Here is a 55,058-nt window from a genome sequence, read left to right on the forward strand (position 1 = left end):
AATTGCTCGTCGAACCCGATCACCGGATTCCCGAACGTCCGCGCCCGCACCACCAGCGCGACCAGCGTCAGTACCAGCAGGATGCCGCCCTGCCCCCGCAACCAGGGGCCCAGCCACCAGCCCTGTCTCCGTTCGTCGCTCATCGGCCACGCGGGTGGGTCGCTTTCCGGGCAAAGGCAAGGGTAAAGAGGGGGCGCTATTGTTCGATGCGCCTCATCGGTATATACCTTGTCAGTACCGATGCGAGGATGCCGATGCCGAAGGCCGCTGTTTTCACCATGAAGCTGGAGTCCGATCTCCGCGCCGAATTCATGGCCGCAGCCGAGGCCAGCCACCGTCCGGCATCCCAGGTGATGCGGGAATTGATGCGAGAATTCATCCGGCGGGAGCAGGGTCGGCAGGAGCATGGCGATTTCCTGCAACGCAAGGTCGCGGCCGCCCGACTGTCCGTCCATGCGGGTAACGGACGATCCGATGCCGCTGTGGAGGCCGATTTCGCCGCGCGCCGTGCCGGGATTGCCGACCAGGCGTGAAGGTCCGCTGGACGCCGGAAGCCGAGCGGGATCGCATTGCGATCTGGGACTATCTCGCCGCCCGCGATCCCGGTGCGGCGTTGCGCATCGACAGGCTGTTCAGCGACGCCGTCGCCGCCCTGGCCGACTTCCCGATGCTGGGGCATGAGGGGGAGGTCCTCGGCACCCGCGAACTGACCCCGCATCGAAGCTATCGCCTAGTGTATGAGGTCGTCGCCGATACCGTCTGGATCCTGGTGCTGATCCACACCGCCCGCCAATGGCCTCCGCTTCGGGAGGTGTAGCCCAGGCTATTCGCAGGAGAGTGGGAACGGAATGGGGCTAGATCACTATCGTCAGGACCGGTCTGCTCCACCGGGCTTTGATCGTAGGCGGCTTTGTCCCGGTAATGATGGCCCCCATCGCCTGATAGAAGCCGACCGAGGGCGGATGAGAAACGATCCAGATGGAGGCGATCCCTCTTCGCTTCGCCTGTCATATGCCGGAACAGCATTGTGCCTAACCCTCCCTCGCCCCTCACAGAGGGGAGAGGGTTGCGCAGATTTGGTCTTTGCGAAGCAAAGGCTTAGTCGGAGCTGGGTGAGGGGTGATCGACCTATCATAACGAATACGTCACGATAGGGTATCGTTTTCCCTGTCGGTCATGCTATCGGGGGCGGATTATGGGCGGGAATTCCGGGCGAGATCGGTTTCGTACAGGGCGTGCGGCTTTTTGCGCGTCCTGACCTTCCTGCACAGCTTCGAGCCCGGCGGGGTCGAGCGGATCGCGTTGCGCCTCGTCCATCGCTGGCGCGCGACCGGGGTCGATGCGCCGCTGTTCCTGGGGCGGACCGATGGCGCGATGGCGCAGGATGTCGGCGCGGGGCTGGATTTCGTCACTCCGAAGCGGCGCTGGCCGGGCATCGCGTATTGGGAGACGATCTGGATGGTCGCCACCCTGCCGCGCGCGGTGCGGACGATCCGACCGGACGTGCTGTTCTGCGCAGGGAATACCTACGCCTTTGTCGCGGTGATGCTGAAGCTGGTGCTGGGGCGCGACTGTCCGCCGATCATCGCCAAGATCAGCAACAATCTCGACCGCACCGATGCGTCCTGGTTCTACCGGGTCTTCTACCGGATATGGCTGCGTATCCAGGGGCTGGCGATCGACCATTTCGTCGGCATGGAAAAGCCGATGCGCGCCGAGATCGTGCAAGGCGTCGGCGTGTCGCCCGCGCGCGTCGCGATCATCCCCGACCCTGCCCTGTCGGAAGCGCAAATCCTGTCCCTGCGCGAGCCTCCCACGGAGCGACCGGAGCGATCGGGACGCCGCTTCGTCACCATCGCCCGGCTGGCCGCGCAGAAGAACCTCGCGCTGATGCTGCGCGGTTTCGCCCGCGGCAGCGCCCCCGAGGACACGCTGACCCTGTTCGGCGAAGGGCCGGAGCGGAAGGCGCTGGAGGCGCTGGCGGCGTCGCTGGGCATCGCCGACCGGGTCGATTTCCGGGGCTATGTCACCAATCCGGCGGGGCTTTTGTCGGGATATGACACGCTGCTCCTGTCCTCGCATTATGAGGGCGTGCCCGCCGTCATCCTGGAGGGGCTGGCCGCCAATATCGGCATCGTCGCCACCGATTGCAGCCGCTCGATGGGCGCGCTGTTGCAGCAGGGCGCGCTCGGTACGCTGGTCCCGGTCGGCGACGGAGCGGGTTTTGCCGCCGCGATCGCGGCCGCCCGGCCCCGGACCCAGGATGCAAGGCGCACGCTGCACCAGGCACGACGCTTCACCATCGAGCATGGCGCGGACCATTATATCCGGGTGATGCGCAACGTGCTCAGCCGTCGCGCGGCCGCGACCCCCGCGCCCTTCGTCGCCGACCAGGCGCTGCCGACGCTTTAGCTAGGCGGGGCGCCAATGCCCTACATCTCGTCCAGCCTCATTGAGGGACGCTCATGCCATTCCTCGCCCGATAAAATCGGCCCAGCCCCCGGCTCAGCCATAATTGTGACATCATCGCCACACTACAAATAAATCTTCACGTCGGCGATGGGAGTGGCTTGACGATGCGATACGGGGGGAGCGCGCGCCTGCACGGGTGTGTGAGGGGGACGGCGATCGTCCTGAGTCTGGCGATACCGGTCGGGATATCGGCGCAGGAGGCCCCGCCCTCCGATCCGCCCTCCCCCGAGGTCACCGTCACCGGCAAGCGTATCCCCGGATCGATCATCGGCGCGGTCGAGCCGGTCGCGGTGCTGGATGCCCAGGCGCTGGCGGCGCTGGGCGCAACGAGTCTCAGCGATCTGCTGAAGAAGGTGAAGGCGCTGACCAGCTCCTCGGGCGGGGGCGAGCCGGTGATGCTGCTCAACGGGCGGCGCGTCTCGGGTTTCGCCGAGTTCCAGTCGCTGCCCTATGAGGCGATGGAGCGGATCGAGGTCCTGCCCGAGCAGGAGGCGGCACGCTTCGGCTATCCGCCCAATGTCCGGGTGATGAACTTCATCACCAAGAAGAAATTCCGCGCGGTCACGGTCCATCTCCTGCCCGGCATCACGACCGAGGGCGGGGGCGGAACGAAATATAGCGAGGTCACCTCGGCGCGGATCGACGGACCGCGCCGCCTGACCTTCAACGTCTCGCATCTGCGGCAGGACCCGGTGCTCCAGAGCCAGCGCGACATCGTGCCCGATCCAGAGACGCTGTTCGCGACCACCGGCAATGTGACGGGGGTGAAGGGCGCCAGCCTGGACCCCCGGCTGGACGCGCTGGCGGGGCGGAGCGTCACGCTGGCGGGCGTGCCGATCGATCCGGCCGCGCGGGGGACGCTTGCGGCCTATGCGAACAGCCCGGCCGGGGTCACCGATCTCGGCCCCTATCGCACGCTTCAGCCGCTGACCGACACCATCCATAGCGAGGCGAGCATCGCCTCCCCCCTGACCAAGAGCGTGTCGGGGTCGCTGATGGTGTCGATGGAGGCGATCCAGACAAAGGGGCTGAACGGCCTCGCCCCCGCGCTGCTGCGCGTGACCGGTGGGCTGGGGAATTTTCCCTTCGCCAACGACACGCTGCTTTATCGCTATCTGCCCGACAGCGTGCTGCATCAGCGGACGACCAGCATGGCGCTGCATGCAGGCGGTACGCTGACCGGCGATGTCCGGCGCTGGAGCTGGGCGATCACCGGCAATTACGACCGGATGGTGTCGCGCAGCACCTCGGAGATCGGCGTGCCGCTGGGCGCGCTTCAGGCGTCGATCGGGGCGGGCGGCGATCCGATGGCGGCAACCGATCCCGTCACTGGCGCCCAACGCGACCGGAACCGCAGCCGGGCGGCATCCGACACGATCGGGATGAAGGCGACCGCCAACGGCCCCGTCGTCCGCCTGCCCGCAGGCGAGGCGATGCTAACCGTCACAACCGATTATAGCCGCATCGACAGCGACGCGCAGACCAACCTGTCCCTCCCCACCGATGGGATCGGGCGCACCATGCGCGGGGCCAGCGTCAACGCCAATGTGCCGATCGCCTCGGCGCGCGAAGGCTCGCTGGGCTTTCTGGGCGAGATGCAGCTGAACGCGATGGCGGGGGTGTCGCAGGTGTCCGATTTCGGGCGGCTCCGCACCTCCAATCTGGGGCTGAACTGGACGCCCTTCCGCCCCATCCAGCTCAACGCCTCGATCAACATCGCGCAGACCGCGCCCGCCGTGACGCAGCTGGTCGCGCCGGTGGTGGCGACGCCCAACACGCCCTTTTTCGACTATGTCACAGGGCGCAGCACGCTCGTCACCACCATCTTCGGGGGCAATCCCGATCTGGCGCCCGAAAAGCGGCGGGTGACGACGCTGGGCATCGCGGTGCAGCCGATCAAGGACAAGGATATCCGGCTCAGCACCGATTATGTCGACACCCGGATCGACAACCAGGCCGCCTCGCTGGGCGGTGCGACCCCGGCGTTCCAGCGCGCCTTTCCCGACCTGTTTGTCCGCGATACGCTGGGCCAACTGGTCAGCGTCGACCTGCGCCCGGTCAATCTGGCGTATGAGCGCGAGCGCAAGCTGCGCCTGACGATCGACGCGCAGGTGCAGCTGGGCAAGACCCCGCCGCCCCCTCCCCCTCCGGCGCCCGATGCGGCCAAGAGCGCGACCCCGCCCGCGCCCCCGCCCCGCCCGCCCAAGCGTCCCCCCTCGCTCTGGCTGTCGGCAACGACCAATTACCGGCTGGAGGATCGTCTGACCCTGCGCGGCACCGGCCCGGTCCTCGACCTGCTCGACGGCGCGACGCTGAACGGTACGGGCGGGCGGCCGCGCTGGGACGTCGATCTGAACGGCCATTTCTCCTATGGCCTGTTCAACCTGGGGGTTTACGGCCGCCTCCAGGGGCCGACGCGCATCCGCAGCGACATCGCCGCCTCCGACTTGCACTTTTCGGGGCGGACCTGGCTGGTCCTGTACAGCTTCGTGCGGCTGGAAAATATCGTGAAGAAGCCCTGGGCCAAGGGGCTGAACGTCAACTTCGCGGTCGAGAATGTGCTGAACGACCGGATCAACGTCACCGACCGCAACGGCCAGACGCCGAACCGCTTCCAGCCCGCCTATATCGACCCGCTCGGCCGATCGATCCGGATTGGGGTGCGGAAGCTGTTTTGAGGGGGCGAGGCGGGGCTGTGTACGCATCGAGTGGACGTCCGTCGAACGAACTTCTACATCTGGCGTTGGAGGATCGATATGCGCGTGAACACCAGCACCTCGATGCGGCTTGCCCGCCGGGTCAAGAGCCGCTTCGGCACATGGCAAGCCGTGCGCCAGGCCTCGCGCGTCGAGAACGGCGTCTATGTCGTGCGCGCCGCTGCGACCGAGCGAGATGAGAAGGACGGGTCAGGCACCCTGACGGCCTGAATGCCGTGGCATTCAGCTATTCTCTATTCCTCGTACTTTTGCTGATATTCCCGGGTCTTTGTTTCTGGGCGGGTTGGAGAGCGGGTGAGCGCACCGACTTTCTAAGCCCCTCTCCCGATCGACCCAATTCGACGGTGACGCTGTTTATCGTCGTTTTCGGGACGATCGCCGGACATTTGCTCGGCACGGGCGCCTTCGCGGCGCAGTCTGGCTGGTGTCGCTGGACCGATCGATGCTTCGATGTCGGTTTCGATCCGAACGTCTATCGGGCCCTGCTGGGCGGCGTTTCGGGCGCGCGCAGCGCATCCGACTTCGCGCTTGAGGCCTGGCTCTTCGCCATGCTGCTCATCGGCTTGGCAACGGGAACCCTGGCGCAGTGGATGGCCCAGCGCGAGGCCGTCACCGACAAAACCGATCCGATCGCGTTCGGCTGGCTCAACCCGGTTGTCCAGGCCGTCAAGCGCGGTGACTCGTTCGTCGTCGCTTATGTCCTGACCAAAACCGGCCATGACGGATTCATCGTGGCCTATGAAGGCACGGTGCAGCAGCTGGCGCTTGATGAGGACCAATCCATCAAGCTGGTCGTCCTCAACGACGTCGATCGCTTTCTGGTCAAGATTTCCGAAACCGGGGTGGACCGCGTCGACACCAGTTCGAGCCCGATCACGCAGTTGCAGGTGACCGCCGCAGAAATAGCCAATATCGCGCTGGAGGTTGTTCAGGCTCCGGCGGGCGATGTCGCCGCAGTCGCAAGGGAAGTGGCGACAGAACGCGCCTGAGGCGTAATCGCCGCTTTCCTGCCCGTCCGCGCATCCACGAGGGAATCACGCCCCCTCCCAACACAATTCCTGAACGCCACAGAACAACCCCGTTCAGCCTGCCGAAGCCCGCCGCGTCGTAATCCTGTCCCATGCCCGGTCATGGGCATGGAGGGACCAGTCATGAAGGTGACGCGTATCATTGTCGCCGGCCTCGCGATCGCGACGATGGGTTTCAGTGCGAATGCCAGTGCGCAGGAATGGGGACCGCCCCCGCCGCCCCCGGGACCGGGTTGGGGCGCGCCGCCCCCTCCCCCGCCACCCCCGCCGCCTCCCCCTCCGCCGCATTGGGGCGGTTATGATCGGGGCTATGGCTATCAAGGTTATGGCGACCGCGACTATGGTGGCGGCGGTTATGGCTGGCGCGGTGCGGGCTATGGATACCGGCCGCATTATCGGCCCTATCGCCGCTGCTGGACCGAATATCGCGGTTGGGAGCGGGTTCGGATCTGCCGCTGAGGCCGGTGCGACATGGGCTTGAAACGACATATGCCCCTCCCCTTCAGGGGAGGGGTTGGGGTGGGGCCTTTCCAGGAAGGCCACGCTTGCGGATACGCCCCACCCCCATCCTCACAGCTTGACCCGCACACCCCCGAACAGGGTGTAGCCGAACTTCTCATACTCATAGGTCCGGAAGCGCTGCCCGAAATAGCGGACGCCCGGCGTGTTGGTCAGGTTCTTGCCCTCGGCGAACAGGTTGATGCCCTTCGCCAGCTGCACGCTGCCCGTCACGTCGAGCTGGCCGCGGCCTTCCCAATACAGGTCGAGCGCGGGGTTGGTCGCGTTGATCTCGTCCAGATAGTCCGACCGCTTGGTATAGGCGACGCGGACATTGACCGGCCCGCGCTCGTAGAAGACGCTGGCGTTCCACATATGCGTCGACTGGCCCGGCAGCGCGAAGCGGCTGCGCCCGCCATAGGCGGCGTCGAAGGTCGCGTGCCCCTGGGTATAGGTATAGTTGGCGAACACCCCCAGGCCGCCCAGCACGCCCGGCAGGAAGTTCAGATGCTGCTGCCAGTTGAGCTCGACGCCATAGAGTTCGCCGCGACGCGCATTCATCGGGCGGCTGAGGATCGCGCCGCCCACGCCGTTATACACGCCGGTGCTGGTCAGCGTGTAGCGATAGTCGGACAGGTCCTTGTAGAAGCCGTTGACCGAGATCACGCCCAGCGGCCGGATGTAATATTCCAGGCCCGCATCGACATTGTTCGACAAAGTCGGCTTCAGGTCGGGGTTGCCGGACTCGACCCGCACCGTGTTGCCCTCGCTCGTCTCGAGCACGCGCGGGGCGATCTGCGGGAAGTTGGGGCGGTTGATCGCGCGGCTGAGCGCGGCGCGCAGGATCAGGTTGGGTGTAAAGGCCTGGCGCAGCGTCAGGTTCGGGAAGAAATCGGCATAGCCGTTGCGCCCGCGCGCCGTCGTGACCGCGCCGGTGCGCGAGACGCTGGGGGCCTGGGCATCGAAGTCGGTGGTCTCGACGCGAAGCCCGACGACCAGGGTCGTGCCGTCCTTCACATATTTGGCCATGCCGAACAGGCCGAAAATCTTCTCCTCGGCGATATAATCGGCGGTCAGCGACTGCGGCAGGCGGCGCTGCGCGGCGGCCTTGGTCGCGTCGAAATAGGCATCGGCCAGCCCGGTGTTGAAACGCTGCCCCAGCGCATAGTCGAAGTTGCGCGATTCCTCGTCGGAGAGCAGCCCGGCCAGGTTCTGCGTCGGCGCGGCGGTCGCGCGACGGTCGCGGAGCCGCTCCTCATCGGCGTTGATATGCCGCTCGCGATATTTGCCGCCCGTCGAGAAGGTCACGAAATCGCCGATCGGCAGGTCCGAGCGGACCGCCACGGTCAGCTCGTCATTCTTGGTCGTGTTCGACCGATAGGCATTTTCCTGAAAGGCGAAGGTGCCGAGCTGGAGATGCTCCTTGCTCTGGAACAGCGAATAGCCGGGCAGGTCGGCATCGCTGAAATCATAGGAAAGCGTCGGCCGCAGCGTCGAGCGGAACAGCAGCTCGTCGCGGCGCGGATAGGTTTGCGAGCTTTCGCTATAGGCCACGTCGGCACGGATGGTGCCGTCGCCCAGCCGCTGCTCGATACCCGCCGTCGCCGACCAGATTTCGTTCATCTGCTTACGGTGGCGGACCTGCTTTTCGATACGGGTGTTGCGATAGGTCGCGGTACGGTCGGTCGACCCGGCCTGCAGCGTGCCATCGCTCCACAATATGCCGATGCGGTCGCGGAATTCGTCATCCTCGAACCGGGCATAGGTGCCGCGCACCCAGGCATGGGTCGCATCCGAGGGGCGCCATTCGAACGCACCGGTGCCCGCGATACGCTGGCGCTTGGTGTCGTAATCCTTGAACAGCGTCTCGGTGACGCGCGGGCCGTCCGCCGTCTGGGTCCAGGTGTTCTCGACATTGTCGGGGCGACGATGGGTGCGCGAATAGCTGCCCGAAAAGAGCAGGCCGAACTGGCGGTCGGGACCGAAGGTGTCGCTGACCGCGGCCGATCCGCGATAGTCGCTGCCCTTGCCGAACTGATTGTAGCTGGCGCCCGCCATGCCGGTCAGCGCGAAACCCTTGCGATCGAAGGGCGAGCGGGTGGTGATGTTGACCGCGCCCGCGATCGAGTCCGCATCCTGATACGGCAGCAGCGACTTGGTCACCTCCAGATTGGCGACGATGTCGGAGGGCAGCGTGTCGAGGTCGACCGCGCGCGTCGTTGGATCGACCGAGGGGATCTGGATGCCGTCGACCGACACCGCCGACCACTCGCTGGGCGCGCCGCGCACGTTGATATAGCGCCCCTCGCCCTGGTCGCGCTCGATGCCGACGCCGGGGGCACGCTGGAGCGCCTCCGCGATGTTGGGATCGGGGAAGCGGCCGATCGCGTCGGACGAGATGATGGTGACGGTGTTGTCGGCGGTCCGCTGCTGGTTGAGCGCGCGCGCGGTATTGTCGAGCAGCGAGGCACCGGTGACGACGATGTCGCCCGGCTCGCCGCTGGCGGCGGGCAGCGTCAGCGAGAGCGGACGTCCCCGCTCGGCCGCGGGCACCACGCGGGTGACGGGCGGACGCCCGAGATAGTCGATCAGCAGCGTGACGTCGCCCGCTTCCTCGGGCGTGATGACGCTGAATTCACCCTGGAGATTGGTGGTCGCCTGCGCGCCCGTTCCCTCGACCACGACGCGCGCACCCGGCAGCGCGACGCCGGTCGCGTCATAGATGCGCCCGGACAGGATCGGCCCTGAAGCCGGCACGCCCGCCGGCGCGCTGTCCGCCCCCTCGGCCTGTGCCACGCCAGCGGCCAGCGCCAATGCAATGAGAGAGGCCCCCGCGAGACCGCGGATGCCGGAACGGACGATGTGCATGATGTTCCCCTTGGGCGCTTGGTCGTGCCGACACCCCCCGGCGCCGGTCGTTCCCGCCCCCGTGGCCGGGGTTTGTTACGAGGCGATGTGATTGCGATGACGGGTCGATGACGCAGGCGTCACAATCGTTTTCCCGTGCCTCTATTCCTCCCCTGGAAGGGGAGGAAAGTCGTCCTATGCCTTCGTCAGATACAACGCGCGCAGCTTGGCGATCTGGCTTGGACCCAGGCCCAGTTCGTCCCGCAAATACCCCATCGTCCCGCCGGGATGGTGGTCGGTCACGGCGAACACCGCGTCGATATAGCGGGGGTCGACCCCGGCAAAGGCGCGCGCGGCCTCAGGGGACAGCTTCGCCCAGAAGCCGGTCGGATGCGCAGCCGCGGGGGCCATGTGCCGGTTGGACAGGAGGTAATCCTCGACCACCGTCGCCCTCGGCACGCCCAGCGCGGTCAGGAGCAGCGCAGCGGCCACGCCGGTCCGGTCCTTGCCCGCCGTACAGTGGAAGGCGAGCGGGACGTCACCCGCCAGCAGCTCGCCGAACATGCGGCGGTACTGGCCGTTGAACTGGTCGAGCAGCTGCGGATAGGTGGCGGTCATCGCCGTCACCACCTGTTCGTGCGTCCAGGTGGCGGGATCGCCGGGCAGCTTCATCGCGCTGACGTCGAGCGTATAGTCGTCGCTCAGCACCTTGGGCTTTTGGCCTGCAGGCCAGAGCGTCGGCTCGCCCGTCCGCTCGCGCGTGTCGCGAAAGTCGCAGACGGTGCGGATGCCCAGCTTTTGCAGATAGGCATAATCCGCCGCGGTCAGGTCGTGCATCTGGCCCGAGCGGTAGAGCAGCCCCCATTTCACCGTCCGCCCGTCGGCGGTGCGATAGCCGCCCAGGTCGCGGAAGTTGCGCCCGCCTTGCAGCGGCAGGACGCGGGTATGCGCCGCGACCGCGACGGGGGCGCCAGTGGGGACGGAGGCCGAAGCCCCCACCCCCGCCGGAACCGCGAGCGCCACGGCGATGGCGATCAGGCCCCCGCGCATCAGAACTTCACCGTCGCTTCCACGCCATAGGTGCGCGGTTCGTTGAAGAAGCCCGACACGCCGGTCAGCGTGTTCAGCCCCTTATAGAACATATGCTGTTCGTTCAGCAGGTTGCGCGTCCAGGCCGACAGGGTCAGCAAGGCGCCGGTGTCGTTGAGTGCGATATCGGCGATGCCGATCCGGCCGTTGACGATGAAGCCCGGCTCGCCCTTGGGCTGGTTCACGCCGGGCGCGGGATCGTTGTAATTGGCATAGAAGCCGCTGTCGTAATTGGCATCCAGATGCGCGACCAGGCGGTAATCGCCCACCGGCCGCTCGTAATCTATCGCGCCACTGACGGCATGGGCCGGGGTATAGACCGGATAGATGCGGATCGGCGTCGTCACGATCTGGCCGGTCGCGCCTTGCGGGAACGGGTTCACCGTCGCCGGGATGGTCACGTCGTTATAGGAATAGCTGGCGGTCAGCGTCAGGCCCGCCATCGGTGCGACGGTCAGTTCCGCCTCGACGCCCTTGGCGCGGCCGGTGCCCGGCGCATTGGTGGTTTCGATCGTGGTGCGGTTGGTCTGGAGCAGATTGCCCTGCGCATCGACCTGAAGGTAATTCGCCTGGAAGTCGATCTGGATCGCCTTGTACGCGCCCGTATAGGCGGCGAGGTTCAGGCGGACGCGGCGGTCGAGAAACTCGCTCTTGGCGCCGATCTCGAACATCGACAGCGTTTCCGGGTTGAACGGGGCGTAACGCAGCGAGCGCGAATTGGCGCCGCCCGACTTATACCCCTCCGACCATTTGCCATAGACATGCACGGCGTCGGTCACATCGTAAGCCAGCGTCACCAGCGGGTCGACGCGCGACCAGGCCGCGTCCAGCTTGCGCGGGCCCACCACGCCGTCGACATTGGGCGTCTTGCCGTTCACGATGAACAGCTCGCCATGCTTCATATCGCGGGTATAGCGCGCGCCGCCCGTGACGTGCAGCCGGTCGGACAGGATCGCCGGGGTCCAGGTCGCCTGGCCGAACGCGCCGATGCTGCGCGTCGTGATGCGGCTGGCGCGGTCGAACGGCACGGAGGCGATGTCATAGGTCGCCACGGTCGCGGCGGTGCCGTCGCCGTTCCAGACCATGGTGTTGAACGCCTGGGCATTGTCGGTCGTATGCTCGCGATAGGCCATGGCGCCCGCGACATATTTTAGGCGAGGGCTGTCGCCGATCAGCTGGATTTCCTGGCTGAACTGATTCTGCGCAAAGCCCGCTAGGCTGTAGCGGCTGAACGCGCCGTTCGGCTTGTAGGTGGTGCTGTTCTGGCCACCATTGTCATACTGGCTCTGGTCCAGCTCGCGATAGGCGGTGATCGACTTGAGCTGAAGGCCCGGTGCCAGGTCGAGGCCCAGGGTCAGGCGATGGCCGTGCGTCTTGCCGATGCTCTCCTGCTGCGGCACCCCGATGCTGGCGGCCCGCACCCGGTTCGGCTGGAGCGGCAGAGCAGGCGCGCGGGTCAGCGTGCCCGCCGTGATCGTCTGGAGATAGAGCGGCGTCGAGGCGTCATAGGAAGTGTCGAACGCATAGTCGGCGCTGACCCCGCTTTCAGGCTTCCACAGCACCTCGACATGCGCGCCGTGGCGGTCGAAGCCGTTGAAGTCCGCCTGGCCGGGCAGCGGATTGTCGACCAGTCCGTTGCGCTTGGTGACGATGCCGTCCAGCTTCACGCTGAAATTATGCCATTCGGGCAGGTTGAGATGCGCCTCGGCCTTGTGGCTGCCGAAATTGCCGATGCCCGCCGTCGCGGTCAGGCCGAATTCGCCGGTCGGCTTCTTGGTCACGATGCTGACCGCGCCGCCTTCGGTATTGCGGCCGAACAGCGTGCCCTGGGGACCTTTCAGCACCTCGATGCTCTCAATGTCGTAGAGCGCGGTGCCCAGGCCCTGCGCGCGACCCAGATACACGCCATCGATATACACGCCCACACCCTGGTCGCGCGCGGGCTGGTTGCTGTCGGCCAGCACGCCGATGCCACGGATGTTCATGATCAGCGCCGAGTTGCGCGAATAGAAGGGCGCGACGCGAAGGCTCGGGATCGCGCCGTCCTGGAGGTCGACCAGCGACTGGACGTGACGGTTCGCCAGATCCTCGGCCGACAGCACCGAGATCGCGATCGGCGTCTTCTGCAGGCTCTGGGGCCGCTTCTCGGCGGTGACGATGACCTCGTTCAGCGCGCCATCGGCATTGGTCTTCTGGTCGTCGAGCGCAGCCGTCTTGGCGGGTTCGGGATCGGCCGCAAAGGCGGGCGTGGCGAGCATAAGAGCAAAGGCGCTGGACGCAAGGAAACGCCCCGCAAAGCGCGGGTTGAACGACGTCATGATATGGATTCCCCCCAAAGGATTATGCGGCCGTCCCTTGGTGCCGGTTCATTGCGGCTTGATGACGTTCTGGGGGAATGATGCGGATTTTATGATGACAATTGCGTCATGAGGGGGCCGAGGCGGATCACCGCCCGGCCCCCCCTCGTCAGAAGGCCAGGCGCAGGCCCGCCATCGCCGTGCCCTGTCGGTCCCCGCTGCCGATCAGCGCGCTGCCCGAGGCATAGACGTCCACGCCGTACGCGACACGATAGGATAGGCCCGCCGTCGCGGTGCCGACCAGCGGCGCGCGCGACACGCCCAGCGCCAGCAGGGTCGCGTCGATGCCGCCATAGCCGCCCGTCGCCTGCGTCTTTGCGCCCTGAAGCTGATAGCGCAGGCCCAGCGTGCCGAAGGGGCGCAGCGCCGCGTCGGACAGGGTGCTGCGTTCCAGCGAGACGCCTGCATCGACGAAGCTGGCGGTCAGCGCCTGCCGCCCCAGGGTCAGGGCAAAGGGGCTGCCCGTCTCGGTGAAGCCCAGCCGCATCGTGCGCATATAGGTCAGGCCCGCTCGCGGCGTCAGCGTCCAGCCGCCCTTCATCTCACGCGTATAATGGGCCGAGATGTCGGCGGTCGTGCTGTGCAGGTCATAGCTGCCCAATGCCGATGTCGCGCCGGGCAGGGCGCGGGTGGTGCGCCCCTGCGCGCCGTCATAGATCAGCGAGCCCTGCATTCCGAAGCCGCCCGGCTGGCGGAAACGGGCGTGCAGCCCCGCCACGACGCCATCGGCATGGGTCGACGCGCCCAGCGTCTCGATCGTCTGGCGCGAGTCGAGATAGCCGCCGAAGAACCCGACCATCCAGTCGCGATTGCCCAGCCCGATCCCGCCGAGGATGCCATAGCCGCTGGTCCGCGCGGCGTTGATCCCCTGCGCCGCATCGGCCGACAGCTGGTGCGACTGACCGATCATCTGGCCGAAGGTGAAGGCCCCGGCCTCTTCCTCCATCGTCGCAAAGCCCGGTCCGCGCGCCGCCTGGACCAGCCCCAGCGCATTGTCGACGCCGATCTGCATGGCCGAGGCATAGGCCTCGGGCGTCACCTGCGCGAAGGCCTGTGGATTGGGGGCGCCCGCACTGGTCAGCAGCGCCGGGAAGGCGGCGAAGACCGGGCTGTTCGTCGGCGCGCTCGCGATCACGCGGTTCGCATAATCGATGCTGCGCGCGACCTGCGGGTTGAACTGCGTACCGCCCACGAACTGGCCGAGCAGCTGGATACGATCGCCACGCTGGACGATGAAGCCCAGCAGGTCGGACGGCTTCTGCACGGTCGTATAGCTGCCGCTGATCCCGCCGGTCGCGATGATCAGGTCATAGGCGCTGCCCGGCGCGATCGTCTTGGTCGAGGTGATCTGCAGCGTCGAGGCGCTGCCGATCGTCATCGTGCCGTTCACGATCAGCTGGTCCGAGATGGTCGGGGTCAGCTCGAACGCGGTGATCGATCCGCTGGCCAGCGTCAGATTGCCGTTGACCGTCATCGTGCCCGGCGACGCGCCGGGGCTGAGCGTGCCCGCGACCACGACATTGCCGTTGACCGTGCCCGCCGAACCGAAGGTCGCCCCCTGGCGTACCAGGAACTGGGCCGCGCTCATCGTCGATCCGGCCAGGCCGACCAGGCGACCGCCCGCCATGTCGACGTTGCCGAATGCGGCCTTGCCCGACACGGTGGCATAGCCGCCGGTCATCGCCAGCCCCTCGACATTGGCGACGCTGGTGAAGGCGACCGGCGTCGTGGCACTGCCGCCCGACAGGGTGATGGTGTCGGTGCCCGCCCCGCCATCGACCGCGCCCGCGAAGAGCCCGGCGATGGTGAAGCGCTGATCCGCGCCGGTGAAGACCAGCTGATCGGTCGTCAGGCTGCCGCCCGCCGCGATGCTCAGATCGGTCGCGGCCAGCACTTGGCCATAGGCATGCGCGCCGGTCAGCGAGAGGATGCCGGTGCCTTCGGTCGCCAGCGTCTCGAACCCGGTCAGGGTGCCGGCCAACGTCTGGTTGCCCGCCATTTCCAGGATGGCGGTGTCGTTGCCCGCCCCGCCCGTAACGCTGCCTTGGAGCACCGATCCCGCCGCCAGCCGCAGCGTGTCGTTGCCCGCGCCCAGATCAATCGCGCCGATCAGTCGGCCGCCACTGGCGATGGTCAGCGCCAGATTGCCGTCACCGAACGACAGCGGCGCGTTTGCCGAGCCCAGCGTGCCGGTGACGGTCAGCGCATTGCCCGCCAGCGCGACGGTCTCGAACCCGGTCGCCGTCCCGCCCAGCGTCACCGGGGCGGTGCTGCCGAAGCGGAGCGTGTCGGTGCCCGTGCCGCCATCATAACGGCCCAGCGCCTGCGCCATGTCCAGGACCAGCACGTCGTCGCCCGCACCCAGCGCGATGCTGACGATATCCTCGTCAATGCGCAGCTGCTCGGCCGCGTCGGAGCCCGCGACCGAGGCGACCCGGTTGCCCGCCAGCGTCAGATTCAGGCCGGTGCCGGCCAGCGCGATGCTGTTGAACCCCTGGTCGAGGGTCAGCGAGAGGGTGCCGGTGCCCGTCACGGCCAACTGCTGGAAATTGCTGCGCTGGCCGATGCCGCTGCGGTCGCCCGACAGCTGCACGGTGTAGGTGTTGGTGCCCGAGCCGCCATCGACCGTGCCGGTGACCTGCGAACCCGCCGCCTCGACGAAGGTGTCGTTGCCCCCGCCCAGCAGGACCGAACCCTGCACGATCCCGCCATTGACGAAGCGGTCGGCCCCGCCGCCCAGGCGGACATCTCCGGCGATGGTGCCGTTGTTGGTGACCGTATCGCTATTGTCGCCACCGATGATGGTGACGAGGCCGGTGGTGCTGCCCGCCGAGCCCGTCACCGTCGCGCCCGCGCCGATCGTCATCGATCCGCCCGACACGCGGATCGTGTCGAAGCGCAGGTTGCCGACATAATCGACATTGCCGATGCCCGACTGGGTCAGGCTTTCGAAATTGACGAACTGGCCGGCATTGACGGTGCCGTTGGCGATGGCATCGATCGTCAGATTGTCGGCGCCGTCGCCGCCATCGACCGTCCCGACCAGGGTCGCGCCGATGCGGTGGAGGAAGGTGTCGGCCCCTGCCCCCAGGAACACATCGCCCTCGATCCGCCCGTAATTCTCGATCCGGTCGCTACCCGAACCAAGCGCGATCGATCCCAGGATGGTGCCGGTGTTGACGATCCGGTCGTTGGTCCCGCCGATGCTCTGGATGGCCCCGGCCAGATAGGAAGAGCCGATCGTGCCCGCGAGCGGATCGTTGACCGACAGCGCCGTGCCCGCCCCGCCCCGGATCGTCCCGGCATTGGTCAGGTCGAGCGCGACATTCTGGGCTAGGATGGCGGTCGACTGCGCACCTATCGCCTCGATCACGCCGGTCTCGGCATTGACCACCGTCGCGTTCTGCGCGCTCTGGCTGTTGCTGGTCAGGTTCAGGCCGATGGCCACCCGCTCGCTCAGGACGCTGCTGCCATTGCCCGTGCCCCCGCCATCGGCGCGGATCGTGCCCGTGTTGGTAAGGGCGACCGTCCGCGTGAAGGCGCCCGCGCTACCCTCGAACCCCAGTCTCAGGCCAACGCCCGCGACGCCGCGCGCATCGATCGTGCCGCTGTTGCTCGCCACCAGCGTCGCGCCGTCGGTGGTGCCGAAGGCGGCGGGCGCGCGACCACCGTTCAGGATGGTGCCCATATTCTCGAACGCCGCGGTATAGATACGCGCGGCGGTCTGCGCCTGATCGGCGGTGCCGATGGTCGCCATGTTGACGAAGCGGGTCGCGGTGCCCTCGACCCGGCCAGTGATGGTCGCCTGGTTGGTGAAGGCGGCCAGCGGCAGCGGCGTCAGGATCAGGTTCCAGCGATCGGTCCGCTCGCCGAACGTCAGCAGCCCGGTGACGCCGATGGTATTGACGATCTGCCCGTCGCCGACTGCGTTCAGCGTCGCGCGCGTGCCCGGCGCCTGCAGCGTCAGCACGGTGTCCGCGCCGACCGCCTGCACGTCCTCCAATTGGAACGATCGGACATTGGTATCGCCCACCGTGACCGTGGCGGAGCGGGCAAAGGCGCGGCGATAGGTGTTGGTGCCGCCCCCGGCATCGATCGTGCCGGTAACGCCGGTCTGGCCGTCGAAGGTGACCAGCACATCGTCGCCGTCGCCGAAGCGCAGATTGCCCGTGATCGTCCCGCCATTCGCGACATAGCTGGACGACCGCGTGGACCGGCCGCCATTCGCGGCATAGCCCAGATCGACATCGCCGGTGATCGTGCCCGCATTGGCCAGGCGGACGGAATCGACGCGGATCACGGGCTGGCCCGCCGCGCCGGTGATGGTGCCCCCGGCCAGATTGCGGATCGTGGCGACGTTGAGCGACCCCTGCGTGATCGCCGGTCCACCCGTGCTGGCGATCCGTCCGCTATTGTCGACGGTCGAGGAGGTGGCGACGGTGTTCGAGCCGAGCACCACCGCGCTGCCCCCGACCTGGATCGTGCCGTTGTTCACCAGGCTGGCGAAATCGGCCACGCCGGTCACCGCCGCGCTGCCGCCACCCTGGGCGATCAGGCCGTTATTGGTGATGCGCCCGCCGGTCACGCCCGCCATCGGGGTGGCGGCATTGGTCCGCTGGTCCAGCACCGTGATCGTGGCGGCGGTCGCATTCTCGAACGCGTCGGTGCCGCCCAGCTGGACCGCGGCGCGCGGATTGCCGCTTCCGGCCGTAGCGGTCAGCGACAGGGCGGCCTGGTTGACCACGCTCAGCGCATTGGCGGGGCTATCCTCGCCGGGTTGGGCCACGCGCGTCGTGGTGACGATCGCGGCGCTGTTCGCGGCCGCGATATTGGTGGTCAGGTTGACGACGCCCTGCCCCGCCAGTTGGATGGTGCGGCCCGACGCCGTGCCCGTCAGGTTCAGCGTCGCATTGTTCAGCAGGTCATAGCCGAAACCGGCAAAAGCCGCATCGTCCATGACCGCGCTGTTGGTGTCGGTGCGGACACGGTAGAGCAGGGTCGCCCCGCGCCCCGAAACCGCCCCGCTTACCCCGGCATAACCCCCGGCGCCATTGCCGCCCAATTCGGTGACGAAGCTGTCGCCGGTGTTGAGCGTCAGATTGCCGTTCAGCACACCACCGGGCAGCGCCTGATACAGGTTGCGACTGGCGCTGGAGCCCGTGCCGAAGCGGACATCGCCGGTGATCGTCCCGGCATTGGCGAGCTGTACGGCAGACACGGCATTGGTGGTCGACGCCGAGGAGACGATAGCGGTCGCGCCGCTGATCGTGCCGCCCGTCTGGTTGACGATGACGCCCGTGCTGCCGAGATCCACGCCGGTTCCGGTCGCGCCGATCGTCCCGCTGTTGGTCAGGCCGCTGGCGAGCTGAACGCCGACCGTCGCGCCCTGGATCCGGCCGCTGTTCGTCGCGCCGGTCGTCGTCGTCCCGCTCAGCGTCAGGCCGAGGCCCGCATCCGAACGGATCGTGCCGCTGTTGGCAAAGCCCGTTCCCGCAGACGACACCGCATTGCCATTGGCCGCGATCGTGCCCGAATTGGCGAAGGTCCCGCCGGCCGTGGCGAACTGCACGCCGTTGGCGGCGCCGGTGATCTGCCCGCTATTCTGGAAACTGCTCGCGGCGTTGATCTGTACCGCATAGACGTTCGTCCCGCCGGTGCCGTTGATCGTCCCGGCATTGACGATGCTCAGCGTATTCTGCGTGGCGGTCGCGCTGTCGCTCAGGACGACACCGTCACGCCCCAGCGTCGCATTGTTGACCAGCGTGCCGTTGCCCGCGACGTTCAGGACATCCGCGGTGCCGGTGGCAGGATTGACGGTCGAAAAGCCGCTCGCCAGCGTCACCGTCCGGTTCGCATCGGGGGCCAGTACCGTCTGCTCGAAACCGGCCTGCCGTGGCAGCGCATCGGCGAGCGTGGCATCGCCGGTGAAGCGGACGCGCAGCACATTGTTGCCGCTACGGGTGGAGATGGCGCCGGTGACGCCCGTCCGGATCTGCCCATCGGCATAGCCGACGACCAGCGTGTCATTCCCCGAGTTCAGCGTCAGGCGGCCCGCGATCTGGCCCTCGCTATTGTCGATCGAGCTGCCCAGCCGCGACGTGCCCGTCGAGGTAACGACATTGCCCGTGATCGTCCCGCGATTGGTCAGGATCAGATTGCCATCGAGCGTGATCGCGTCAGCGCCCGTCCCGGCCGTAGAGATCTGACCGCCCGCCGCATTGACCAGGGTCAGCGACCGTCCCGCAATCGCCGCGCCCGACCCGGTGTTGCGGATCGTCCCGCTGTTGGTCAGCGTCGTCGAGCGGATATTGGCGAGCGTCGCCGACGTGCCGTTCGTCGTGATCGTGCCGCTGCTGTTCAGGACGCTGCGGGTGACGCTCGTATTGGTCGTGGCGGTGAAGTCGATGGCGCTCAGCGCGCCGCCATCGATGGTCCCGGCATTGCCCAGCGTGCCGATCGTGCCGCTGATCGCCCCGATCGAGCCGCCCGCCCGGTTGGTGACCGACGAGAAAAAGACAGAGGCGGGGGTCGCCGCCTGCAACGCATAGCCGGTCGGGCCGGTGGCCGAAATCGTGCCGCTATTGTCGATCGCCGCGCTCGTGGTGCTGCCGGTGCCGCTCTGGGTAAGGACCACGCCGTTCGCGCCGCTGACGCTGCCGCCCGCGCGGACCGTCATGGTCAGCAGTGTGGGCGCAATGACGCTGTTGGTCGAGGACCCCGTCACCTGGACGCCGGTCTGGCCGTTGCCCAGCACTTGGCCGCCCACGGTCAGGGTCGCATTGGCATCGATCCCCCTGCCGGAATAATCGAAGGCGATGGCCGGGGCGGCACCGTTCGAGACGACCGCACCCGCCGCGACATCGACCGTCACGCCCGAGTTGGTGACGCGCAGGCCGTCGCTGTCGGTACCCGTACAGGTCGTGGGGGTGTCGCTGCGTGCCGGATCGGGGGCGCATTGGGCAAAGGCGGGGCCTGCCACCATCAACGCCACCAGGATCGCGCTGGACTCCAGCGCGCGCGCCTTCACCTGCCGGACACGCGGCAATGCCTTCATCATGACTGAAGCCCCCTGTTTGCAGGGGTTTCTATGGTTAAATTATCGTCATGTCCATGCGGATCGGCAGTCACGAAGCCGTAAACAAGCACCGAAAAGGCACGGTTTATTTGCCCTGCCCGCCTGTCGAGAGACTTTCACCGTTCCGCCATGGGACAAGCCCGCAAGTCATCGCGATGACAGCTGTGTTTCATTCGGGGCGACAAGATAAGCCGTTGCCGAAATAGCTTCGACCGCCAGCCCATATCTACAGGGACCGAGGCGGATCACCGCCCCGGCCCCTGCCGTCATCAGAAACGCAGGCGCAGGCCTGCCGCGATCGTTTCCTGATGGTCGTCGCGGCCGGTCTGCGCGCTGCCGGTCGCGTAGAGATCGACGCCGTTCGCGAAGCGATAGGCGACGCCGCCCGTCGCCGTGCCGACCAGCGGCGCGCGCGCGGCCCCCAGCGCGACGAGGCCCAGGCCACCGCCCGCATAGCCACCCAGCGCAACGGCACGGTTGCCCTCGATCTGGTAGCGCGCGCCCAGCGTCACGAAGGGGCGGAACGGTGCATCCGACGCATCGCTGCGGCCGAAGGTGACGCCGCCATCAGCAAAGCCCGCGACCAGATCGCGACGCGCCACGGTGAGCGCGAAGGGGCTGCCGCCGGTCTCGCCCACGCCCTGACGGCGGGTGCGCAGATAGGTGAGGCCCGCGCGCGGGGTCAGCGACCAGCCCTCGGCCAGTTCCGCCGCATAATGGACCGACAGATCGCTGGTCCAGCTGTGCAGGTCGTAGCGCCCATAGGCCGACGCCGTGCCCGGCAGCGCGCGGGTGGTGCGTGCCTGCGCCCCGTCATAGACGACCGACGCACCGAAGCCGAAGCCGTTCGGCATGGAGTAACGGCCATGCACGCCCGCCACCACGCCGTCGGCCTTGGTCGAAGCGCCGAGCGGCGCGATCGACTGGCGGGTGTCGAGCCAGCCCCCGAAGGCACCGATCATCCACTGGCGATCGCCATAGCCGACGCCGCCCAGGAAGCCGTAGCCGCGCGTCCGCGCCGTGCTGGTCCCTTGGCCCGCATCCGCGCCCAGCGTATGCCACTGGCCAAGCGTCTGGCCGAAGGTGAAGACGCCTGCATCCTCCCGCGTGGCGGCGAAGGCGGGGCCGCGTGCCGCCTGGACCAGGCCCAGCGCATTGTCGACGCCGATCTGCGATGCCGAGGCATAGGCCTCCGGCGTGATCTGCGCGAAGCCACGCGGGTTGGACGCGCCCGAGGCGGTCAGCAGCGACGGCAGGGCGGCGAACAGCGTGCTCGTCGCGGACTGCTTGGACAGGGTGGCGTTGGCATAGTCGATGCTGCGCGCCACCTGCGGGCTGAACCGCGCATCACCCAGGAACTGGCCGAGCAACTGGATACGGTCGGCGCGCTGGACGATGAAGCCGAACAGGTCGGACGGCTTCAGCACATTGCTGTAGCTGCCCGAGATCCCGCCGCTGGCGACGATCAGGTCGTAGGAGGTGCCGGGACGCAACGCGCCGCTCGACACGATCTGCAACGTCGATCCGCTGCCGATGGTCAGCCCGCCATTGACGATCAACTTGTCCGACACGGTCGGGGTCAGCTCGAAGTAGGACAGCGAGCCGCTGCCCAGCGTGACATTGCCGTTGACCGTCATCGTGCCCGGCGACGCGCCGGGGCTGAGGATACCCGCAACGGTCACATTGCCGTTGACCGTGCCCGCCGACCCGAAGGTCGCACCCTGACGGACCAGGAACTGCGCGGCGCTCATCGTCGATCCGGCGAACCCGACCAGGCGACCGCCCACCATGTCGACCGAACCGAACGACGCATTGCCCGATACCGTGGCATAACCGCCGGTCATCGCCAGCGCCTCGACATTGGCAACGTTGGTGAAGGCGACCGGCGCGGTGGCCGTACCGGCCGACAGCGCGATGCTGTCGGTCCCCGCCCCGCCATCGACCGCGCCTGCAAAGGTGCCTGCGATGGTGAAGCGCTGGTTGCCGCCCGTGAAGGCGACCTGAGTCGCGGTCAGGCTGCTGCCCGATGCGATGGTCAGGTCGGTCGCGGCATTGACCTGATTATAGGCATGGATGCCGGTCAGGGTCAGATTGCCGGTCCCCTCGGTCGCCAGCGTCTCGAACCCGGTCAGCTGGCCCGCCGCCAGAATCTGGTTGCCCGCCAGCTCCAGCGTGGCGCTGTCATTGCCCGAACCACCCGTGACGGTGCCGAGCAGCACCGATCCGGCCGCCAGGCGCAACGCGTCATTGCCCGCGCCCAGGTCGATGACCCCGGCGAGCGTGCCGCCCTTGGCGACGGTCAGCGACAGGTCGCTATCGCCGAAGTTCAGCGGCGCGCCCTGCGTGCCCAGCGAGCCCGCGACGGTCAGCGCATTGCCGGTCAGCGCCACAGTCTCGAACCCGGTCGCCACCCCGCTCAGCACGACGGGCGCATTGGCGGTGAAGCGAAGCGTGTCGCTCCCCGCGCCGCCATCGTAACGACCCGCCGCATTGGTCGTGCCCAGCGCCAGCAGGTCGTCCCCTGCCCCCAGCGCCACGCTCGCGATGTCGCCGTCGACGCGCAGCTGCTCGGCCGCGTCGGTGCCGGTGACCGCGCCGATGCGGTTGCCCGCCAGCGCGACGTTCAGCCCGGTGCCCGCCAGCGCCACCGTGTCGAAGCTCTGGTCGAGCGCCAGCGACAGCGTGCCTGCGCCGGTCACCGCCAGTTGCTGGAAATTGCTGCGCTGGCCCAGGCCGCTGCGGTCACCGCTGAGCAGCGCGGTATAGAGGTTGGTGCCCGCGCCGCCATCGACGCCGCCCACCACGCGCGAGCCCGCGCCCTCGACAAAGCTGTCATTGCCGTCGCCCAGCGCCACCGCGCCCTGTACCAGCCCGGCATTGACGAAGCGGTCGTCCCCGCCGCCCAGCGCGACCGATCCGGCGATGGTGCCGTTGTTGGTCACGGTCTCGGCCGCGTCGGTGCCGGTGATGGTGGTGGCGCCCGTGCTGGTCAGCGTCTGGCCCGCCGCAACCGTCACCGATCCGCCCGCCACGCCCAGCGTGTCGAAGTTGAAGGCCCCGGCATAGGTGACATTGCCTTGGCCGGTCTGGCTGAAGCGTTCGAAATTGACGAACTGGTCGCCATTGACCGTCCCGCCCCCGGTCGCATCGATGATCAGGCTGTCGGTGCCCGCCCCGCCATCGACCGTGCCGGTCAGCGTCGCGCTGGCGCGGTGCAGGAAGGTGTCGTCGCCTGCGCCGAGGAACACATTGCCCTCGATCCGGCCGGTATTCTCGATCCGGTCATTGCCCGCGCCCAGTGCGATCGACCCGATGATGGTGCCGGTGTTGACAATGCGGTTGTCCGCCGATCCGATCGTCTGAATGGCGCCCGCGATCGTGGTGCCGTTCCAGCGCGCAAGCGTGTCGTTTGCGGCCAGCGTCGTACCGGTGGTGCCACGGATCGTCCCGGCATTGGTCAGGTCGAGCGCCACGCCATCGGCAAGGAGCGCGACCGACTTGGCACCGGTCGCCTCGATCACGCCGGTCGCGCTGTTGGCGACCGTCGCCGTCGCGGCAGCCTTGCCATAGAGCGACACGCCGGTGGCGATGATGGTGGTGGGCGCGTCGCGATCCACCGGAACGCTGGCACCGGCATAGGGATCGACGATCGTCCGGCCACCGGCATTGGCGCGGATCGTGCCGCTGTTGGTGATCGCGAAGCTCTGGACCGTGGTGCTGGCGGGGTTGCCAACGAAATTGGCGCTGACGCCGTCACCGGAAACACCGCTGGCCTCGATCGTGCCGCTGTTGGTCAACGTGATGGACCCGGCCATGTCGCGGGAATCGTTGATCGTCAGCAAGGCGGCCTCCCGCCCGTCCCCGCTTGCGGTGATCGACCCGCTGTTGGTGACTGCAATGCCCATCCCCTGGGCCGTCTCGGGCGGCGTCGTGTTGTAATAGGTGAAGCTGCTGGCATAGGCGTTGACACCCTGGGTGACCGTGCCGCTATTGTCGAACTGGATCGATCCGCCCACGCCGAGATTGTCGTTGATCGTCAGCTGGACGCCCGATCGCCGGTCGGCAGTGGTGCCGATCGTGCCGGTATTGGTCAGCATGACCTTCAGCGGCTGCGGAGCGTCCGACGTCGTGATGCCGGAATAATTATAGTTCCCGGCAAAGGCCCTCAGCCCCTGGGCGATCGTGCCGCTGTTGGCGGCGGTGACCGTCCCCGCGTTGACCGACAGATCGACGCTCTGATAGCTGCTGTCGTTCAGGATCGTGCCTGAATTGACGAAGCCGACGGCACCGCCATTGTAGAGCGACACCGCCATCCGCTTCAGCGCGGCGTCACCGATCGTGCCGCTGTTCGTGAAGCCTGACACTTGGCCGTAAACGGCACCCTTGACGATCGCCTGGTTGGTCAGAGCGGCGAGGACGCTTGTCTGTTGTGGCTGCGGATAATAATAAACATTATCGCCGATGCTCAGGTCGCCGTCGACATTGGCGGTGTTGACGACCTGGCCGTCGCCCAGCACGCCCAGCGAGGTCAGCACGGCGTTCGACTGGACGGTCACGACCGTGTCGGTGCCGATCGCCTGGACATCCTCGCGCTCGAAATTGACGGCGGTCACGTTGCCCAGCGTCGTGGTGCCCGACTTGGTGAAGGCGCGGCGATAGGTATCGCTCCCGGCGCCCCCGTCGATCGTGCCGGTCACGCCGGTCTGGCCGTCCATCTCGACGAACACGTCGCCGCCATCGCCGAAGCGCAGATTGCCGGTCAGCGTGCCGCCATTGTTGGTATAGCGCGCGCCGCTGTAGGAGCGGCCGCCAAAGCTGGCATAGCCCAGGTCGACGTCGCCGGTGATCGTACCCGCATTGGTGACCTGGCCACCGCTGATGCGGATGGCGTTCTGTCCGGTCGCACCCGCGATCGTGCCCCCCGCCAGGTTGCGGATCGTCGCGTTATACCCATAAAGCGAGGTGATCGCGATGCCGCCGGTGCTGGCGATCCGGCCGCTATTGTCGATCGTGCTCTGGTAGCCGCCGGGGCCGTAATCGAGCAGGATGGCCGGGCCGCCCACCTCGATCGTGCCGCTGTTGGTCAGCGCGGTGAAGTTCGAAACGCCGGTCGCGGCCCGGCCGCCCGTCGCCTGGACGATGCGGCCGCTGTTGGTGACGGTCTGGGCATAGCGGATGCCGGTCGCACTGTTCAGCGTGATCGCGCCGTCATTGGCCACAGTCTTGCCGCCCGAGATCGCGGCGAGCGGATTGTAATTGTCCGATCGCGAGTCGGTGACGCTGATCGTACCCGCATTGGTGAAGCCGTCGTCGCTGCCCAGCGAGACGGCATAGGTGCTGTAGACATTGGCGCTCGACACCGCGAGCGACAGCGCGCCGCGGCTGGTGACGGTGAGCGCATTGGCGGCATAGGTTTCGCCCGACGCCACGCTGCGCGACGTGGCGGTGATCGCCGGGCCCGTGGTGGTCGCGATGTCGGCCGTCAGGTCGACGGTTCCCTGCCCGGCCAGCGTCAGCGGACGGCTGGCGCCCGTGCCGGTCAGGGTCAGCGCCGCCTTGTCGAACAGCTCGTAGCCGACCGTGGCGAACGAGGTCGTGGCCGGCAGCGTTGCAGTGGCGTCGCTGCGCACGCGCAGGCGCAGGCCCGCGCTGGCCCCCGACACCGTGCCGGTGATGCCCGCGAAGCGGTTGCCGCTGGTGCCCGTCATCTCGGCGACCAGCAGGTCGCCGTTGGACAAGGTCAGGTTGCCGTTCAGGACACCGCCCGCCAGCGCATAATAGGTGTTGTTATTGCCGTAGAAGCTGCCCGACGAAGACGGGCCGAAGGTCACGTCGCCGTTGATCGTGCCCGCATTGGCGATGCTGGCGTTGGACACCGCGAAATTGCCGTTCGGCGCGATGGCGCGCGTGCCCCCGGTGACGACGCCCCCCGCCGCGTTGGTGAGCGAGCCGTAATAGCTGATGAACACGCCGGTGCCCGTCGCGGTGATCGTGCCGCTGTTGGTCAGGCCGCTCGACAGCTGGAGCCCGGCGGTCGTCCCCTCGATCCGGCCGCTATTGGTCCAGGTCGAGCCATAGGATCCCGACAGCGTCGCGCCGATCCCGCCGGTCGAGCGGATCGTGCCGGAATTCGTGAAGCTCGGCCCGAACAGCGACACGGCGGTGCCGGTTGCGGTGATCGTACCCGAATTGACGAAGGCGCCGTTCGAGCTGGACGAGACGCCGTTTCCGGTCGCGGTCACCGTGCCGCTATTCTCGAAGCGGTTGACCGAGCTCAGCGCGACGATGAAGCCGCCCGTCTGGGTCACGGTACCCGCGATGCTGCCCGCATTGGTGAAGCCGGGCGAGCCGGACGAGCTATATTCATCGGTCAGGACGGTGCCCGTGCCGCTAAGCGCGGTATTGTTGACGACCGTGCCGCTGCCGCCGACGCGCAGGGGCCCGGCGACCGTAAAGCCCCGCGCCAGCGTCGTCGTCATCTTGGCATCGGGGGCCAGGACCAGCTGTTCGAAATTGGTCGGCAGCGTCAAGGCGGAGGACAGGGTGGCGTCGCTGGTGAAGCGCACGCGCAGCGTATCAGTGCCCGCCCCGCCGTCGATCGTGCCACTGATTCCGGTGCGGATCGCACCGTTCGCATAACCGACGATCAGCGTGTCGTTGCCCGTGCCGAAGCGGACATTGCCGGTGATCGTACCGGCCGCGTTGTCGATGGTGCTGCTGTAGCTAAACTGGCCCGCAGTCGACACGATATCGCCCACGACGGTACCGGAGTTGACCAGATTTATGCCGCTGTCGCCCTGAATGGCGGTCGTACCGGCGGTGGCGATCCGGCCACCCGCCTGGTTGACCAGCGACAGGCTGTTGCCCGAGGGGGCGACGATGACCGCGCCGGTGCCCGCATTGCTGATCGTGCCGCTGTTGGTCAGCGTCGATCCGCGATAATTGGCCAGTGTCGCGGCGGTAGAGTTGTTGCTGATCGTGCCGCTGTTGGTCCAGCCACTGCCATAGACGGCCGAGCTATAGGTCGCGCCGCTGTCGATCGCGCTGCGCGAACCGCCATCGATGGTGCCCGCATTGGTCAGCGTGCCGACCGCGCCGCTGATCGCGCCGATCGTGCCGCCCGTGCGGTTGGTGATCGACTGGAACCCGGCATAATTCTGGTTGGTCGACAGCAGCGCATAGCCGTTCGTACCGGTGCCCGTACCACTGATCGTGCCGCTATTGTCGATCGTCGCGGTCGTCTGGCCATAGTCGGTGCCGGTCTGGCCGATCACGACGCCGTTCGCGCCGCTGACGCTGCCGCCCGCCGCGACCGTCATGGACAAATTAAGGCTGCCATAGCCGTTGCTGCTCGACTGGCGCAGCAGCTGCACACCCGTCTGGTTGCCGCCGTCGACGCGGCCGCCCACGGTCAGCGTTGAATAGGCATAACTGCTGTTCGACACCGGGATCGCATAGCGGATCGCTGGTGCGCCGGTGTTCGTCACGCTGGCCCCCGCCGCGACATTGACCGTGCTGGCCGAGGTCGTGACGACCAAGCCGTTGCTGTCGGTCCCGGTGCAGGTCGTCGTCGCGTTTGCCTGGGTCGGGTCGGGGGTGCACTGGGCGAAGGCGGGCCCTGCGACCATCAACGCGACCAAGATCGCGCTCGACTCCAACGCACGTGCCTTTACCTGCCGGCCACGCGACAACGCCTTTACCATTTCAGACTTCCCCCTGATGAAGGTCAACATCTATGATGAAGCAACCTTCATGTCACGGAAAATCATGACGGTCCTGTCATGACAAAATGTCGACGTCGCACGGTATCATGCCTTGGCCCGAATGACGAAATGGCCATTCTTGCGGTATGTTCGGTCATGATTGGTTTAGGGGCTTTAACCATTTGGCGTAGCCGTCTTCTGCTTTTGCGACGCGAGTATAGCGGTGGAATATGTTGGCCCATAAATGCCAAAGCCAGCGGCTCATCCGGATCGAGCAGTGCCAGCGCGGCGCGATCATGGCGTGAACGCGGATATCGTCCGCAAAGGCGGGAGCCATCGGAGCCTTTGCGAATTAATCCAGATCACTTCACCACGGCCGGCTTCACGGCCGAGAACAGGGATCAGGAGCAGGATTTGAAGGAAGCGATCGGCTTTTCCAGCGAAGGCATGAGCGAGGACCGCGCCTTTGCGGACTATCGCCAGCTTTATGCGCAGGGGGCCGATGTCGAGCGGCTGGACGGGCCGTTCCATGCCCGCGTCACCGGTTGGCGCTTTCGCCACATGCTGCTGTTCGACCGGCATCTGTCGGGCATGGCCCATGCGCGGGAGGCGCGGGTAACGGCGGACGGCTTCGACCATATCGTGCTCCACCATGTCCTGTCGGGCACGCTGACCGGCCATGGCCGCAGCGGCTTCGAGCGGGCAGGGCCGGGCGATATCGTGTTCCTCGACACGCGGCGCGGCCACCGGACCGAGGCGCGTGACCTGCACATGATCACCGCCAGCATCGCGCGCGATCTGGTGCTGGCGGCGCTGGGCAGCCTGGGCGCGCTGCACGGGCTGGTCGCGCATGCGCCCGACACCGCGATCCTGGGCGGGTTCCTGCAGACGCTGGCGGCGCATGCGCCCTCGCTCGACGACCGGCATGACGGCGCCTTTGCGCGCGCGTTGATCGAGCTGCTGCCGACCGCGCTGGGCGGCCCGCGCGACCTGGGGGTGGAGGCGCGGCGGCAGGATCATCTGCGGCGCGAGGCGGTCGAGCAGCTGATCGACCGCGAGATCGCCAACCGCCAGCTGACCGGCGCCGCCATTGCCGAGCGGGTCGGCGTGTCGCGCGCGACGCTGTACCGACTGTACGAGCGGACCGGCGGGATTGCGGGCCATGTCCGGCGTCGCCGCATCGATGCGGTGCGCCGCGCGCTGGAGCGGCCGGAGGAGCCCGATCTGGCGGGGCTGGCCCAGGCCTATGGGCTGGGCAGCGCGACGGCGCTGAGCCGCGCCTTTCAGGCGGATCAGGGGATCGACCCCGCCACCTATCGCGCGCGCGTCCGCCAGGATCGCGGCGACCCGGTCGAGACCGGCACGCGTCGGTGGAACGGATGGATGCAGGAGCTGGATTGAGGGCCCTTTATTCCTCCCCTGCAAGGGGAGGTGGCGCGCGAAGCGCGTCGGAGGGGTATCCCGCTATTGATAGGGTTACACCCCTTCGTCAGGCCTTCGGCCTGCCACCTCCCCTTGCAGGGGAGGAATGCTCGCACGCCGCCCCGCCACCCAGGCCGCGCCGCAGCCCAGCAGGCAGGTCGCCCCCAGCACCCGGCCGATCGCATCGGCGAGGCCGGTCGGCCCCGCTATCGCCTGGCTCGCCAGCCCGACCGCCCAGGGCCCCATCGCGGTGCCGAGCAGCGTCACCAGCGTCAGGAAGATCGCCGTTCCCTCGACCCGCAGCGCCGGGGGTATCCGCGTCTGGAGCCCGATCAGGCCATTGGCCACCGCGACTGACAGCCCGACCACCGCCACCACCAGCGCAGCGACCGCAAGCGGCAGTCCCTCCGCCCGGGTCAGCGGCCACAGTGCCAGTGCACACAGCGCCAGCCCGAGCAGCATCAGCCCCGCCCCCCGCTCCCCCCGGCGATCGGCGAGCACGCCGCCCAGCGCATGGCCCCCTGCCCCGGCCAGCATCATCGCCATGCCCACCTGAAACCCGGCCTGGGGCGGGGTCAGGCCATGCATCCGGATCAACAGGCTGGCCGACCAGCTGGTCAGCGCCTGCAGCACCAGCACCCCGCACAGCGCGGCCAGGATATGCGGCACCAGCACCGCGCGGTCCGCGATCATATGGCGCAGCGCAGCGCTCATCCGCCCGCGCCGGTTTTCGCGCTGCCCCACCGGCTCGACCAGCCGCAGCACCACCAACGCGAGCGGCACCCCGAGCAGCCCGACGCTCGCGAAGGTCAGCCGCCACGGCGCGACCGCCAAGGCCGAAAGGGAAAACGCCGACAGGGAAAACAGCGCCAACAGCCCCCCGCCCCCGATCATCGCCAGCCCCCGGCCGAGCGACGCGCCCCCGGTGAACAAGCTGATCCCCCGCCCGCGATGCTCGGGCACCATGGCGGCGACGATCAGCCCCATGGCGGCGGGGACGATCGCGGCCTGCGACAGCCCGAGCAGCATCCGCGCGGGGATCAGCAGCTCGACCGATCCGGCCAGCCCACACAGCGCCGTCGCCACGCTCGCCCCCAACAGCGCAAAAGCGAGCAGCCGGGCAAGCGGCCAGGTCCGCGCCAGCAAGATCATCGGCATCACCGCCGCTCCGCCCACAAAGGCGAAGGCCGGTCCCTGCAACAGCCCGATCGCGGCGTCGCCCAAGCCCAGATCGGCCTTCATCGGCTCGATCAGGATCGACGGCAGGAAACGCTGGCCCACCGCCAGCATATGGACCAGCGCCATCAGCACCGCGACGCGATACCCCCGATGCGGAAGCGACAGCGGCAATGGGGTTCCTTTCCATAAATCCCCCTCCCCTGGACAGGGGAGAGGGTTAGCGAAGCTTGCCAGCGTGCTGGCTAGCGCAGCTTAGGTGAGGGGTCGAGCGAGCCTCCGGCTCGCGCGCTCACGTCGTGAGCGCTCATCCAGCTCCGACTAGACCGTGATGACATTGCGTTGAACCAAGCCGAGCCCCTCCCCTGAAGGGGAGGGGTAAGTTCATCTCATGTCATCACGTTCCAAGCCTTTGCTTTCGCAAAGACCAAAATTTGAGCATCCCTCTCCCCTGTCCAGGGGAGAGGGATGCCTAAAATCATGATCCCTGTCGATCAGAGCTGCGCCGAACGTGCGGTGAGCGCAGCGGGCCGGGGGAGCCCGATCCGCAGCCGCTCCGGCGGGCAAGGGCGCCCCAACGCGTCGATGTCCTGCATCGACCCGTGCAACCAGCGCTCCCGGTCCTTCGCCGCGACGATCATCGGCATAGTCGGGAACAGCGCGTCGGCCCCCTGATCGGCCCCGCATTCCACCATCGCAAAGCAGCGCGCATCGCCGCTGTCACGCCACAGCCCCGCCACGGTGAAGACCGGCTCGTCGGCCAGCGCAAACCAGGTCGCGCGCCGGTCCCGGCCCGGCCGGGCGGAGGCCGTCAGGGTGGCGGCGGTCAGCGGAATCAGGCAGCGTTGCGCCGGACGCTCGGCGAGACGACGCCACCAGGGCAGCGCCAGACCGGGGATACGCGTCGTCGCGTCCGGCCCCTCGCCCATTCCCCAGCGCTGGGTGTCGAGCCCGGTACCCTCGGGCGTATGACGGATGACGAAGGCGGGATGCCCCGCGCGCAGATCGCTCAACTGCGTCCAGGTGCCCCAGGACGCCCCGGCGCTCCAGGCGATGGCGAAGTCGCGGCACAGCGCCTCGGCCGTGCGGTCGAGCGTCGCGCGATCCCCCGTCATGGCACGAAAAATCGGGTCCATCACCGTCATGCGGGGACCGCGATCCGGGGCGCGCGGCGCCATTGGCCAGGGCATGGCGAGGCAATGGCGGAAAGCGGGACGCGCACGGTCGGCCTTTGACGCTGAACAGGAAGGTGAGACGGACGGATCGGTTGGGACAATCCGCCCGCCTCGAATTCAGCTCTGTAAGTCAATCGTTTGAAGCTGCCCATAAGCGAGGACACGGCGTCTCACGGTTGAGACGTTTGAAGGCGGAGCATCCCCTCATATCGGCAGAAACCCCGATCGAACCCCTCGTGCTCCATTTCGGCAAAGGCCGGTATGCCCACTACGCCGAATGCCGGGCCGATCCCAGGCGCCTTATGGCCGGGAGGAAGAGGAGTGATCGACCAGGCGACGGGCCGGTTCGTTCCAGAACCACTGGCGACGAGTCGTCGAATAACGACGGCGCACCCGGCGACAGATCAGGACGTGTCGGCGATGATCGCTCTGTAGTTGAACGATGCCGAACACGAGGAAAACCTTCTGCCATTTGCGAGGGCGCTTAAAGGGATTGGCAACAGACAAGGCGATCACGAACGACCTCTTAAGATATAGTTAAAATCAAGATGGAGGATATGGTTGGGACATATCGTCGTCTTCGCTTAAACTATACGTCCGTTATCGGAGTATTTCTATGCCGCTCGGGGACCTCGTCTCAAGGTTGAGACGTTGCTCGATGGAACCTTTTTCGTCGAGCCGCAACAGGCTCCCCCCATGCCATGGCGGGTCGCCTTAGATCTGCCCGATCGCCTCCGCGGCCAGGCCGCGCACATCGACGCGCGCCTTCAACCGGGCGCAGAGCAGCGCAGTGCCGCTGATCTTGCGCTGGACGAACAGCGTCTCGACATGGGGGACGTGCCAGGTGTCGCGGTCGGCGATCATCGGCCTGGTTTCCTCGCGCACGACAGGCACGAAGGCGCGGTCGCCGAAGTCGAAGGGGCCTGCCCTCGCCATCGTATCGTCGATCGCGGCAATGATCCGGTCGACCGCCGGGCGGTGCGCGGCAACCGCCTTCTCACCCAGAAATCCCGTCTCCACCGCGATCTCGCGAATCCGGTCGCGGTCATGCGCCAGCCCCGCCTCGATCAACCGGCGATAGGAGGCGACGGTCTCGGGCGGCACATCGCGCGCCGCGCCGAAGTCGAGCAGCACCAGGCGGCCGGTCTCCGCCTGCCAGCGATAATTGGCAAAGTTCGGATCGGTCTGCATCATCCCGAACTCGAACAGTTCGCGCAGGACCAGCTGGATCAGCGCGGTCATCGCGGTGTCGCGGGTATCCTGCGCAGCCTCGGCCAGCGTGTCGACAGACTGGCCGGGCACGAAGTCCATCGCGAGCACCAGCGGCGTGGTCAATGACGGCTCCGGTCGGGGCACGACATAGCGCGCATCGCCCGCCAGCCGGTCGCCATAAGCCTGCATCCGGTCGGCCTCGCGCAGGTAATCGGCTTCCTCGGCCAGCTGGCGCTTGGCTTCCTCGAGCAGCGGCTTGAGGTCGATCGAGGGCGGGATCAGGTTCGACACGCGCAGCAAGGTCGCGACATTGTCGACGTCCGAGCCGATGCTGTCGCGCACGCCCGGATATTGCACCTTGATCGCCAGCACCCGGCCATCGGGCAGGGTCGCGCGGTGGACCTGCCCGATCGAGGCGGCCGCCATGGGCGCGGCCTCGAAATGGCGGAATTTGCGTCGCCAGTCGGCACCCCACTGCGCCTTCAGCACCTTGTCGAGCTGCGCGGGCGGCATCCGGTAGGCCTGATCGCGAAGCCGCGCGAGGATCGTCTGGAGCTCGGGCGGCAACAGGTCGCCCGCATCCATCGAGATCATCTGGCCCAGCTTCATCGCCGCGCCGCGCAGATGCGACAGCCGGTCGGCGACCCGCGCGGCATTGCCCGGCGTCAGTACCAGATCGCCGAGTTTGGGCCGCTCGCCATTCGCCAGCCTGCGCGCGCCCTCGGCCAGCATCCCGCCCGCGACTCCGCTCACCAGCCGCCCGAACGCCCCCGCCCGGGCGAAGCGGCCGCTGGGGACGGCGTGATAAGCGGAGCGGTGGATGGGCTTATCGTCGTCATCGGCCATGCCGGTCATAGCGGTACGGAAGCGGGTTGGTTCCGTTGGCACTCCCCCACCCGCCCCCAATAATCGTCATGACGCTGTTAGGAATCTGCCACTACCTATATGATAGGCTGGCCCGAAACCACCCGCGCACCTCCAATGCTAAGCTATTGCTTCATCGCCTCAATCAGCTTCTTCACATCTTGGCTGCGGCCGCGTGGCAGGATCAAGATGTCGTCGCCGCTCGCCACGACGATTAGGTCCTGAACATGGACAGCGGCCACTCGGACGTGATCAGTCCGGATCAGGCAGTTTTTCGTATCGATCGCCAACACTTCGCCACGATGCACATTACCAAAGCCATCCAGCTCGCTAATTGCATGCAACGCATCCCAACTGCCGACGTCGTTCCAGCCCATCGCGACAGGTACGACCGCGACCCTGTCGGCGCGCTCCATCACCGCATAATCGATCGAATCCGACGGGCAGGCAAAGAATTCGTCTTCGTCAGGGCAGATGCGCTTGCCATCATGGCGTGCGGCACGCATTGCCTTTTCGGCGGCGACCAGCATTTCGGGCGCATGCTGGCTCAGCTCTTCTAGAAAGCGGTCGGCGCGGAAGAGGAAGATGCCACCATTCCAAGCGTAGTCCCCGCGCGCCAGCATCGCTTCCGCACGTTCTGGCCTGGGCTTTTCTACGAAGCGCTCGACCTTATGCACGCCTAGTGCGATCTCACACCCGACCTGAATCCAGCCATAGCCCGTCTCAGGCTTGTCGGCGTTGATGCCGAAGGTAGCGAGCCAGCCTTGCGACACTATGGGCAGCGCGGCACGAATTGCGGCGCGGAATTTTTCAAGATCGGCGATGACATGATCTGACGGCATGACCAGCAGCACATCTTCGGGCTTAGCAGCGAGCGCAGCAAGCGCGATGGCGGGCGCGGTGTTGCGCGCCACGGGTTCAAGGATCAGCGCCTGAAGTGCAATACCTGCCTCGGTCAGCTGGCTTTCAACCAAGTCGGCGTGACGCTGTCCGGCCACGACGATCGGCGCGGCGAAATCGTTGGAATTGGTCCGCTGTGCCGTGAGCTGCAGCATTGTTTCGTCGGAGGTCAGCGGCAGCAGCTGCTTTGGCATTTCTGGCCTGGACATTGGCCAAAGACGTGTGCCCGAGCCACCAGATAGGATGACCGGCACGATCAGATTATGCATAAATACTCCGTTTAATTTTCACTTTTACTCGGTACGCATTAGTGTCTTTGCGTATAGCGTGGATCATGATTGCTAGGCTGCACTGAAACGGAAATCCAAACAATTATTTACGGCTCGTGACGTGCCCCCCCGTTTCTTCATCGACTTGAAACTAGAGACCGGCCGTTATTGTGACGGCCCCCCGGTTTTTCATCCGGGCACGATGCGAGTTTCCGGCCTGCATCCGTCGGGGTTGACCCCGACGGATGCAGCATATTCGGCTGGCGTCAGCCAGCCAAGCGCCGTGTGAGGACGGCTCTCGTTATAGTCCCGCCGCCAGGCCTCGATCTTGGCACGAGCGTCCGCCAGCGACAGGAACCAGTGGCTGTTCAGGCACGCGTCGCGAAGCCGGCCGTTGAAGCTCTCGACGAAGGCGTTGTCGGTCGGTTTGCCCGGCCGCGAGAAATCGAGCGTGACGCCGTTCTCATACGCCCATCGGTCGAGCGCCTTCGAGATGAACTCCGGGCCATTGTTCACCCGAATGGTCTTCGGCGCACCACGTACTGACGCGATCCGCGTCACCGCCGCGACAACCTGCTCGCCCTTGATGCCCTGATCGACGTCGCTCGCCAGTGCCTCGCTAAGTGAACGCATCGACCACCGTCAGTGCCCGCAGCCGCCGGCCATCGAACAAGGCATCCGAGACAAAGTCCATCGACCACATCTCGTTGGGCGCNTGGGCGCCGAGGCCGCAGGCTGGCGTTCGCGGTTCGCCGCGCTGACGCCCTCGACGGGGACGCTTGAGCCGAAGGCTTATTCCATCCTCCCGATATAGCCGGTAAACCCGCTTGTGGTTCACCAGCCAGCCCTCCCTGCGTAGTAGGATGTAGATCCGGAATAGCCATAGCGCACCCGTGCTGCTGCCAGATCGTGGATGCGCAGCCGCAGCGGCGCCTGGTCCGGCTTGTGCGACACGTAGCGCACCGATGAGCGGTCGACGCCGAGCGCGAGGCAACTGCGCCGCTCGCCGACGCCCAGCCCGCCATACACCTTCTTCCAGCGATAGAAGGTCTGCTCCGATACGCCCATACGGCGGATGACCTCCGCCACCGGCGTGCCCGTCTCCGCCTGCTTCAGCGCAAACGCAATCTGCTCTTCCGTGTACCTCGACTTCTTCATGTCCCAGCTCCTTGCCCGCAGGCTTCAAAGGGCCGGAAAACTCTCATTCAGCTTGGATAAAAAACAGGGAGGACGTCAACTCGGACCTGCCTTTCGAGCGCAATGGCATCTGAGCAATCTAATCCCCATGACGTAAATTGGATATAGTGGCTTGCGGATCGATAACGGCGAGCAGAATATAAACATCATGCATGGCTTGGCTTTGGGCCATGAAACGAACGCCACATTCCCGTCGCACTATGCCGGAGAACGACCATGTCTGCGATACGCTTAGGCATCGCACAGGGCAAAGCCATATTGTACCGCATGGTGATGCCGACCCACACCTGCCCCTATGGGCTGAAGGCAAAGGACCTGCTCCGCCGACAGGGTTATGAGGTCGACGACCGCTGGCTGCGCACGCACGAGGAGGCCGACGCCTTCAAGGCCGAGCACGGCGTGAAGACCGCCCCGCAGGTTTTTATCAGGGGCGAGCGGGTCGGTGGCTATGACGATTTGCGCCGTTTCTTCGGCAAGCATGTGCCCGATCCAAAGGCGACCAGCTATCGCCCGGTCGCGGCGCTCTTTGCCATGACCGCGCTGATGGCTCTGGCGGCCAGCCAGGCGGTCTATGCCACCCCCTTCACGATGCGGGCGGCCGAGTGGTTCGTCGCGTTCAGCATGGCGGTCCTTGCCCTCCTGAAGCTCCAGAATGTCGAGAGCTTCGCGACCATGTTCCTCAACTACGACCTGCTCGCCAAGCGCTGGGTGCCCTATTCCTATGTCTATCCCTTTGCCGAGGCCTTGGCCGGGGTGCTGATGATCGCGGGGGTGGCGAGATGGGCCTCCGTGCCGATCGCGCTGTTCATCGGGGGCATCGGTGCGGTGTCGGTGGTCAAGGCGGTCTATATCGATCGGCGCGAACTCAAATGCGCCTGTGTCGGGGGATCGAGCAATGTGCCGCTGGGCTTCCTGTCGCTGATCGAGAATCTGATGATGATCGGGATGGCGGTGTGGATGGTGGTGTCCTGATGATCCTCCCCGGCACGGGGAGGGGGACCGCCGCGAAGCGGTGGTGGAGGGGGCGTGCCGCAAGGAATGTCCTGTGGGGAAGCCCCCCTCCACCAGCTGCGCTGGTCCCCCTCCCCGTGCCGGGGGGAATAAGTTTCCCCGGGGAAACATCCTTCCCCTCTCCCCCCACCTTGCCCGATTGAATGAACTTTGCCATTAACCACCCCCAAAAGCTTCAAGGGGTGCGCGAGTGGCGGAAGATCATGCAATGCTGTCCCAGATCGGGGATCTGGCCAGCGCGGGCGAGCGGATGATCGAGCGGTTGCGGCGCAAGGCGTTCCTGCCCGAGAGCCGCAAAGGCCTGCACGTCCGCTTCGGCATTGCCGAGGCCGCGCAGCTGCTCGGCTGTTCGACCAACCGCATCCGCATGGCCGAGGAGGATGGCCGCCTCCCCCCTGCCCCCACGACCGACAATGGCCGTCGCCAGGGCTATACCGTCGAGGAACTGCTCCACATGCGCGAGGTGCTGGGCGCCTCCCCCGCGCGCGCGCCGCTCGACATCCCCGCGATCATCGCGGTCCAGAACTTCAAGGGCGGCGTCGGCAAGTCGACCGTCACCACCCATCTCGCCCATTATTTCGCGGTCCAGGGCTACCGCGTGCTGGTCGTGGATTGCGACAGCCAGGCGACGACGACGACGCTGTTCGGCTTCAACCCGCATTTCAACGTCACGCGCGAAGAGACGCTCTACCCCTATCTGTCGATCGACCCGACCCAGACCGACCTGGCCTATGCGGTCAAGCCGACGCCCTGGCCCAATGTCGACCTGATCCCGTCCAATCTCGAGCTGTTCGACGTGGAATATGAGCTGGCCGCGGCGGGCAGCGATGGCGGATCGGTGCTGGCGGCGCGCTTCCGCAAGCTGAAGCGCGGCCTGGCCGACCTCGCGCGGAATTACGACGTGGTACTGCTCGATCCGCCCCCTGCCCTGGGCACGATCAGCCTGGCGGTGATGCAGGCGGCCAATGCGCTGCTGGTGCCGATGGCCGCGACCACGCCCGATTTCTGTTCGACCGTCCAGTTCCTGTCGATGATGGACCAGGTGCTCAACCAGTTGACCGGGGCGGGGATCGAGGTCGATTACCAGTTCGTCCGGCTGATCTGTTCCAAGTTCGACGGCAACGACCCCAGCCATGCCATGGTCCGCGCGATCATGGAGCAGAGCTTCGGCCCCGCGCTCCTCCCCGTCCCCATCCTCGAATCGGCGGAGATCAGCCATGCCGCGATGCGGATGATGACCGTCTATGAGCTGGAAAAGCCGATCGGCACGCCCAAGACCCACAAACGCTGCCGCGCCAATCTGGACGAGGCGATGCGCCAGGTCGAGCAGCTGGTCCGCCAGAGCTGGGGCCGGGTCGAACCGCTGAGCGAAGAGGCGGTGATCCATGCCGCGGCTTGATCGGCTTCCCCTTTCCTACACGACAATGTTCTGCCTATGTTCCGGGCGGGAGGCATAAGATGGCGCGTAAACAATCCGATTATCTGGCGGCCCTGCTGGCGGAGGAAGAGGGCGACGCCCCCTCCCCCACCCCGGCCCGCGAGGCCGTGGCGGAACGCAGCCGTGGCACCACGCTGCTCGGCCGCGAGTCCGCGCTCGCCCGCGTCGCCAGCGGCGAGGTGCGGCAGGTCACGCAGCTGCTGCTCGACCCGGCACGGGTGAAGATCTGGTCGGGCAATGCCCGCAATTACGACCTGCTGACCGAGGCGCATTGCCGCGAGCTGATCGACTCGATCATCGCCGAAGGGGGCCAGAAAGTCCCCGCCGTGGTCCGCCGGATCGAGGGCGATCCCGATCATGATTATGAGGTGATCGCGGGCACGCGGCGCCACTGGTCGATCAGCTGGTTGCGCGCCAACAGCTATCCCGACATGATGTTCGTCGCGCAGGTCGCCCAGCTGGACGACGAGGCCGCGTTCCGTCTCGCCGACCTCGAGAACCGCGCGCGTGCCGATGTCTCGGACTATGAGCGAGCGCGCAATTACCTGGCCGCGCTGACCGCCCATTATGGCAACCACCAGACCCGCATGGCCGAGCGGCTGAAGCTGTCCAAGGGCTGGTTGTCCAAGATGCTGAAGGTCGCCGCGCTGCCCGACGAGGTGGTCGCCGCCTTCGCCTCGCCGCATGAGGTGCAGCTCAAGCCCGGCTATGCGCTGGCGCAGGCGATGCAGGACAAGGGCGAGGCGTCGGCCATCATGAGCGTGGCCCAATATATCACGCGCCAACAGGCCGAGCGGCGCGAGGCGGGGCAGCCCCCCATCCCGGCCAGCGAGGTGCTTCACCGCCTGCTGACCGCGCGCAAGATGATGCTGGGCGAGGATGGCGAGCCGGAGCGCTACAGCTATCACAACCGCTATGGCCGCCCCGTGCTGTCGGTCCAGTCGGCCAATCGCCAGGGCGTGACGGTGCGGCTTCATGCCGGGTCGGGTGCGGATGTCGAGGAGATCGTGAGGGCGCTGCGCGGTGCGCTGGAGCATCTGGAGCAGACGGGCAGGGGGCTTCGGCCCTGATGTTTCCCCGGGGAAACACCGCCGTCCAGCCCCCTTACGTGTTTCCCCGGGGAAACACGCGCCCGGGTCATGACGCATGAGCACGAAGCCCAAGGACGGATCGGCCGAACAGTTCGAGCTGTTCCTGCCCTATCTCGCCGACCTGCCGCTGCGCGACCAGCGCGAGATGATGGAGCGGCCTTTCTTCAGCCTGGCCAAGTCGAAACGGATCAAGCCGATCGATTATCGCTCGCCCGACGGCAAGCTGTGGGTGCATGTCTCGGGCAATCCCGATTACGGCATGGCGACGATCTGGGATGCCGACATCCTGATCTATTGCGCCTCGATGCTGGCCGGCATGGCCAGGCGGGGGATCAATGACGTGCCGCGCAAGCTGCACCTGATGCCCTATGACCTGCTCCGCGCGATCGGACGCCAGCCGACGGGGCGCGCCTATGAGCTGCTCGGCCAGGCGCTGGACCGGCTGGTGTCGACCACGGTCAAGACCAATATCCGCGCCGAGAACCGGCGCGAGGCGACGTTCAGTTGGCTCGACGGCTGGACGCAATTGGTAGACGAAAAGACCGAACGTTCGCGCGGCATGACCATCGAGCTGTCCAGCTGGTTCTACGAAGGCGTGATGATGACGGGCGGCGTCCTGTCGATCGACCGCGCCTATTTCGACATTTCGGGCGGTCGCGAACGCTGGCTGTACAAGGTCGCGCGCAAACATGCCGGCGGGGCAGGGGAGGGGGGCTTCGCCATCTCCATGCCGACCCTGTTCGAAAAATCGGGGGCGGAGGGCCAGTATCGCCGCTTCAAGTTCGAGATCGCCAAGATCGCCGAACGCAACGAGTTGCCTGGTTACGCCCTGACGCTGGAGCAGGCCGAGGGCAAGCGCGAGCCGAGCCTGCGGATGCGGAGGCGAGCGGAAGGGGAGGGGGCTATGCCCGCCGCCCGTGCGCCGAAAAAGTCGAAGTCCGCTGCCGCCTCACCGCCCAAGGCACCGACGCCGGAAAACACTCCGCCCACCGCCAGCAACCGCGACATGGATGCCAGCGCGCTGATCCGTCGCAGCGTCAAGAGCCTGTCGACCCGTTCGACCTTCGGGGAAATCACCGACGCGACCCTGGCGCTGCTGCGCTCCGAATGTCCGGGCTGGGACTATCAGACGCTCCACGCCGAATTCAAAGCCTGGGTCGAGGCCGATCCCGCACGCACGCCCGTCAGCTATCAGAACGCCTTTATCGGCTATGTCCGCCGCTTCGACGCCAAGAACCGGCACCTGCTGCGCTGACAAGAGGGGAGGGGAGTGCGGGAACGGCGCCCCCCCCTTCCTGATATTTAGCCGCCAAAATCTAGATGCGGCGGGGATGCGCAGCCCATATGCGTTCCCGAAATATCGCGTGTTCGATCATCGCTACGATCGTGCTTCCCGACGAGTTGCAACTTTGAACCTCACTACGCGGCATAGGTCGAAAACTGATTCAATCCGACCCGCTCCAGCGGCGTCCGTCACGCCTTTTCGATATATCGGGAACGGGCAACGATACTCTCGGAACGCTTGGGCGATACATCGGGAACGCCCATCTCGATATTTCGGGAACAGATAGTCGATATGTCGGGAACGCGAAGGCCAGAAAAACGCTAGCAAATCCGCTACTTTAGCCTGTGGAAAACACAGCTTAATCCTTTAATTCTCATCTAACGTTCTAACCCTTTGGATATGTTTTTTGAGCTTTTTTGAAGAGCTTGATGAGTTTTCTGAATCAATCGCCTTTTCGCTTTGGGTTCGCCCCATATCGATTCACAAAGGGCTATGCCGATCGCACGCGAACATCGCTGGCTCTACCCGATCGACTGGCGCGAGCTGTCCGCCCTGATCCGCTTCGACCGCGCCAAGGGGCGGTGCGAGCATTGCGGACGACCACACGGCCGCGACATCGTGCATCTGGGCGACGGAACCTGGTGGGACGAGGACCGCGCCCACTGGCGCAACGGGCGGGGCAGGGGGGTGAGGGCGCTGCCCAGCCCCACCGCCATGGTCCACGCGGAACCGGGCCTGGCAGGCATCCCGCCGCCCCTGCCGTTCCGCCGGACCCGCGTGATCCTGGCCAGTGCGCATCTCAATCATGACCCCGGCGACAACCGGCCGCGCAATCTGGCGGCGTTGTGCCAGGCCTGTCACATGCGCCATGACGCGGGCGAGCATAAACGACGTCGGTTGCGTAACCGCTTCCGGGCTAGCGCGCTCCAAGATCTCTTTGTTTGACTGCAGTCTGCCCCCTGGTGGGGACCAAGCCAAAACCCACCATGCCAGCCAGCCTAGGCCGAATTTCAGTTCGTAAGAGCTCGTAAGTTGCTTTGAGTACTATGCAACTAGCCTCCCGCAATCCGACAGGCTAGCGCCCGAGGAAGGGAAAAAAGACAACGTGCGCCGTGCCTTCTGATATCCCAATCATACGATCTTTTATACTATCACCAAATCTATACCAACAAACATGGTTCCCGATTGTGCCCCTTATTAGAGATTTACTCGCTGATTGGCCGCATATTGTGGGTCGAGATTCGGAAAATTAACTCTTTTAGTACGTGTGGAATTCACAGAAAAATATGGAATTCTAGTACAAAGATCCAGCGCCTTTGATTTTAAAGGGAGAAGCATCGCCAATTGTTGATCGTGAGCCTTGTTCGCGTGCTCCAGGTGTGCCCGTTGCCCCTGCCGTTCAGCGATTCGGGACATGTCATTTTTTTATCTTCCTGGTCCAGCCCATGGTATAACGGGGAGGAAGATCCGGGCGGGCTGCGGTGAACGCGACGGCGTATGTGCTGGTGCGAGCGACAAGAGGACGGTGGCATGCGTCCCGCCAAGCCCGTGCCGACATGCGGTGTGGCAGCGTAGAGGCGGTCACGTTCGAGGAAGCCGTTGTATGCAGAGCCGCCAAGGCGAGCGCGCGTGCGTCGGAACGCCACACCGGCCGTCGGGTGAAACGTAATGCAAGGGCAGGGACCTGGCTTGCTTCAGATAGCTGGTCGCCAGTCTGGCCGGGAGAGCGTGCACGTTTACGAAAAATTGCGTATACTTACCTGGCAATACCGACGAAGTTGCTGTGCTTTTGCTCCCACTGGTTCGATCCCGCGCCTGCTTTGACGATGCCCGCCAATTGAAAGGCATAATGATATTACCTTGCTGGTGTATACGTCGGGGCTCTTAACTGCGATGGGTTTGCCTGAAACCGTTGGATGTGAATTATACCACCATGTCGGCGGCATTTGAGGCGGCATAATATTGCCATTCCGTATTCCATGGCAAGATGTAGCCAATGATTTTTGGGTAATTGGTGATGTTTGAACCAGTCGAACTATCCGATCGTGCCATATTCGACCGCGCCCGAAGCTACGCCACCGCCCATGCCAATGGATGACCTCAGCCGCATAGAGGTCGTAGATAGTTTCCGTGCAAGCGTTGATGCTTGGATGTTGGTGAAGCGGTGTTTCCATTCGGTGCGGCCCACATCCCGATACAGAGGTGCCGGTAGGTTTCGCGAGTGATGTAGCGCTTCGAGCAGCGGCGGATTTCGCAAGGTGATTTGCCTTAGTGGTCCGGCGCTGAATGTAATCGCGCGTTGGCGGATGAGGCCGCATGCGGGCGAGAGAGACGCGGTACAGCGCAGCGTTTGTCCGGCGGTTGCCACCGCGGTTCAAGCGATGCCGGCTAGTCGTTCCGTTCGATGGTGTACCGGACACACGCCGCAGGGCTTGGCGAACACAGCCTCAGATCGGATGCGCTGAGGATTGTGGCCCAGGACGACGAGCGTGTCGGCGATGGTGCCGGTCGACACGCCTGATGCGTCCATCAACGCGGGTGCTCGGGCATGCACCAGTCGGTCGAGAACGGCTTCATACTCCTTAAATTCTGCGTCAAGCATAAGCCATCGAAACCCAAAGGCGCTTCGCGAGCGGGCAGGAGTGTGACGGAACGGCACTGCCTCAGGCTCCTATCAAGTCACGTCGTGCGACGCCACGGGGGCAGCCTGGACGGCCGACAGATCAACGCCATGACAGGTGGTCAATCGTAAGCACGGGCCACGCCTCCCAGACTGTACACACCGTCTCACCGTCATCATTTTTGCCGACACTACAGATTTACCCTATCGAGGAGGCATGGTGCCGGGCTGTGGCACATGACCTGCGTGTCGGCTCGCCGCGGTCGCGCCGGCCAGACTCATCACCCGCATCAGGAGGGCGCACGGTGAAGCAAGCGACGTCGCACCCCCTTGGGCCGCAGCTTTCGCCGAAATTGCGCACGCTGTAGAGCAAAAGTTATCGTCGAACGCTCAGCGCACGTCCACCCCAAGCGCCTCGTCACGCCGGCATGACTTCAAGTCGAACGATACAGATCACGTCCAACCTTTTGGAGATTGCCGAGATAATTCATGTGAATTAAAGTTTTTTAATGCGGGATTAAGAATGAGATTTAGTAGAAAAAAGCTACTGAAGGCCTCTGCACTGAGGTAATGACCAGGGTCATTCTTGGTTATATTCCTGAACAATACCGACGCAGCAATACTGCGCAGGCCGTATCTTTATTGAAATGATGGAATGCCGGCGCGCTTTGAATTTTTGACGTGCTCCCCGGAGATCATGCCATTGGTAGGTTAGCTCGTCAGATGGAGACGAGCGATGCGGCGAGGCCGTTTTACCGAGGATCAGATCATAGGCGTGCTGCGTGCGCACGAGGCTGGCTTGAAGACCGCCGAGCTGTGCCGGAAACACGGCATCAGCGATGCGACGTTCTACAACTGGAAGTCGAAATACGGCGGGATGACTGTGTCGGAAGCGGCGCGGTCGCGGACGCTGGAGGACGAGCACCGGCGGCTGAAGAAGCTGCTGGCGGAGTCGATGTTGAACGTGTCGGTGCTGAGGAATTTGCTAAGGAAAAAACTGACCCGGCCTGCGGATCGCTACGCTGCGGTGGAGAAGCTGATGACCGACCACGGCTTCTCCGAGCGTCGCGCCCGCAGGCTGATCGGGGTCAACCGGTCGGCATGGCAATATGAGCCGCTTCGCGCGAAGGACGATGCTGTCCGCGAGCGAATGCGCGAGATCGCCAACGAGCGTCGTCGTTTCGGCTATTGCCGGCTGGCGATCCTGCTCAGGCGTGAAGGCAAGGGCATGAACCTGAAGAAGGTGTACCAGCTGTATCGCGAGGAGCGGCTGACGGTGCGCAAGCGTGGCGGACGGAAACGGGCACTGGGCACACGAGCGCTGATGGCGATCCCGCAGGAACCCAACCAGCGCTGGTCGCTCGACTTCGTGTCGGATGCATTGGCCTGCGGCCGGCGGTTCCGCGTCCTCAACGTCATCAACGATTACAGCCGGGAGTGCCTGGCGTGCATCGTCGACACCTCGTTGTCAGGCCGGCGTGTCGTCCGCGAACTCGCCGCCATCACCGAGCGTCGCGGGCTGCCGTACATGGTGATCAGCGACAATGGCACCGAGCTAACCAGTCATGCCGTGCTCGCCTGGTGCCAGGACGCCGGCGTTGAGTGGCATTACATTGCACCCGGCAAGCCGCAGCAGAACGGCTTTGTCGAATCGTTCAATGGTCGCTTGCGCGACGAGTGTCTGAACGAGCACCTGTTCCCCTCGCTGGCTGTGGCGAGACGGATCATCGAGGCATGGCGGACCGACTACAACATTGTGCGTCCGCACAGCAGCCTTGGCGGCATGGCACCCGGCAAGTTTACCAACCGCCCACGCCACGGGCATAAGGAAACCGAAGCTAACTTATCAGCGGCCTGAGAATGGGGAGCACGTCATTTTGTAAAAGACGTCCCATCATGGTGAATTTGCCCAGTATGGCTCCGTTGGGAGATAGATTTTAAGATAGTCGCGTATCGGCGATCGCGAGCAACGCCTGTGCGCAGCCGTCCCATGAAAACTTCCCGGCTCGAGTGCGTCCCACTCCTCTAAGGTCGGCGCGCCGGATGTCGTCCGCCATGAACCGCCGGATCGCAGCGGCGATGGTATCGCCATCGAACGGATCGAAATATTCCGCTGCATCCCCGCATACTTCCGGCAGCGACGCCGCTCGTGACGTCAGGACTGGGCAACCCAGCGCCATCGCCTCTAGGGGAGGAAGGCCGAACCCTTCGTAATATGCAGGATGGACGTAGCCTGCTGCCCGCCCGTATAAGGCGTAAAGCTCGGCATCGCTGACCCCGCCGACATGCACAACGTTGCCGCTCGCCAGCGCCTCCGGCACGCTGGCATGGACGCGCGGGTCAGCGCCGCCAGCCATCACGAAACGAAAGGGCACGTCGCCTAGCCGCTCTGCGGCGCGAACCAACGCAGTGAAGTTCTTGTGCGGGCTGTGACTGCCGACTGCTAGCAGAAAGGGTCGGTCGCCCAACGCATGGCGGCCAATAATCGCCTCGTCTGCCGGGATCGTGTGCACATGTTCGCTGCCCAGCGGCGTAACATCGATCCGCTCCGGTGCGACACCGAGATAGCGACAAAGTTCGCCAGCGGAGAAATGCGAAACGGTTACGATCCCCGCCGCTCGCGCACCTAGCCGACGGGTCATCACGCGGTACCAAAGCGTAAATGTACGACTATAGGCCTCCGGCACCGCAAATGGCGCAGCATCGTGGATGGTCACGATTTGCCGGTTTACGGCGAGTGGCGCGGCGTTGCACAGATTGATGAGGCCGGTGCCATCCAGATAGCGGGGCAATTCCAACTGTTCCCAGGCGTGGCCATGTAACCGCCCGACCGTCTCGACCGCCAATTCGCGAGCTATCGCTGTATGGATAATGCCCGCAGGCGCCACGAAGCGGATATCCGGACGCATCGCCTTCAGCCGACGAGAGACCTCGATCGCGTACCGCTGCACGCCGGTCAGCCGCTGGGTAAGAAAGCGGGCGTTGACCGTCAGCCCACCGGACCGGCGCCTGCTCACACGCCCAAATCCTTGACAAGTTCGACGGCAGGGTTGGCGGACGGCGCATCGGCATCCCGGCGGAAGCGGAGAGAGCGGGTATCGCTGGCGCTAAGTTCGGCATCGATCACCGCCAGCATGCGCCGACGAAATTCACTGGGCGCAAAGCGCAATGCATTGTCACGGATCGCCGTAGCGTCGAATCGGTCCGCATGCGCTTCGAATCGGCCTACCGCCTCGACTAGGGATGCCGGCGTCTGTTCGGGGAAAAAAACGCCTGTAGGCTGATCGTGATCCAGCCCGCGGATCGATTCGAGCGCACCCCCACGGCCATAAGCGATCACCGGCGTGCCGCAAGCCTGTGCCTCAACCAGGGTGATACCGAAATCCTCCTCTGCCGCGAAGACGAAGGCCTTTGCCGATCGAAAAAGTCGGAGCAGTTCGTCGTGCGACTGATAGCCCAATACTTCGACATTCGGGCCTGCCGCCTTACGTAGAGCAGGCATCTCGGGGCCGTCGCCTACCACTACGAGTTTCTTGTCGGGCATCGCCGCAAACGCCTCGGCGATCATCGGCACACGCTTGTAGGGTACGAGACCAGAGGCGGTCAGATAGCAGCTACCACGCGGCGCGCCCGTTGGGGTAAAGCTATTGGTGTCGACTGGCGGATAGACCACTCGCGCTTCACGTCGGTAGGTCTTCCATATCCGCGTCGCGATGAACCCGGAATTGGCGACGAAGCAGTCCACTCCATTGGCCGTGCGCTGGTCCCACATCCGGACGTAATGGAGCAAAGCACGCGCATAGAGGCCCCGCAGACCACGATCCAGACCGGCCTCACGCAAATAGATGTGCTGGAGATCCCAGGCGTAGCGGATGGGGCTATGCACGTACGAGACATGAACTTGCCCGGGCCCGGTGATCACACCCTTGGCGACCGCGGAACTCGAGCTGATCACCAGATCGTAGTTACTCAAATCGAACTGTTCGATCGCCGCCATCATTAATGGGAGATAGGCACGATAGCGCTTTCGCGCGAAAGGCATGCGCTGGATAAAGCTGGTTTTCGGCACCCGGCCCTGCAACATGTGCCTGTCGCGGTCTTCCATAAAATCGACGATGCTGAACAGATCCGCTTCCGGATACATCCGCAGCAGTTCCTCAACGACGCGCTCGCCTCCGCGATACGTGGTCAACCAGTCGTGAACGATCGCAATTTTCATCGTCACCTAACGCTATATGAGGCCGAGGATCGGCGAGGCTACATGCCAATTCACGTCCCCGTAGCGGATTATTCCTGTGGCTGCCAACCGTCTTGGTCCGTTGCAAATAGTCCGGCGACCGCCGGCGCTTGCGTTAACGGTTGTAGAGATGATCCAAAGAGGGCTACGAGCAACACGAACGCCGTCCCGTGTATCAGGAGTATCGATGAGTTCCCTCCCCCCGATGCCGCTGACGGGCGGACTTGCCATTCAGGAAGGGCCGTCGAGCAGCGTACGCCGGCGACCCGCCATTCTGCTGGGCGCGAATTTGCAAGAGCCGCTGGCATGGTGGATGGATCCTGTCCGCACGATTCTGTTCGTCGTGCTTCCGATATTCTGCTTCGCAGCATATTTTAACCGTTTCAACTATTGGACGTTCAACGCCAGTCGCGATTTCATTACGCCGCAGACGTTCTGGCTCGGCCTGTACAGCATGGCGATGCTAGTTGTGGGTATCACCGTAGGCCGCTTGCTCGTCCCGCGGCAGGATATGGTTTCACTAATCGACGGCGAACGTGCGACGCGGGTGCTGATCCGGATCGGTTGGGTTGCCATCGTCGCCTATGCGATCCTGCTCGGCACGCTAGTTATGCACTTGTCGCTGGTGCTGTCGCTCTTGCGCGGCGACATCGTCGCGTCGGGGGAATTGCGCAACGAACTTGGCCGTATCCCCGGCATCACGTCGTTCGTGCAGTTCGGTACCGTGTATCTCGCGTTGGTGTCGACACTGGTGATGATGACTAACTACACTATGACACCGCGATTGTGGACGATGACGGGCGTGATCTTCGTTCTCGTCTTTGCGCGTTCGATCCTGGCGTCGGAGCGGCTCGCGCTGCTGGAAGCATTGGCTGCGCTCGGCGTGATCCCAATCGCATATCGCTGGCGTCCCTCACTGTGGCGTACAATTGCGCCATTCATCGGAATTGTTTTCGTCTTCGCAGCTTTCGCGGCGCTCGAGTATTTCCGCAGCTGGCAATACTATCGGCAATATTATGATACCTACATCGATTTTATTGCGCCCCGATTCGCTGGGTATTTCTCCACCTCAATCAACAATGGAGCCGGTGCCTATCTGACTTATGGTCAGTTCACGCCGAAGCCAGAAATTACGGTAGGCTGGGTCACCAAGTTCCCTATCTTAGGTAGCTTGATCCGGGAACCCGATGTTACGATGATGGACAATTTTCTCGAGATGTACGCTACCCCCGAGTTCAATAACCCAGGCGGCTTTTATGCAGCCTTTCTCGATTATCCCTTCCCTATCGCGACGGCGTTTATGATCGGACTGGGCACGGTAATCGGGGCGGTCCACCGCAGCTTCCAGAACAAATCGCTGATTGGAATGTTGCTGTATCCAGCTGTATTTCTGGGGACCACTGACCTCATCCGTATCGTTTATATTTCCGATACCCGCACGCTGCCGCTGTTCCTGGGCGGTATCATCACTGCCTACGCCATTAAACCAGTTCGGATGAGGCGAGACCGGTTCTTCGCCTATGCTGCCGGAGCGGCACGACAAGGTACAGCGTCATGACGGATTCCAATGCCATCCCGCGTCCCACCATGTCCTTGGTGATGGCGACGCTCGGCCGCACCGATCAAATCGTTCGCCTGTTTGATAGTCTCGCCCGACAGACCCTTACCGATTTCGAGGTCATCGTGGTCGACCAGAACGAGGACGATCGGCTGGTGCCGATCGTGGAAAGTGACTGGGCTTTTCCCGTCCGGCGCGTGCACACTCCGGGAGAACGCGGCGCCAGCCGAGCGCGCAACTGCGGCTGGCGGATCAGCCGGGGCGAAATCCTTCTGTTTCCTGACGACGACTGCTGGTATCCGGCCGATTTTCTCGAGCGGGCGCTTGCGGTTATGCAGGAGCAGGGTTGCGATCTGTTGTCCGGTCGACCGACGGATGAAAGTGGGCGCACCATCAACGGTCGATTCGAGACGACGGCACTGCCGATTGACCGTATCACAGCCTGGACTACTGCGATTGAATGGATCGTTTTTTTCCGCCGGACGATTCTTGAGGCAATTGACGGATTCGACGATGACATCGGCATCGGTGCTGTAACACCGTGGCAATCGAGCGAAATTCAGGACATAATCATCCGTGCGATCAACGCTGGCTTTTCCTGTTGGTACGATCCTACCGTCGTCGGACATCACGAAGAAATCGTGCTAGGCCGCCCGGATGCCCGGGTCTTGCAAAAGGCACGTGGCTATGCACGCGGCATGGGCTTCGTCCTCAGGCTGCACGAATATTCGATCTCAATGCAGGGCAAATGGGTCGTGCGACCGCTTGCCGGCAGTGTGGTTTCGATAGCGCGGGGCCGCTGGCGAATGGCGGCCTATTATGGCCAGGTTGCTTTAGGTCGCGTCGAAGGGGTGTTGCGGCGGACCCTGTCGTGATCGGATCGACCTCTCGACGCTCCGTGTTGGTGGGCATCGCTGGTGTGCTAGGTGCCGCAGCCTGCAACGATCAAGATGCTAAGGCACTGACCGGTGATGGCCTCCACTTTACGAGACGCCCGACATCGGACCGCCACATGCTTCCATTGTCGCGCTTCGGAGTCGACCGCTTCTCGATACGCGACCAATGGCCGGCATTGCGTCGAGCGTTCGAAGCTGCGCATGCTGAGGGTTTCGATCTGATCGCCGATCCGGACGCATCGTACCGTCACGACGGCGAACTGATGCTCGACGGCGTATCGTTAGAGGGGGGCGGATGCAACTTTGTCGCGCTGTCCGATGGCCCGCAGGTACTTAGGTGCATCGGCAGCGGCTGGCGTGTCGCCAATCTGCGGCTTCTGGGTGCGGCACGAACGCGGACGTCGGCCAACGAAGGCAACGGCATCATGATTGGAGACGGCGACGCGCGATCGGCAAACGGTTTTATACTTGAAAATGTGACCGTAGAAGCAGTTGGGGCAGGCCGCGGGGTTGCGGCCGCCGGTATGATGTTCAGCAATGCCAGCAACGGGCGCATCATTCGTCCGATCGTCCGCCACAGCATGGCCGACGGGATCCATGTCACCAACGGATCACACGATCTGGTGTTCGATCGGTCGCTTTGCGAGTACACCGGCGACGATGGCTTTGCCGTCGTATCTTATCGAGCGCAAGGCCGCCTTTGTCACACGATCACAGTGAACGATGGCGTCAGCCGTGCCTCAGCTGCGCGAGGTTGTTCGGTGGTAGGTGGACGCGACGTCGTGTACCGCCGCTTCACGGCGGAAGGATCGTCGGCGGCCGGTGCCTATTTCTACGGCGAAGATGCATATGATACGTTTGGCGCCTATCGCTGCCATTTGATTGATCCGATAGTGCGTCAGTGCGCAACGGGTAGCCGTCAAGCCCCAGGGTTCAGCAATGCGGCGATTATCCTGGGTGGACGCGACGGTAGTGACATGGTGGATGGACTTCGCATTCCGCGGGGCGCTTCAGATTGCGTTGTGATAAATCCCGTGGTGGAGGGCGCCGGTGCGGCTTGCACCGCTGGCATATCAACACATCAATATGCGATCCGGCCTCGCATCACCGGCGGACGTCTAAGTAATCTCATCTCGCTGAACGGATCGTTGCGCGCCAATGGGGTCGAGATCGGCGGGTGTGATGTAACGATCAGCGACATCCACATGAACAACATCGCAGGCCTTGCCATCGTTGTGCTAAAAACCGCAAGCGGCACCTGTTTGGTCGATAGGCCCGACGTCATCGGCAGTCTGAAGCAGCCTGGGGCGATCAATAGCTTTGTTTATGCCGATCCTGCCCCTGCTTTGCAACGGATGACGGTTCGAAGCGGTCGGTTTGCTAAAGGGCCGAGTAAGTTTGCTATAGATCTTCTACCGGCAAACCGGCTGCATCTTATTGGGAATAAAATTCTTTAGGCAGAACGCAAGGTGCTAAACGGCATATTAGGTTTACACTGTGATTTTGGTATTGTCAGTTTGCCTAGCCGTAGATGCCGTGCTTTTTCCATGCTGGTTGCGCTCGAAACCCAATAAGCCTGTTGGGGTGGTAGATCTCTCGCTTAACATGTTGTGTGAATCACAGGAAGTACCGTTCTAAAGCGGGATGCCGTTCTTCTGGATCGCTGAGGGATTCACAAAGGCACTTAAGTCTGATTCAAGCTACGGGCCGGGCAGGAGGTTGGTAGTGATGACGCGACCATATTCGATGGATTTGCGAGAGCGGACGGTGGTTCGGGTCGAGGCGGGCGAGAGTGTGCGCTCGGTGGCGGCAAAACTGAGTGTTAGCGCAGCGAGCGTGGTGCGGTTGACGTGACCCCCGCCTTTCATCCAGCGGCAACCAGAAACCGACCGGTGTTGTCACGCATAAGCGCAGGTGAAGCAACAGGCGGGGTTAACCCCGCCCGTTGCTGTTCGAGCCTCGCAGCGAAGGCTTTCGGAGTGGCATAGCCAAGCGAGGAGTGCGGCCGCTCGGTGTTGTAGTCGTCGACCCAGCACGCCAGGATCGAGCGGGCCTGGCGGATGGTGAAGAACAGCGTCTCGTTGAGCAGCTCGTCGCGCATGCGACCGTTGAAGCTCTCGACGAACCCGTTCTGCGTCGGCTTGCCCGGCGCGATGTAGTGCCACTCGACGCCGGCATCGCCAGACCAGGCGAGCACCGCGTTCGAGGTAAGCTCGGTGCCGTAGCACATTGGGAAGCGCTGGTTCGGGGGCCGCTATGGCCCTGATGAAGGCAAGGCCGCGAAGCGGCCGCAGGCTTCATCAGGGCAAGCCATGGTCGGTCAGCAGGTATCTAAACTGGAGCCATAAGATGGAGGTGTCCTTCACCGCCGAGNCAAGATGCGGGTCGGAGGCGGAGCTCGGCGACAGGGCGACCAGGTAAGCTCGGTGCCGTAGCACATTGGGAAGCGCTGGTTCGGGGGCCGCTATGGCCCTGATGAAGGCAAGGCCGCGAAGCGGCCGCAGGCTTCATCAGGGCAAGCCATGGTCGGTCAGCAGGTATCTAAAGTGAGGTTGTCGAGACAACACTTTGGAGGCCGACCGACCATGACCAAGCTCACCTCTACGCCTGCCGGCGCCGTGCTGGTAGCCATCGATATGTCCAAGAACCGGCAGGAGGTCCTTATCGAGCGACCGGAAGGCGGCCGGCGCCGGCGGATGACCGTCATGGCGACCAAGGAGGACTATGACGGCTTCGTCGAGCAGCTCGCTGCCATCGGTCGTCCCATCATCGTCGGGTTCGAGGCGACGGGTAATTACCATCGCACGCTGGCGCACCGGCTGCTGACGGCGGGGTTTGAGCTGCGCCTCATCTCGTCGGTCGCGCTCGCCCGAACACGCGAGGCGTTGCACAATGGCTGGGACAAGAACGACCCCAAGGACGCGCAGGTCATCCTCCACATGCTGCGGATCGGTGCGACGCAGCGCTATGTGGACCCGCTCGCCGCGGGCATCAATGACCTGCAGGAACTCTCGAAGACCCACGAGACGATCTCCAGGATGAAGACGCAGACCTGGCACCGGATCCTGACCCACTATCTGCCGCTGTACTTCCCCGAGATCGCCCGCTTCGCAGGTAACAGCCGGTCCGACTGGTTTCTCGCGCTCATCGAGCGGTTTCCGACGCCGGCCACCATCACGGCACTGGACCGCGAGGCGTTCTCGGCCGCGGCGTGGCCGCTCATCGGCCGCAAGGTCTCCAAGGCACGCCTCATCAACGACATCTACGAGACGGCGTTCGCCTCGACGGCACTGCCGGTGCCGGAGGACTCCGCCGCCGTCACCATGTTCCGCATGGTCATTGCACAGGGCCGCAGCCTCATCCACCAGCGCGACGAGATCGAGCGGCTGGCTCATGCGCGGCTCGCCGATGACGTCGACTACCAGCTGCTGCGCAACATTCCGGGCATCGGTCCGATCAATGCGCTGACCATCCTGGCCGAGGCCGGTGATCTGCGCCGCTTCAACCATCATCGCCAGTTCCTGAAGTTTTGCGGCCTCGATCTCGCGACCTGCCAGTCGGGCACGTTCCGCGGCCGCACCAGGCTGTCCAAATACGGCAACGCGCGCCTGCGCCGCACCTTCTGGATGGCTGCCCAGGTCGCCGCGCGTCAGCGCGACAACAGCTTCCGCGACAAGCTCGGACGATACATTGCCGGGCACGCGGACGATGCCGACCGTCGCCGCAAGGCGATGACGGCGCTCACCGCCAAGATGGCGCGCGTGGCTCACGCCGTCATCAAGACGGGAACAGAGTACCGGCCGTTCCTCGAACGGTCGGATGCCAGGTGGAAGGACCCCTCTCTGCAAGTGCCGTGAGGGCGCTCCTCGAGCGACCCTGTAGATAATGTTCGGGCCTTCCACCTGGGTGCGTATCTCGTTTTAAGGATGGTGAGGACCACGGTCGCCCCGGCGCCGCTGGATCCTGCGTTTGCTATGGCAGGGAGCGATCCCGTTGACGGTGGGAGCCATCTGGCTCAGATTGCATGCCGCGCCGATGGTTGTCGGCGCATCGATATCTGCTGGCCAAAACCCGCCGCTGCTTCCCGACATAGGACGTTGTCCNAGCCATCTGGCTCAGATTGCATGCCGCGCCGATGGTTGTCGGCGCATCGATATCTGCTGGCCAAAACCCGCCGCTGCTTCCCGACATAGGACGTTGTCCGACCTGATATGCGCGGGCGGACCACGCTCGATGAACAACTCGGCCAGCGCTGCCAGTACGTCTTCGTGTTTGAGCTGGCGCGCGACGACGAGTGCCAGGCACTCCCTGCTCGCCTCGTCGATAATGGTAAGGATGCGGAACTTGCGTCCGTCATGGGTGCGTTCCTCGACGAAGTCGTAAGCCCAGACATGCCCCGGATACTCCGGCCGCAACCGGATGCACGAGCCATCGTTCAGCCATAACCGGCCGCGTTTCGGCTGGCGCTGCGGCACCTTCAGCCCCTCGCGTCGCCAGATCCGTTCCACCCGTTTATGGTTCACCGACCAACCCGCCGCATGCAGCAGCGCCGTCACCCGGCGATAGCCGTAGCGCCCGTACTGCCTGGCAAGGGCGATGATATCCTCGGTGAGCGCCAGCTCGTCATCTGCCCCGAACGGCACCTTGCGCTGCGTCGACCGGTGCTGGCCGAGCACGCGGCACACCCGCCGCTCGGATACATCCAGCACCTCCCGGACCTGGTCGATGCAGCGCCGACGCCGTGCGGGGCTCAGAAGTTTCCCTTGGCTGCCTCCTGCAGGATGAGCTTGTCCAGCGTCAGATCCGAGATCGCCCGGCGCAGCGTAAGCGTCCGGTGACGGCGTCACCTCAAACGGGCCGGTAGTTCCACGGCAGCAGTTCAGCGACCCGGCGGGCCGGATGGTCTGCGATGCGTCTGATG

30 protein-coding genes and 5 pseudogenes are annotated in these 55,058 nt (G+C 65.0%); 20 read left to right on the top strand and 15 right to left on the bottom strand.

The window, feature by feature from the left end; genetic code table 11:
* The first annotated feature begins 206 nt into the window (after positions 1-206).
* The 7 genes from ASF14_RS10315 to ASF14_RS22020 all read left to right on the top strand — a co-directional run bounded on the left by ASF14_RS10315 (position 207) and on the right by ASF14_RS22020 (position 6,676).
* Entirely contained in the window at positions 207-533 is a 327-nt protein-coding gene (locus ASF14_RS10315) for an antitoxin of toxin-antitoxin stability system (RefSeq protein ID WP_236697015.1), read from the top strand.
* Positions 530-817 carry a type II toxin-antitoxin system RelE/ParE family toxin gene (locus ASF14_RS10320; RefSeq protein WP_056434718.1) on the top strand — a complete coding sequence of 96 codons (288 nt, stop codon included), beginning with the start codon at positions 530-532 and terminating at the stop codon, positions 815-817. Before ASF14_RS10315 ends, ASF14_RS10320 begins: the two co-directional genes overlap by 4 nt.
* A gap of 428 nt (positions 818-1,245) precedes the next feature.
* Positions 1,246-2,412 (top strand): glycosyltransferase, encoded by a 1,167-nt coding sequence (locus ASF14_RS10325; RefSeq protein ID WP_056434720.1) that lies wholly within the window; start codon positions 1,246-1,248, stop codon positions 2,410-2,412.
* A gap of 200 nt (positions 2,413-2,612) precedes the next feature.
* A complete protein-coding gene (locus tag ASF14_RS10330; protein ID WP_236697016.1) occupies positions 2,613-5,150 on the top strand; it encodes a TonB-dependent receptor domain-containing protein in 2,538 nt (845 codons plus the stop codon).
* Positions 5,151-5,234: 84 nt separating this feature from the next.
* Positions 5,235-5,399, top strand: a complete 165-nt coding sequence (locus ASF14_RS21480) for a hypothetical protein (RefSeq protein WP_156361133.1) — start codon at positions 5,235-5,237, stop codon at positions 5,397-5,399.
* A 134-nt stretch (positions 5,400-5,533) separates the two neighbouring features.
* Positions 5,534-6,178, top strand: a complete 645-nt coding sequence (locus tag ASF14_RS10335; protein ID WP_056434724.1) for a hypothetical protein — start codon at positions 5,534-5,536, stop codon at positions 6,176-6,178.
* Between the two features lie 162 nt (positions 6,179-6,340).
* A complete protein-coding gene (locus tag ASF14_RS22020) occupies positions 6,341-6,676 on the top strand; it encodes a hypothetical protein (protein WP_056434725.1) in 336 nt (111 codons plus the stop codon).
* A gap of 111 nt (positions 6,677-6,787) precedes the next feature.
* On the opposite strand, the gene ASF14_RS10345 is transcribed toward ASF14_RS22020, so the two are convergent.
* The 5 genes from ASF14_RS10345 to ASF14_RS10365 form a co-directional block, all read right to left on the bottom strand.
* Entirely contained in the window at positions 6,788-9,583 is a 2,796-nt protein-coding gene (locus ASF14_RS10345) for a TonB-dependent receptor (RefSeq protein ID WP_201780570.1), read from the bottom strand.
* Between the two features lie 174 nt (positions 9,584-9,757).
* Positions 9,758-10,612 carry a tyrosine-protein phosphatase gene (locus ASF14_RS10350; RefSeq protein ID WP_056434727.1) on the bottom strand — a complete coding sequence of 285 codons (855 nt, stop codon included), beginning with the start codon at positions 10,610-10,612 and terminating at the stop codon, positions 9,758-9,760.
* Positions 10,612-12,969 carry a TonB-dependent receptor gene (locus ASF14_RS10355; protein WP_056434729.1) on the bottom strand — a complete coding sequence of 786 codons (2,358 nt, stop codon included), beginning with the start codon at positions 12,967-12,969 and terminating at the stop codon, positions 10,612-10,614. Before ASF14_RS10355 ends, ASF14_RS10350 begins: the two co-directional genes overlap by 1 nt.
* 148 nt (positions 12,970-13,117) lie before the next feature.
* The gene (locus tag ASF14_RS10360; RefSeq protein WP_201780571.1) at positions 13,118-20,065 is read right to left on the bottom strand and encodes an autotransporter outer membrane beta-barrel domain-containing protein; all 6,948 of its coding nucleotides are present in this window, start codon (positions 20,063-20,065) and stop codon (positions 13,118-13,120) included.
* A gap of 287 nt (positions 20,066-20,352) precedes the next feature.
* Positions 20,353-27,570: an autotransporter outer membrane beta-barrel domain-containing protein gene (locus ASF14_RS10365; protein ID WP_236697017.1), complete on the bottom strand. Its 7,218-nt coding sequence runs from the start codon at positions 27,568-27,570 to the stop codon at positions 20,353-20,355.
* On the opposite strand from ASF14_RS10365, the gene ASF14_RS22250 reads away from it, so the two are divergent.
* Positions 27,560-27,868 carry a hypothetical protein gene (locus ASF14_RS22250; RefSeq protein ID WP_236697018.1) on the top strand — a complete coding sequence of 103 codons (309 nt, stop codon included), beginning with the start codon at positions 27,560-27,562 and terminating at the stop codon, positions 27,866-27,868. The two genes, ASF14_RS10365 and ASF14_RS22250, sit on opposite strands and share 11 nt — an antisense overlap.
* Positions 27,869-28,200: 332 nt before the next feature.
* Positions 28,201-29,187, top strand: coding sequence for a helix-turn-helix domain-containing protein (locus ASF14_RS10375; protein WP_056434735.1), 987 nt, complete (start codon positions 28,201-28,203; stop codon positions 29,185-29,187).
* A gap of 75 nt (positions 29,188-29,262) precedes the next feature.
* Here the strand turns inward: ASF14_RS10375 and ASF14_RS10380 are convergent, their stop codons facing one another.
* The 6 genes and pseudogenes from ASF14_RS10380 to ASF14_RS22260 form a co-directional block, all read right to left on the bottom strand.
* Entirely contained in the window at positions 29,263-30,558 is a 1,296-nt protein-coding gene (locus tag ASF14_RS10380; protein WP_056434737.1) for an MFS transporter, read from the bottom strand.
* Positions 30,559-30,878: 320 nt separating this feature from the next.
* The gene (locus tag ASF14_RS10385; RefSeq protein WP_168371516.1) at positions 30,879-31,529 is read right to left on the bottom strand and encodes an SOS response-associated peptidase; all 651 of its coding nucleotides are present in this window, start codon (positions 31,527-31,529) and stop codon (positions 30,879-30,881) included.
* Between the two features lie 744 nt (positions 31,530-32,273).
* Positions 32,274-33,617, bottom strand: a complete 1,344-nt coding sequence (locus ASF14_RS10390; protein ID WP_056434755.1) for an ABC1 kinase family protein — start codon at positions 33,615-33,617, stop codon at positions 32,274-32,276.
* 143 nt (positions 33,618-33,760) lie between these two features.
* Positions 33,761-34,804: a mannose-1-phosphate guanylyltransferase/mannose-6-phosphate isomerase gene (locus ASF14_RS10395; RefSeq protein WP_082442182.1), complete on the bottom strand. Its 1,044-nt coding sequence runs from the start codon at positions 34,802-34,804 to the stop codon at positions 33,761-33,763.
* Between the two features lie 189 nt (positions 34,805-34,993).
* Positions 34,994-35,519 (bottom strand): annotated as a pseudogene (locus ASF14_RS22255) (IS3 family transposase); the annotation flags it as partial.
* A 1-nt stretch (position 35,520) separates the two neighbouring features.
* Positions 35,521-35,962, bottom strand: a pseudogene (locus ASF14_RS22260) (transposase); the annotation flags it as partial.
* Between the two features lie 255 nt (positions 35,963-36,217).
* On the opposite strand from ASF14_RS22260, the gene ASF14_RS10410 reads away from it, so the two are divergent.
* The 6 genes from ASF14_RS10410 to ASF14_RS10435 all read left to right on the top strand — a co-directional run bounded on the left by ASF14_RS10410 (position 36,218) and on the right by ASF14_RS10435 (position 45,304).
* Positions 36,218-36,973 (top strand): glutaredoxin family protein, encoded by a 756-nt coding sequence (locus ASF14_RS10410; protein WP_056434742.1) that lies wholly within the window; start codon positions 36,218-36,220, stop codon positions 36,971-36,973.
* Between the two features lie 247 nt (positions 36,974-37,220).
* Complete coding sequence (locus ASF14_RS10415) at positions 37,221-38,411, top strand: AAA family ATPase (RefSeq protein WP_056434743.1); 1,191 nt, start codon at positions 37,221-37,223, stop codon at positions 38,409-38,411.
* A 59-nt stretch (positions 38,412-38,470) separates the two neighbouring features.
* On the top strand, positions 38,471-39,520 hold the full coding sequence (locus tag ASF14_RS10420) for a ParB/RepB/Spo0J family partition protein (protein WP_056434745.1): 1,050 nt from the start codon (positions 38,471-38,473) through the stop codon (positions 39,518-39,520).
* Positions 39,521-39,596: 76 nt separating this feature from the next.
* Positions 39,597-40,796 carry a replication initiator protein A gene (locus ASF14_RS10425; protein WP_056434746.1) on the top strand — a complete coding sequence of 400 codons (1,200 nt, stop codon included), beginning with the start codon at positions 39,597-39,599 and terminating at the stop codon, positions 40,794-40,796.
* Positions 40,797-41,318: 522 nt separating this feature from the next.
* Positions 41,319-41,771, top strand: a complete 453-nt coding sequence (locus ASF14_RS10430; RefSeq protein ID WP_056434747.1) for a hypothetical protein — start codon at positions 41,319-41,321, stop codon at positions 41,769-41,771.
* Between the two features lie 2,411 nt (positions 41,772-44,182).
* On the top strand, positions 44,183-45,304 hold the full coding sequence (locus tag ASF14_RS10435; RefSeq protein WP_082442184.1) for an IS3 family transposase: 1,122 nt from the start codon (positions 44,183-44,185) through the stop codon (positions 45,302-45,304).
* 79 nt (positions 45,305-45,383) lie between these two features.
* On the opposite strand, the gene ASF14_RS10440 is transcribed toward ASF14_RS10435, so the two are convergent.
* Together ASF14_RS10440 and ASF14_RS10445 are read right to left on the bottom strand one after the other, a co-directional pair.
* Positions 45,384-46,463, bottom strand: a complete 1,080-nt coding sequence (locus ASF14_RS10440) for a glycosyltransferase family 4 protein (RefSeq protein ID WP_056434748.1) — start codon at positions 46,461-46,463, stop codon at positions 45,384-45,386.
* Positions 46,460-47,665: a glycosyltransferase family 4 protein gene (locus ASF14_RS10445; RefSeq protein WP_056434749.1), complete on the bottom strand. Its 1,206-nt coding sequence runs from the start codon at positions 47,663-47,665 to the stop codon at positions 46,460-46,462. Before ASF14_RS10445 ends, ASF14_RS10440 begins: the two co-directional genes overlap by 4 nt.
* Positions 47,666-47,870: 205 nt before the next feature.
* Between ASF14_RS10445 and ASF14_RS10450 the strand changes: the two genes are divergently transcribed.
* The 4 genes from ASF14_RS10450 (at position 47,871) to ASF14_RS22420 (ending at position 51,991) form a co-directional block, all read left to right on the top strand.
* Positions 47,871-49,241 (top strand): hypothetical protein, encoded by a 1,371-nt coding sequence (locus ASF14_RS10450; protein WP_156361136.1) that lies wholly within the window; start codon positions 47,871-47,873, stop codon positions 49,239-49,241.
* Positions 49,238-50,116, top strand: a complete 879-nt coding sequence (locus ASF14_RS10455) for a glycosyltransferase family 2 protein (RefSeq protein ID WP_056434751.1) — start codon at positions 49,238-49,240, stop codon at positions 50,114-50,116. The genes ASF14_RS10450 and ASF14_RS10455 overlap by 4 nt, the downstream gene beginning before the upstream one ends.
* Before the next feature lie 137 nt (positions 50,117-50,253).
* Positions 50,254-51,594 (top strand): hypothetical protein, encoded by a 1,341-nt coding sequence (locus ASF14_RS21485; protein ID WP_156361137.1) that lies wholly within the window; start codon positions 50,254-50,256, stop codon positions 51,592-51,594.
* Positions 51,595-51,865: 271 nt separating this feature from the next.
* On the top strand, positions 51,866-51,991 hold the full coding sequence (locus tag ASF14_RS22420; RefSeq protein ID WP_269083246.1) for a hypothetical protein: 126 nt from the start codon (positions 51,866-51,868) through the stop codon (positions 51,989-51,991).
* Between the two features lie 10 nt (positions 51,992-52,001).
* On the opposite strand, the pseudogene ASF14_RS10460 reads toward ASF14_RS22420, so the two are convergent.
* Positions 52,002-52,358 (bottom strand): annotated as a pseudogene (locus ASF14_RS10460) (integrase core domain-containing protein); the annotation flags it as partial.
* 364 nt (positions 52,359-52,722) lie between these two features.
* Here ASF14_RS10460 and ASF14_RS10465 point away from each other — a divergent pair.
* Positions 52,723-54,019: pseudogene (locus ASF14_RS10465) on the top strand (IS110 family transposase).
* Positions 54,020-54,333: 314 nt separating this feature from the next.
* Here ASF14_RS10465 and ASF14_RS10470 read toward each other — a convergent pair.
* Positions 54,334-54,959, bottom strand: a pseudogene (locus ASF14_RS10470) (IS3 family transposase); the annotation flags it as partial.
* Between the last annotated feature and the right edge of the window lie 99 nt (positions 54,960-55,058).

This window comes from Sphingomonas sp. Leaf257, from assembly GCF_001422185.1.
In the GTDB taxonomy this organism is placed as follows: domain Bacteria; phylum Pseudomonadota; class Alphaproteobacteria; order Sphingomonadales; family Sphingomonadaceae; genus Sphingomonas; species Sphingomonas yabuuchiae.

Excerpts from the sequence above, each read along its gene's own strand:
- ASF14_RS10360 (WP_201780571.1), bottom strand. The coding sequence starts at position 20,065 with ATGATGAAGGCATTGCCGCGTGTCCGGCAGGTGAAGGCGCGCGCGCTG.
- ASF14_RS10445 (WP_056434749.1), bottom strand. The coding sequence starts at position 47,665 with ATGAAAATTGCGATCGTTCACGACTGGTTGACCACGTATCGCGGAGGC.
- ASF14_RS22420 (WP_269083246.1), top strand. The coding sequence starts at position 51,866 with ATGACGCGACCATATTCGATGGATTTGCGAGAGCGGACGGTGGTTCGG.
- ASF14_RS10450 (WP_156361136.1), top strand. The coding sequence starts at position 47,871 with ATGAGTTCCCTCCCCCCGATGCCGCTGACGGGCGGACTTGCCATTCAG.
- ASF14_RS10350 (WP_056434727.1), bottom strand. The coding sequence starts at position 10,612 with ATGCGCGGGGGCCTGATCGCCATCGCCGTGGCGCTCGCGGTTCCGGCG.
- ASF14_RS10425 (WP_056434746.1), top strand. The coding sequence starts at position 39,597 with ATGAGCACGAAGCCCAAGGACGGATCGGCCGAACAGTTCGAGCTGTTC.
- ASF14_RS10355 (WP_056434729.1), bottom strand. The coding sequence starts at position 12,969 with ATGACGTCGTTCAACCCGCGCTTTGCGGGGCGTTTCCTTGCGTCCAGC.
- ASF14_RS10420 (WP_056434745.1), top strand. The coding sequence starts at position 38,471 with ATGGCGCGTAAACAATCCGATTATCTGGCGGCCCTGCTGGCGGAGGAA.
- ASF14_RS10430 (WP_056434747.1), top strand. The coding sequence starts at position 41,319 with ATGCCGATCGCACGCGAACATCGCTGGCTCTACCCGATCGACTGGCGC.
- ASF14_RS10455 (WP_056434751.1), top strand. The coding sequence starts at position 49,238 with ATGACGGATTCCAATGCCATCCCGCGTCCCACCATGTCCTTGGTGATG.
- ASF14_RS10345 (WP_201780570.1), bottom strand. The coding sequence starts at position 9,583 with ATGCACATCGTCCGTTCCGGCATCCGCGGTCTCGCGGGGGCCTCTCTC.
- ASF14_RS10410 (WP_056434742.1), top strand. The coding sequence starts at position 36,218 with ATGTCTGCGATACGCTTAGGCATCGCACAGGGCAAAGCCATATTGTAC.
- ASF14_RS10395 (WP_082442182.1), bottom strand. The coding sequence starts at position 34,804 with ATGCATAATCTGATCGTGCCGGTCATCCTATCTGGTGGCTCGGGCACA.
- ASF14_RS10385 (WP_168371516.1), bottom strand. The coding sequence starts at position 31,529 with ATGACGGTGATGGACCCGATTTTTCGTGCCATGACGGGGGATCGCGCG.
- ASF14_RS22020 (WP_056434725.1), top strand. The coding sequence starts at position 6,341 with ATGAAGGTGACGCGTATCATTGTCGCCGGCCTCGCGATCGCGACGATG.
- ASF14_RS10315 (WP_236697015.1), top strand. The coding sequence starts at position 207 with ATGCGCCTCATCGGTATATACCTTGTCAGTACCGATGCGAGGATGCCG.
- ASF14_RS10415 (WP_056434743.1), top strand. The coding sequence starts at position 37,221 with ATGCTGTCCCAGATCGGGGATCTGGCCAGCGCGGGCGAGCGGATGATC.
- ASF14_RS21485 (WP_156361137.1), top strand. The coding sequence starts at position 50,254 with ATGCTTCCATTGTCGCGCTTCGGAGTCGACCGCTTCTCGATACGCGAC.
- ASF14_RS10435 (WP_082442184.1), top strand. The coding sequence starts at position 44,183 with ATGCGGCGAGGCCGTTTTACCGAGGATCAGATCATAGGCGTGCTGCGT.
- ASF14_RS10390 (WP_056434755.1), bottom strand. The coding sequence starts at position 33,617 with ATGGCCGATGACGACGATAAGCCCATCCACCGCTCCGCTTATCACGCC.